Origin of the sequence: Pseudomonas sp. NPDC087614, assembly GCF_044743485.1 — a bacterium.
In the GTDB taxonomy this organism is placed as follows: domain Bacteria; phylum Pseudomonadota; class Gammaproteobacteria; order Pseudomonadales; family Pseudomonadaceae; genus Aquipseudomonas; species Aquipseudomonas baetica_A.
The window spans coordinates 54046-108846 of sequence record NZ_JBIUWN010000006.1 but is presented as its reverse complement, the minus strand read 5'-3'; the positions used below and the strand labels follow the sequence as shown (position 1 = coordinate 108846).

General features: G+C 57.5%; 60 protein-coding genes and 2 tRNA genes (2 of these 62 cut by a window edge). 30 read left to right on the top strand and 32 right to left on the bottom strand.

Annotated elements, in window-relative coordinates:
• Positions 1–118 carry the final stretch of a DUF3087 domain-containing protein gene (locus ACIOWA_RS04135; RefSeq protein WP_339495751.1) on the top strand. The gene continues 410 nt to the left of window position 1, outside the view, so 118 of the gene's 528 nt are visible here — the last part of the coding sequence; its start codon lies off the left edge, out of view; the stop codon is at positions 116–118.
• Here the strand turns inward: ACIOWA_RS04135 and ACIOWA_RS04130 are convergent.
• Positions 115–501 carry a DUF2784 domain-containing protein gene (locus ACIOWA_RS04130; protein WP_339465942.1) on the bottom strand — a complete coding sequence of 129 codons (387 nt, stop codon included), beginning with the start codon at positions 499–501 and terminating at the stop codon, positions 115–117. The genes ACIOWA_RS04135 and ACIOWA_RS04130 overlap by 4 nt on opposite strands.
• Before the next feature lie 250 nt (positions 502–751).
• Here ACIOWA_RS04130 and ACIOWA_RS04125 point away from each other — a divergent pair, with 250 nt between their 5' ends.
• Complete coding sequence (locus ACIOWA_RS04125; protein ID WP_339433122.1) at positions 752–898, top strand: hypothetical protein; 147 nt, start codon at positions 752–754, stop codon at positions 896–898.
• 54 nt (positions 899–952) lie between these two features.
• Here the strand turns inward: ACIOWA_RS04125 and ACIOWA_RS04120 are convergent, their stop codons facing one another.
• Both ACIOWA_RS04120 and ACIOWA_RS04115 read right to left on the bottom strand, forming a co-directional pair.
• Positions 953–1225 carry a hypothetical protein gene (locus tag ACIOWA_RS04120; RefSeq protein WP_401158367.1) on the bottom strand — a complete coding sequence of 91 codons (273 nt, stop codon included), beginning with the start codon at positions 1223–1225 and terminating at the stop codon, positions 953–955.
• Between the two features lie 267 nt (positions 1226–1492).
• On the bottom strand, positions 1493–2173 hold the full coding sequence (locus ACIOWA_RS04115) for an SOS response-associated peptidase (RefSeq protein ID WP_401158365.1): 681 nt from the start codon (positions 2171–2173) through the stop codon (positions 1493–1495).
• A gap of 214 nt (positions 2174–2387) precedes the next feature.
• Between ACIOWA_RS04115 and ACIOWA_RS04110 the strand changes: the two genes are divergently transcribed.
• Positions 2388–3287, top strand: coding sequence for a polysaccharide deacetylase family protein (locus ACIOWA_RS04110; protein ID WP_401158363.1), 900 nt, complete (start codon positions 2388–2390; stop codon positions 3285–3287).
• Positions 3288–3402: 115 nt separating this feature from the next.
• Entirely contained in the window at positions 3403–3645 is a 243-nt protein-coding gene (locus ACIOWA_RS04105) for a DUF1652 domain-containing protein (RefSeq protein WP_339433126.1), read from the top strand.
• A 3-nt stretch (positions 3646–3648) separates the two neighbouring features.
• Here the strand turns inward: ACIOWA_RS04105 and ACIOWA_RS04100 are convergent, their stop codons facing one another.
• Positions 3649–4011: an NUDIX hydrolase gene (locus ACIOWA_RS04100; protein WP_221729624.1), complete on the bottom strand. Its 363-nt coding sequence runs from the start codon at positions 4009–4011 to the stop codon at positions 3649–3651.
• A gap of 220 nt (positions 4012–4231) precedes the next feature.
• On the opposite strand from ACIOWA_RS04100, the gene ACIOWA_RS04095 reads away from it, so the two are divergent.
• The gene (locus ACIOWA_RS04095; RefSeq protein ID WP_339433128.1) at positions 4232–4429 is read left to right on the top strand and encodes a DUF2188 domain-containing protein; all 198 of its coding nucleotides are present in this window, start codon (positions 4232–4234) and stop codon (positions 4427–4429) included.
• Between the two features lie 67 nt (positions 4430–4496).
• Here the strand turns inward: ACIOWA_RS04095 and ACIOWA_RS04090 are convergent, their stop codons facing one another.
• Positions 4497–4736 carry a hypothetical protein gene (locus ACIOWA_RS04090; protein WP_221729626.1) on the bottom strand — a complete coding sequence of 80 codons (240 nt, stop codon included), beginning with the start codon at positions 4734–4736 and terminating at the stop codon, positions 4497–4499.
• Positions 4737–4919: 183 nt separating this feature from the next.
• Between ACIOWA_RS04090 and ACIOWA_RS04085 the strand changes: the two genes are divergently transcribed.
• The gene (locus tag ACIOWA_RS04085) at positions 4920–5255 is read left to right on the top strand and encodes a hypothetical protein (RefSeq protein WP_339433129.1); all 336 of its coding nucleotides are present in this window, start codon (positions 4920–4922) and stop codon (positions 5253–5255) included.
• Between the two features lie 20 nt (positions 5256–5275).
• On the opposite strand, the gene ACIOWA_RS04080 is transcribed toward ACIOWA_RS04085, so the two are convergent.
• Positions 5276–6160 carry a LysR substrate-binding domain-containing protein gene (locus ACIOWA_RS04080; protein WP_401158361.1) on the bottom strand — a complete coding sequence of 295 codons (885 nt, stop codon included), beginning with the start codon at positions 6158–6160 and terminating at the stop codon, positions 5276–5278.
• A gap of 159 nt (positions 6161–6319) precedes the next feature.
• Between ACIOWA_RS04080 and ACIOWA_RS04075 the strand changes: the two genes are divergently transcribed.
• A complete protein-coding gene (locus ACIOWA_RS04075; protein ID WP_401158359.1) occupies positions 6320–9346 on the top strand; it encodes an FAD-binding and (Fe-S)-binding domain-containing protein in 3027 nt (1008 codons plus the stop codon).
• Here ACIOWA_RS04075 and ACIOWA_RS04070 read toward each other — a convergent pair.
• From ACIOWA_RS04070 to ACIOWA_RS04060, 3 genes are all read right to left on the bottom strand, one after another.
• Positions 9279–9968 carry a paraquat-inducible protein A gene (locus ACIOWA_RS04070; protein WP_339465938.1) on the bottom strand — a complete coding sequence of 230 codons (690 nt, stop codon included), beginning with the start codon at positions 9966–9968 and terminating at the stop codon, positions 9279–9281. The two genes, ACIOWA_RS04075 and ACIOWA_RS04070, sit on opposite strands and share 68 nt — an antisense overlap.
• On the bottom strand, positions 9965–10561 hold the full coding sequence (locus tag ACIOWA_RS04065; RefSeq protein ID WP_339433132.1) for a paraquat-inducible protein A: 597 nt from the start codon (positions 10559–10561) through the stop codon (positions 9965–9967). Before ACIOWA_RS04065 ends, ACIOWA_RS04070 begins: the two co-directional genes overlap by 4 nt.
• 135 nt (positions 10562–10696) lie before the next feature.
• Positions 10697–11131, bottom strand: coding sequence for a thioredoxin family protein (locus tag ACIOWA_RS04060; protein ID WP_401158356.1), 435 nt, complete (start codon positions 11129–11131; stop codon positions 10697–10699).
• Positions 11132–11481: 350 nt separating this feature from the next.
• On the opposite strand from ACIOWA_RS04060, the gene ACIOWA_RS04055 reads away from it, so the two are divergent.
• The 8 genes from ACIOWA_RS04055 (at position 11482) to ACIOWA_RS04020 (ending at position 18018) form a co-directional block, all read left to right on the top strand.
• Positions 11482–12330 (top strand): transporter substrate-binding domain-containing protein, encoded by an 849-nt coding sequence (locus ACIOWA_RS04055; protein WP_339433134.1) that lies wholly within the window; start codon positions 11482–11484, stop codon positions 12328–12330.
• A 52-nt stretch (positions 12331–12382) separates the two neighbouring features.
• Positions 12383–13045, top strand: a complete 663-nt coding sequence (locus ACIOWA_RS04050; protein ID WP_038368362.1) for an amino acid ABC transporter permease — start codon at positions 12383–12385, stop codon at positions 13043–13045.
• 9 nt (positions 13046–13054) lie between these two features.
• Complete coding sequence (locus ACIOWA_RS04045; RefSeq protein WP_339433135.1) at positions 13055–13717, top strand: amino acid ABC transporter permease; 663 nt, start codon at positions 13055–13057, stop codon at positions 13715–13717.
• Positions 13714–14511, top strand: a complete 798-nt coding sequence (locus tag ACIOWA_RS04040; protein WP_401158352.1) for an amino acid ABC transporter ATP-binding protein — start codon at positions 13714–13716, stop codon at positions 14509–14511. The genes ACIOWA_RS04045 and ACIOWA_RS04040 overlap by 4 nt, the downstream gene beginning before the upstream one ends.
• A gap of 29 nt (positions 14512–14540) precedes the next feature.
• Entirely contained in the window at positions 14541–14930 is a 390-nt protein-coding gene (locus ACIOWA_RS04035; protein WP_339433137.1) for a RidA family protein, read from the top strand.
• A gap of 84 nt (positions 14931–15014) precedes the next feature.
• A complete protein-coding gene (locus tag ACIOWA_RS04030; protein WP_339465936.1) occupies positions 15015–15779 on the top strand; it encodes an IclR family transcriptional regulator in 765 nt (254 codons plus the stop codon).
• A gap of 39 nt (positions 15780–15818) precedes the next feature.
• The gene (locus ACIOWA_RS04025; protein ID WP_401158349.1) at positions 15819–17033 is read left to right on the top strand and encodes an amino acid deaminase; all 1215 of its coding nucleotides are present in this window, start codon (positions 15819–15821) and stop codon (positions 17031–17033) included.
• A 52-nt stretch (positions 17034–17085) separates the two neighbouring features.
• Positions 17086–18018, top strand: coding sequence for a sugar kinase (locus tag ACIOWA_RS04020; RefSeq protein ID WP_401158347.1), 933 nt, complete (start codon positions 17086–17088; stop codon positions 18016–18018).
• A gap of 45 nt (positions 18019–18063) precedes the next feature.
• Here the strand turns inward: ACIOWA_RS04020 and ACIOWA_RS04015 are convergent, their stop codons facing one another.
• Positions 18064–18339, bottom strand: a complete 276-nt coding sequence (locus tag ACIOWA_RS04015; RefSeq protein ID WP_007912322.1) for a peptidylprolyl isomerase — start codon at positions 18337–18339, stop codon at positions 18064–18066.
• Between the two features lie 51 nt (positions 18340–18390).
• Positions 18391–20928: a PAS domain-containing protein gene (locus tag ACIOWA_RS04010; RefSeq protein ID WP_339433141.1), complete on the bottom strand. Its 2538-nt coding sequence runs from the start codon at positions 20926–20928 to the stop codon at positions 18391–18393.
• Positions 20929–21056: 128 nt separating this feature from the next.
• On the opposite strand from ACIOWA_RS04010, the gene ACIOWA_RS04005 reads away from it, so the two are divergent.
• Both ACIOWA_RS04005 and ACIOWA_RS04000 read left to right on the top strand, forming a co-directional pair.
• On the top strand, positions 21057–22166 hold the full coding sequence (locus ACIOWA_RS04005; RefSeq protein ID WP_339433142.1) for a PilT/PilU family type 4a pilus ATPase: 1110 nt from the start codon (positions 21057–21059) through the stop codon (positions 22164–22166).
• A gap of 124 nt (positions 22167–22290) precedes the next feature.
• A complete protein-coding gene (locus ACIOWA_RS04000; protein ID WP_401158344.1) occupies positions 22291–26166 on the top strand; it encodes a hypothetical protein in 3876 nt (1291 codons plus the stop codon).
• Here ACIOWA_RS04000 and ACIOWA_RS03995 read toward each other — a convergent pair.
• The 10 genes from ACIOWA_RS03995 to ACIOWA_RS03950 form a co-directional block, all read right to left on the bottom strand.
• A complete protein-coding gene (locus ACIOWA_RS03995) occupies positions 26163–28118 on the bottom strand; it encodes an acetoacetate--CoA ligase (RefSeq protein ID WP_401158342.1) in 1956 nt (651 codons plus the stop codon). The genes ACIOWA_RS04000 and ACIOWA_RS03995 overlap by 4 nt on opposite strands.
• A gap of 33 nt (positions 28119–28151) precedes the next feature.
• Positions 28152–28925 carry a 3-hydroxybutyrate dehydrogenase gene (gene hbdH, locus ACIOWA_RS03990; protein WP_401158340.1) on the bottom strand — a complete coding sequence of 258 codons (774 nt, stop codon included), beginning with the start codon at positions 28923–28925 and terminating at the stop codon, positions 28152–28154.
• 7 nt (positions 28926–28932) lie between these two features.
• Positions 28933–30324 carry a GntP family permease gene (locus ACIOWA_RS03985; protein WP_401158338.1) on the bottom strand — a complete coding sequence of 464 codons (1392 nt, stop codon included), beginning with the start codon at positions 30322–30324 and terminating at the stop codon, positions 28933–28935.
• Between the two features lie 276 nt (positions 30325–30600).
• Positions 30601–32016, bottom strand: coding sequence for a sigma 54-interacting transcriptional regulator (locus tag ACIOWA_RS03980; protein WP_339433147.1), 1416 nt, complete (start codon positions 32014–32016; stop codon positions 30601–30603).
• A gap of 168 nt (positions 32017–32184) precedes the next feature.
• On the bottom strand, positions 32185–33759 hold the full coding sequence (locus ACIOWA_RS03975) for an ABC transporter ATP-binding protein (RefSeq protein WP_401158335.1): 1575 nt from the start codon (positions 33757–33759) through the stop codon (positions 32185–32187).
• Positions 33760–33768: 9 nt separating this feature from the next.
• The gene (locus ACIOWA_RS03970; protein WP_339433149.1) at positions 33769–34791 is read right to left on the bottom strand and encodes an ABC transporter permease; all 1023 of its coding nucleotides are present in this window, start codon (positions 34789–34791) and stop codon (positions 33769–33771) included.
• Entirely contained in the window at positions 34791–35852 is a 1062-nt protein-coding gene (locus tag ACIOWA_RS03965; RefSeq protein ID WP_339433150.1) for a microcin C ABC transporter permease YejB, read from the bottom strand. The genes ACIOWA_RS03970 and ACIOWA_RS03965 overlap by 1 nt, the downstream gene beginning before the upstream one ends.
• Positions 35852–37720: an extracellular solute-binding protein gene (locus ACIOWA_RS03960; RefSeq protein ID WP_339433151.1), complete on the bottom strand. Its 1869-nt coding sequence runs from the start codon at positions 37718–37720 to the stop codon at positions 35852–35854. Before ACIOWA_RS03960 ends, ACIOWA_RS03965 begins: the two co-directional genes overlap by 1 nt.
• A gap of 133 nt (positions 37721–37853) precedes the next feature.
• Positions 37854–38135: a peptidylprolyl isomerase gene (locus tag ACIOWA_RS03955; protein ID WP_401158331.1), complete on the bottom strand. Its 282-nt coding sequence runs from the start codon at positions 38133–38135 to the stop codon at positions 37854–37856.
• Between the two features lie 96 nt (positions 38136–38231).
• Complete coding sequence (locus tag ACIOWA_RS03950; protein ID WP_339433153.1) at positions 38232–39101, bottom strand: triacylglycerol lipase; 870 nt, start codon at positions 39099–39101, stop codon at positions 38232–38234.
• A gap of 334 nt (positions 39102–39435) precedes the next feature.
• Between ACIOWA_RS03950 and ACIOWA_RS03945 the strand changes: the two genes are divergently transcribed.
• The gene (locus ACIOWA_RS03945) at positions 39436–40515 is read left to right on the top strand and encodes a hypothetical protein (protein WP_339433154.1); all 1080 of its coding nucleotides are present in this window, start codon (positions 39436–39438) and stop codon (positions 40513–40515) included.
• 53 nt (positions 40516–40568) lie between these two features.
• Here ACIOWA_RS03945 and ACIOWA_RS03940 read toward each other — a convergent pair whose 3' ends face one another.
• The gene (locus ACIOWA_RS03940; RefSeq protein ID WP_339433155.1) at positions 40569–41642 is read right to left on the bottom strand and encodes a 3-deoxy-7-phosphoheptulonate synthase; all 1074 of its coding nucleotides are present in this window, start codon (positions 41640–41642) and stop codon (positions 40569–40571) included.
• 334 nt (positions 41643–41976) lie between these two features.
• On the bottom strand, positions 41977–42105 hold the full coding sequence (locus ACIOWA_RS03935) for a hypothetical protein (protein WP_339495980.1): 129 nt from the start codon (positions 42103–42105) through the stop codon (positions 41977–41979).
• Positions 42106–42265: 160 nt separating this feature from the next.
• Between ACIOWA_RS03935 and ACIOWA_RS03930 the strand changes: the two genes are divergently transcribed.
• The 9 genes from ACIOWA_RS03930 (at position 42266) to ACIOWA_RS03890 (ending at position 48721) form a co-directional block, all read left to right on the top strand.
• Complete coding sequence (locus ACIOWA_RS03930) at positions 42266–43027, top strand: carbon-nitrogen hydrolase family protein (protein WP_401158328.1); 762 nt, start codon at positions 42266–42268, stop codon at positions 43025–43027.
• Positions 43024–43467 carry a GNAT family N-acetyltransferase gene (locus tag ACIOWA_RS03925; protein WP_401158327.1) on the top strand — a complete coding sequence of 148 codons (444 nt, stop codon included), beginning with the start codon at positions 43024–43026 and terminating at the stop codon, positions 43465–43467. The genes ACIOWA_RS03930 and ACIOWA_RS03925 overlap by 4 nt, the downstream gene beginning before the upstream one ends.
• Before the next feature lie 127 nt (positions 43468–43594).
• The gene (uvrY, locus tag ACIOWA_RS03920; protein WP_016984198.1) at positions 43595–44236 is read left to right on the top strand and encodes a UvrY/SirA/GacA family response regulator transcription factor; all 642 of its coding nucleotides are present in this window, start codon (positions 43595–43597) and stop codon (positions 44234–44236) included.
• A gap of 2 nt (positions 44237–44238) precedes the next feature.
• Positions 44239–46062, top strand: a complete 1824-nt coding sequence (gene uvrC, locus ACIOWA_RS03915; RefSeq protein WP_339495979.1) for an excinuclease ABC subunit UvrC — start codon at positions 44239–44241, stop codon at positions 46060–46062.
• Between the two features lie 32 nt (positions 46063–46094).
• Complete coding sequence (gene pgsA, locus ACIOWA_RS03910) at positions 46095–46655, top strand: CDP-diacylglycerol--glycerol-3-phosphate 3-phosphatidyltransferase (protein ID WP_221729659.1); 561 nt, start codon at positions 46095–46097, stop codon at positions 46653–46655.
• A gap of 60 nt (positions 46656–46715) precedes the next feature.
• Positions 46716–46791: transfer RNA gene (locus ACIOWA_RS03905), tRNA-Gly, on the top strand.
• A gap of 44 nt (positions 46792–46835) precedes the next feature.
• Positions 46836–46909: transfer RNA gene (locus ACIOWA_RS03900), tRNA-Cys, on the top strand.
• Positions 46910–47225: 316 nt separating this feature from the next.
• Positions 47226–47630: a hypothetical protein gene (locus ACIOWA_RS03895; RefSeq protein WP_315448112.1), complete on the top strand. Its 405-nt coding sequence runs from the start codon at positions 47226–47228 to the stop codon at positions 47628–47630.
• Positions 47631–47758: 128 nt separating this feature from the next.
• Positions 47759–48721, top strand: a complete 963-nt coding sequence (locus ACIOWA_RS03890; protein ID WP_315448110.1) for a hypothetical protein — start codon at positions 47759–47761, stop codon at positions 48719–48721.
• A 57-nt stretch (positions 48722–48778) separates the two neighbouring features.
• On the opposite strand, the gene ACIOWA_RS03885 is transcribed toward ACIOWA_RS03890, so the two are convergent.
• The 9 genes from ACIOWA_RS03885 to ACIOWA_RS03845 all read right to left on the bottom strand — a co-directional run bounded on the left by ACIOWA_RS03885 (position 48779) and on the right by ACIOWA_RS03845 (position 53597).
• Positions 48779–49846 carry a tyrosine-type recombinase/integrase gene (locus tag ACIOWA_RS03885; protein ID WP_401158324.1) on the bottom strand — a complete coding sequence of 356 codons (1068 nt, stop codon included), beginning with the start codon at positions 49844–49846 and terminating at the stop codon, positions 48779–48781.
• A 2-nt stretch (positions 49847–49848) separates the two neighbouring features.
• Complete coding sequence (locus ACIOWA_RS03880; RefSeq protein WP_315448107.1) at positions 49849–50103, bottom strand: DUF4224 domain-containing protein; 255 nt, start codon at positions 50101–50103, stop codon at positions 49849–49851.
• Positions 50100–50777, bottom strand: a complete 678-nt coding sequence (locus tag ACIOWA_RS03875) for a hypothetical protein (RefSeq protein WP_401158322.1) — start codon at positions 50775–50777, stop codon at positions 50100–50102. The genes ACIOWA_RS03880 and ACIOWA_RS03875 overlap by 4 nt, the downstream gene beginning before the upstream one ends.
• Entirely contained in the window at positions 50774–51193 is a 420-nt protein-coding gene (locus ACIOWA_RS03870) for a hypothetical protein (RefSeq protein ID WP_401158320.1), read from the bottom strand. The genes ACIOWA_RS03875 and ACIOWA_RS03870 overlap by 4 nt, the downstream gene beginning before the upstream one ends.
• 59 nt (positions 51194–51252) lie before the next feature.
• Positions 51253–51570: a pyocin activator PrtN family protein gene (locus ACIOWA_RS03865; protein ID WP_315448101.1), complete on the bottom strand. Its 318-nt coding sequence runs from the start codon at positions 51568–51570 to the stop codon at positions 51253–51255.
• Complete coding sequence (locus tag ACIOWA_RS03860) at positions 51563–51703, bottom strand: hypothetical protein (protein ID WP_401158318.1); 141 nt, start codon at positions 51701–51703, stop codon at positions 51563–51565. The genes ACIOWA_RS03865 and ACIOWA_RS03860 overlap by 8 nt, the downstream gene beginning before the upstream one ends.
• A 25-nt stretch (positions 51704–51728) precedes the next feature.
• Complete coding sequence (locus ACIOWA_RS03855) at positions 51729–52013, bottom strand: phage antirepressor KilAC domain-containing protein (protein ID WP_315448099.1); 285 nt, start codon at positions 52011–52013, stop codon at positions 51729–51731.
• A gap of 10 nt (positions 52014–52023) precedes the next feature.
• Positions 52024–52614, bottom strand: a complete 591-nt coding sequence (locus tag ACIOWA_RS03850) for a hypothetical protein (RefSeq protein ID WP_315448097.1) — start codon at positions 52612–52614, stop codon at positions 52024–52026.
• Positions 52615–52871: 257 nt separating this feature from the next.
• On the bottom strand, positions 52872–53597 hold the full coding sequence (locus ACIOWA_RS03845; RefSeq protein WP_401158314.1) for an XRE family transcriptional regulator: 726 nt from the start codon (positions 53595–53597) through the stop codon (positions 52872–52874).
• Positions 53598–53697: 100 nt separating this feature from the next.
• Here ACIOWA_RS03845 and ACIOWA_RS03840 point away from each other — a divergent pair, with 100 nt between their 5' ends.
• The 3 genes from ACIOWA_RS03840 to ACIOWA_RS03830 form a co-directional block, all read left to right on the top strand.
• The gene (locus ACIOWA_RS03840; RefSeq protein ID WP_315448093.1) at positions 53698–53922 is read left to right on the top strand and encodes a helix-turn-helix transcriptional regulator; all 225 of its coding nucleotides are present in this window, start codon (positions 53698–53700) and stop codon (positions 53920–53922) included.
• Positions 53923–54249: 327 nt separating this feature from the next.
• Positions 54250–54768, top strand: coding sequence for a phage regulatory CII family protein (locus ACIOWA_RS03835; RefSeq protein WP_315448091.1), 519 nt, complete (start codon positions 54250–54252; stop codon positions 54766–54768).
• Positions 54761–54801, top strand: the 5' portion of a protein-coding gene (locus ACIOWA_RS03830; protein ID WP_401158311.1) for a TraR/DksA C4-type zinc finger protein. The gene runs 187 nt beyond the window's last position; the window shows 41 of its 228 coding nt (coding positions 1–41); it begins with the start codon at positions 54761–54763; its stop codon lies beyond the right edge, outside the window. Before ACIOWA_RS03835 ends, ACIOWA_RS03830 begins: the two co-directional genes overlap by 8 nt.

Below are 54801 nucleotides of genomic sequence, written 5' to 3'. Positions count from 1 at the left end.
GCAACTGTGGCGGGAAGTTGAGCAGCATAAGGAACGCATGCAGGCGTTGGGGCTTGATATCGATCAGCCACGCCTTGATCCGGCGTGGCTGGAAGCCTTGAAATCCGCGTCGCGTTAAAACGGAATGCGCCTGGCTCGGCGCAGTTTCCACGAGCGGATCAGCCGCCCATAGACCAACAGGTTGACCGCCAGCACCACGCTGGCGAGTGCCAGTTGAATCTGCGGTGTCAGCCCGGCCGGGTAGATGATCGGCCAGATGTAATGCTCGATGAATCCACCGGCGTATTCGGTCTGTCCGGCGCCGTGGCGCATCAGGTTTTCCCAGTAGGTCAACGGACAGGTCAGGTGCAACACCTCGACCGCGAAGCCCCACGCGGCGGCGGGCAAGTGCAACCACATCAGCCGTGGCCACTTGAGCACCAGCAACCCGCCGAACAGCACGAACACAATGAACAACAAATGAAACAGCACCAGCCCGTCGGCTGCGATTCGGTACAGCATGTTGTCTCCCTGACGCGATTGTGAAAGGCGTTATGTTACGCGCAGGCCTTGGGCAATGGCGCAAGCTTGTTCAAGCCAGAGAGGTTTTTTAATGGCACCGTTATCAATGGCTTTTCTGGATGGAGAGCGTTATCTGCGATTCACGGTTGCCGCGCAGTAGGTTTCTTCAAGACGCTGGTGGTTGTAAGTTGCCCGCGTGAAACTGCTCTACGCTGTAAGGAGGGTAATTTACTTGTGACAGGAGGTGCGCATGACGACTGAGCAAGAGCATCCTGAACGGGATGACGATGAGACGGATGAGCCGACGCAAGAAGAAATAGAGCGGGAGAAGCACAAGGAGCAAACCTGGAAACACGATGACGGCAGAGAGCTATCGGAGCCTGATCGCAAGTTGTAATTGATTCTTGCGAAAAAGCCCCGCATCAAAGCCTGAGCGGGGCTTTTCGTTATTTCAGAGATCGTCCATCTGCGTGAAATCGGGGTGTGAGGCCCGATATCCCAGGGTTTTGTCGATCCAGGCATTGAGTTCGTTGACCATCACCGGTGCCTGACCAGGATACCCTTCGAGGGTGGTGCGCAGGATACGTTCGATGTCGGGAACGGCACGCAGGTTTCGGGTTTTTATGTAGTGGCCGATAAAACAGTCGAGTTGAAAGCGTTCTGTCATGGACAGATGAATACACTCCAGGTCGTTGGCCTGTTTGATTGCAAAATCGTCGCGCAACTTGATTCTCTGCAGGTTTGAAAAAGTTGTTGGGGATTCCTGGTTTTGTTGACTCTTCGGTCAACTGATATGCCAAATGGAAATGCGGCGCGCATGCTATCGCTAGCGCCTCTAAATGTATGTATGACGGTTGAAATGTCTGACAGGCGGTTAGTTCGTTCAAACGACTGTTTCGCATTGGGCTGTGTCATTGTTGAAACGCTTGTTGTAATGAAACGGAATCACTATTGATTCGAATCTTTTTAAATAAATTGATGCAAAGAACATTCAGGTCAGTTGTTCTATTAGCCTGGCGCCCTGATTGCGTGAATTTCCTACGGTTTTAGCGACTTTGTACCATTCGAACGTCTCCCACGGTTCGCCTTCGAACAGAAGCATATGTTCGGCGCGTTCGACGGGCGTTGCTGGATCGAGCCATTCGCGCACCAAATCTGCGCAGAACACCACAGGTCGACGATCATGGATATCAAGCATGCCGCCGACGCTGTCCGCAGTGATGATCACAAATCCATCGTCGTCCCGCGCCTGCGTGCCGGATGTAGGAAGTTGTCCGATGGCGGCGCAGAAAATCGGTCCGTGATCGGCCCGACGGATCAGCCACGGTTGTCGGGTTTTATCCTCGGCATCCACCCACTCAAACCAGTTGTCGACCGGGACGATCAAGCGATGCCGCCAGATGGCCCGGAAGAATGGGCCATGGGCGACTTTCTCCACTCGCGCGTTGATTGGCGCTGCGCGATCCTTGGCCCAGTGTGGGCGCCAGCCCCAGCGCAGGTTGTCAGCGCACAGTCGTTGATCGTGCTGATGGAGCACGGCCAGCGAAGTGGTCGGGGCCGCGTTGTAGCGATTCAGCGGCGCGTCGCCCACATGATTGAGCAACGCATCCGGGATGCTCAGCACAGCAACGAAATCGTGAATGCCACGGTACTGCGAGAGTCTTGCGCACATGGGCTGAATCTCCGGTTGGACGGTTTCAGCTTAGTCGCTGATGCGCTCTTAATCCTTGTCTTGAGCAGACACTGGCTAACTGAGCGAGCGCCGGAACCAAACCCTGTGTACCTTATCCAGCCTCGGCTCGCAGAACCGGGCGCAGGGAAGGGTAAGGGCGAAGGAGTTTTGCCAATCGACAACGTGACCGCAGCGGTCGGACTCAAGGCGAAACATGACAACCGGATTCAGACTTCTTTGTGCAGCGGCCATTGTTTTGGGGTTGGCCGGTTGCATTGCCGCGCCCATCGAATTGACCGCGCAAACCGAAACACGCCTGAAAGCTCAAGCGCCGGTGCGCTTTTTGCTGACGTACGATGATGGCCCCAGCGCCTCGAGTTTCTGGAATCCGTCGGCCACGGTCCTCGACAGCCTCAAAGACAACCCCCTGCAACCGGGCATCAAAGCGGTGTTCTTCGTCCAGACCCGTGCGCCGAGGGCAGGCGACAGCGAGATCGGCCGCGCCATCATGCGTCGCGAGCATGAGGAGGGGCATATCCTCGGTTTTCACACCGCGACCCACTGGCACACCAATCATCGCTTGCTCGACCCGCGGGAGCTGGAAACGTCGCTGAGCAACGGTACGGCTGACATCGCCGCCATTACCGGGGCGCCACCCCGGTTATTGCGTCCGCCATTCTGGAACTACGACAAGCGCACTTTTGCCGCCTATCAACAACATGGATTACACGTCTTGTTGACGGATTTGAGCGCTAATGACGGCAAGATTTGGGGGTTTAACGCCAGCCCGCGGCGCCGGGCGAACCTGTTGCGGCAGTTGTCGCAAGTCCGGGAACGCATCGCTCTTGGCGAGTTTCCAACCGTGGACGGGGTCATTCCGGTGGTGGTGACCTTCCATGACCTCAATCGCTACACCGCGCGGCATACTCGCGAATATCTGCAAATCCTGCTGGACAGTGCAGCCGCCACAGGCGTGAGGCTGGCGGACAAGCCGTTCTACGATGACCACGCTGCGCTGGAGAAGGCCGCGCTGGCGCGCACGGTTCAGCAAAGTTCGGATCAAGTGGAGTTACCGGGCATCTGGAACTGGGTCTGGGATCATGACGCCCTCTGAGTCGTCGGGTCAATGTTGTGATCCGGTTGGCATTTTTGTATCGAGCAGGGCACCAATGGCTCATCTATGCTTTGTGGGTTGACCGACTTTCTCATCGCCTGCGAGGCGTCAGCCCATGCTTGCCATCGCCGATATTTGCCGCATTGTCGAATCCGGCTTCCCCGCGTTTAAATGCGACTGCATTCCTACGCCGCAGGGGCTATTGCAAATCAAAGTCTATGAGCCCGACAGCGGTCACGTCGAGTTACTGCTCAATGGTGTTTCCCCGGAACATCTCGTCACGATCCGCGATATTTCCAACTTCATCGGTGAGTTACGCACGGAGATCAATGCGGGACGCAGGGCTTTTGCCGGTTAAACCTCATAAACGCCGCTGAAACGCCTGAACGATGCGCAACGTCGCGTCGCTGGTTTCCAGGTTCTGTACCGCGTCCAGTGGATGCCAGATGCAATCGGTGATCTCGTTCTGCGGGCGTACCTGGTCAATGTTCAATACCGATGCCTCGTAGACGTGATGCCGCGTGCTCCCGGTTTGCAGTTCCATCAGGTAAAGCACATCGTCGGCATCCAGTCCGGTTTCTTCCTGCAATTCACGCATGGCCGCATCCGCTCGGGTTTCCCCAGGCTCGACCTTGCCGCCGGGCAATGTCCAGCGGCAGCGGGGTTTGCGCACCAGGAGTACGTGTCGATCCTGTTCGCAAATAACGGTTGCGCGTACTTTCATTTGTTACCTTTTTGGCGGCCTGTCACAAGCATGAAATAAAACTGCAATATTCGAGCCGGGTCCTTGCTCAAGGTTCCTTGGGTTTTGGCGCTTTTGGTTGTACGAAAACGGCCAAACCCCTGACAGACAGCATCGCGACACTCGGTCGGCACTTCGGCGCAATCAGGGTGTAAGGTAAAAGCGTGTAGCTGAACCAACCGTTAGCGGACAGGAGGTGTCCATGAGCATTCCCATGTTGAACAAAATGCACATGAACGGCTATGACGTGCTCAGCGTGAACAACGGCCCGTGGCGGGTCTGCACCCAGGGTGACCGGCTGGCGTCGTTTCGCAGCAGAGAAGAGGCGCTGGCGTATGCAGCGGCGCTCCCCGGTTACAAAAAGCGCTCGACACGTGCTCAAACTGAGAGCGTGAGCTAAATATTTGTAACCTGTAACGAAAGAGCCCCGGTTTATGCCGGGGCTTGTGTTTTGGGCAGCGTCGGCCTCAGTGAACCTTGGTACGGCTGATGGCGCGAGCCTTTACTTCCTTGGCATATAGTTGCAGCCGCTCTTCATCGCTCTGTAGTACCTCGCAGGATCTCAGTACGGTCTGAGCATCCGCCTCGTTGCCGGACTGGCGCAACTGTTCGGCGATACGTTTGAGGTCGACGGCCGACCATCGCAGATCCGAGGCCACACTTTGCAAGTCACGCTGAAGTTCGTGTTCGTATTCATTGAGCCGCATGGTCATCTCCAGAACATTCTCGGTAGAAAAGACTAGTCGCATTTTTCACGGTGTGTGCGCAGTTCGTCTGTCATCGGCTCAAAGGACATGAAAATTGCCCAATCACCATTGAGGGCGCGGGGCCATGATGGATGTGTACTCCGTTACGCGATACATTCGCTTTTTTTTAAGCAGGAAAACATGATGCGGATATGGATCGGGAGTTTGGCGTTGGTCATGTTGGCCGGTTGCTCGTTGCCGGCTTCATTGGTGCCGGGTGAGCCTAATCTCAGCAAGACCAGTGACAAAGCACCCAAAGACTATGCCGCGTGTGTATTGCCGTTATGGCAGCAGGATGTTGCAAAGGCTTCGCAGACGTCGATTTCCAACGGCTACCGCGTTACGGCGCCCAGCATCATCACCGCTGACGAGATTCTCGATATCGTGAAATACAAGGACGGCAGCCGCGTATCGCTGTATCAGGGGCCGCCGTGGGCCAAGTCCGGTTCGTTGCGCAAATCGGTGCGTGACTGCCTCTGACGACTGCTTGAGGAGCACCGTCAGAGCGTATCCACCAACCAGTCCCGAAACGCCTTCAGCGACGGCAGAGTTTCGTTGCGCGGTGGATAGACCAGGTAATAGCTGCGCCGACTGGTGATGGGTTCTCCCAGTTGCAGCAACTCGCCATTCAACAACTCTTCCTCGACCAGAATTCGTGGCACCAGGCCTACGCCGATATTCGCGCGTACGGCCTGAATCAAGTGCGACGTCATTTCAAAGCTCGGCCCGATGCGCATGCTGCGATGCGGCAAGGCGTGATGGCTGAACCATTCCGCCCATGCCTGGGCATTACTGCTGACGTTGAGCAGCAATTGCCCGGCGATGTGCTGCTCTGCGCCATTGCGCTCGTCGGCAGACCACTGTGCACTGGCAATCACCACCAGTTCTTCTGTGTGCAGGGGCAGGGCTGTCAGCCCTGGCCATTCACCGCCGCCGACGCAGATGGCGGCATCGATTTCACTGGTATCAAAGTCAATCGCTTCGATGCGTGAGTGCAGGTGCACGGTCATGCCCGGGTGCGCGGTGTAGAAGTCCTTGAGGCGCGGCAACAACCATTTCGAGCCAAACGTTGGCAGCGTTGCCAATCGCAAACTGTGGATGCCGGAACCAAACGCCATGGCTTGCAGGGTCGCGCTGCGGATCTGCCCGAGGGCTTCTGCAAGTTCGCGTTGATACATGCGCCCGACATCGGTCAGGACGACTTTGCGACCCTCGCGATTGAACAAACGCATGCCGAGCATCTTCTCCAGAATTTGCACCTGACGGCTGACCGCGCTTTGCGTCAACGACAGCTCATGGGCGGCGCGGGTGTAGCTTTCATGGCGTGCGGCGGCCTCGAAGGCCAGCAATAACGACATGGAGGGCGTGAGCGTTCGCGGATTCATTCGTAAAAGTCATTGATAGCGGGTCGAATTTACGGTTGTCCCAGCGTCCTTCAACAATGAACATGGGCACCATTAGATGGCGGAGGGTGACGCAATCATTCGTTGCGTACAACTGTTCACCGCCACACGACCCGAATTTGCCCTGAGATGCCCTGACCGATGATTGCCCAACTGTCGCCCGCTACCGCTCTGACCGCCGATTACCAGCAGTTTCTCAAAGCCCTGAAGGCCAGCGGTTTTCGCGGTGAAATCAGCGCCGACTACGCCAGCCGCGTGGTGTTGGCGACCGACAACTCGATCTATCAACGCCTGCCACAAGCGGCGGTGTTTCCCATGGATGCCGAGGATGTGGCGCGGGTTGCACGGCTGATCGCCGAGCCTGCTTACAAACAAGTGGTGATCACACCACGCGGCGGTGGCACCGGCACCAATGGGCAGTCGCTGACCGACGGCATCGTCGTCGACCTGTCGCGGCACATGAACCGCATTCTGGACATCAACGTTGAGCAGCGCTGGGTGCGGGTGCAGGCCGGGGTGGTCAAGGATCAGCTCAACGCCGCGCTGAAATCCGCCGGGCTGTTTTTCGCACCGGAGTTGTCGACCTCCAACCGTGCCACCGTCGGCGGCATGATCAACACCGACGCCAGCGGCCAGGGCAGTTGCACCTACGGCAAGACCCGCGACCATGTGCTCGAACTCGACATGATCCTGCGTGGTGGCGAGCGTCTGCACGGTCTGCCACTGGAGGAAAGCGAGTTGACAGCGCTGTGTGCCCGGCAAGACCGGGTTGGCGACGTCTATCGCTGCGCCCGGCAGATCATCGATGAGCAGGGTGCACTGATCAAAGAGCGTTTCCCCGATCTCAACCGCTGCCTGACCGGTTACGACCTTGCGCATCTGCGTGAAGCCGATCACCGTTTCAACCTCAACAGTGTGCTGTGCGGTGCTGAAGGTTCGTTGGGGTTTGTGGTCGAGGCGAAGTTGAAGGTGCTGCCGATCCCCAAGCACACGATGCTGGTGAACATTCGTTACGCAGGCTTCATGGACGCGCTTCGCGATGCCCGGGCCTTGATGGCGCTCAAACCGTTGTCGATCGAAACCGTGGACTCCAAAGTCCTGCTGCTGGCGATGCAGGACATCGTCTGGCACGGCGTTGCCGAGTATTTCCCGGAAAGCGCCGAGCGGCCAACCTTGGGGATCAACCTGGTCGAGTTCTGTGGTGATGATCCCGAAGACTTGCAGCGCAGGGTCGAGACCTTCATCGAACACTTGATCAGCGATCAAACCGTTGAGCGGCTGGGCCACACGCTGGCCGTCGGGCAGGCCGCCGTGAGCAAGGTGTACGGCATGCGCAAACGGGCGGTTGGTCTGCTCGGCAACGTCGCCGGTGAAGCGCGGCCGCAGCCGTTTGTCGAAGACACCGCCGTGCCGCCGCAGCATTTGGCCGAGTACATCGCCGAGTTGCGCGATTTGCTCGACAGCCATGGCCTGCAGTACGGCATGTTTGGCCACGTCGATGCGGGCGTGCTGCACGTACGGCCGATTCTCGACATGAAAGATCCGCAGCAAGCGGCGCTGGTGCGCCCGGTGTCCGACGGTGTTGCCGCGTTGACTCAACGCTACGGCGGCCTGCTGTGGGGCGAGCACGGCAAAGGCCTGCGCTCGGAATACGCACCGGCGTTTTTCGGTGAGCTGTATCCGGCACTGCAAGCCCTGAAGGCGGCGTTTGACCCGTTCAACCAATTCAACCCGGGCAAGATCGCCACTGCCGCCAATACCGATGCGACGTTGCTGAAAATCGACGAAGTGACTTTGCGCGGCGAACTGGATCGGCAGATCGACGAAAAAGTCTGGCAGAGCTACGGCGCGGCCATGCACTGCAACGGCAACGGTGCCTGCTATAACTTCGACCCGGACGATGCGATGTGCCCGTCGTGGAAAGCCACCCGCGAACGTTCGCAGTCGCCCAAGGGCCGGGCTTCGTTGATTCGCGAGTGGCTGCGGTTGCAGGGCGAGGCGGGGGTTGATGTGTTGTCGGATGCCATTCGCCGCCCGGCGTTTTTCTCATCGCTGTGGCAGCGCTGGCGCAACAGCCGTGCGCAGTCCGAAGACTTCTCCCATGAGGTCTACGACGCGATGGCCGGTTGCCTGGCGTGCAAGTCCTGCGCGGGACAATGCCCGGTCAAGGTCAACGTGCCGGAGTTTCGTTCGCGGTTTCTTGAGCTGTATCACAGCCGTTATCTGCGTCCGGCACGGGACTATCTGATTGCCTCGCTGGAATACAGCATCCCGTACATGGCGCGGATTCCGGCGCTGTACAACGGTTTGATGGGCGCCTCGTTTATTCGCCGCCTGCTCGAACGCTTGGGGGGCATGGTCGATGTGCCGCTGCTCAGTCGCTTTGATTTTCACGCAGCCATGCGCCGTTGGCAGGTGCAACCGGCGACGGTGGCGACCTTGTCTGCACTGAGCGCGGCGCAACGTGAGCGCAGCGTGGTGCTGGTGCAGGACGCCTTCACCCGTTACTTCGAAGCACCGCTGCTGGCAGACCTGATCGAACTGATTTCGCGTCTGGGTTATCAGGTGTATCTGGCGCCGTTCAGCGCCAACGGCAAACCCCTGCATGTTCAGGGTTTCCTGTCGGCGTTCAACCGCGCGGCGCTGCGCAATGCCCGGCAACTGCGTGAACTGGCGGATGTCGGCGTGCCGCTGCTGGGGCTGGACCCGGCGATGACCCTGGTGTATCGCCAGGAATACTTGAAAGTGCCCGGCATGGAGCAATGCCCGGAAGTGGCGCTGGTGCAGGAGTGGTTGCTCAAGGTGATGCCGGAACAGGTTCGTCAGGGCAATGCCCAGACGTTCCGTTTGCTGGCCCATTGCACGGAAAAAACCAACGCCCCGGCCGCCACTCGGCAATGGGAGCAAGTGTTTGAACGCGCGGGACTGAAACTGGCGACTCAGGCCACCGGCTGCTGTGGCATGTCCGGCACCTATGGTCACGAGGCGCGTAACCGCGAAACGTCGGCGGTGATCTACGAGCAATCGTGGGCGCGGCAGGTTGATGTGCCGGTGGCGCAGGGCGAGGCGCTGGCCACCGGTTATTCGTGCCGCAGCCAGGTCAAGCGCCAGTCGGATCAGGCGCTGCGCCATCCGTTGCAGGTGCTGCTGGCGGTTCTGCGTCGCTGAGCAGTTCGTCGTCCGGGGCGTTGTCCCAGATCATCCGAGGGTCGAAACTCATCGCCGAGAGCATGGTGAACACCACCACCATGCCGAAGAACAGGATGCCCGGGCGCGGCTCGATATCGCCCAGCGCCTGGAATTTCACCAGCGCTGCGACCAACGCCACCACCAGCACGTCGAGCATCGACCAATAGCCGATCAGCTCGACGAAGCGGAACAGTTTCGAGCGTTCGCGACGCGCCCAACCGCTGCCGCACTGCACGGTGATCAGCAGCAGCGACAGGGCGACGAACTTGATGCCCGGCACCGCGATGCTGGCGATGAAAATGATCAGGGCTATGTCCCACGCGCCACCGTCCCAGAACTCCAGCACGCCACTCATGATCGTGCTGTCGGCGCCGTTGCCGAGCATGACGGTGTTCATCACCGGCAGCAGATTGGCCGGCACATAAAACGCCAGCGCTGCAAACAGGTAGGCCCAGGTGCGAGCCAGTGAATGGGGCTTGCGCCGGTGTAACGGTGCGTCACAGCGCGGGCACTCTTGGGGCTCGTCGCTCATGTCACAGGCCAGCCCACAGCTGTGACACAGGCAGAGATTGAGTTCGCTGGCCGTCGCTGGTCGTTTCATGGAATGTCCCACAGATCACGAATGTCGCGGCCGGCGATGCGGATCATCATCAGGCTCAGTGCGGCAAGGGCAAACAGACCGATGCCCGGCAACACATCAAGCAACCCCGCGAGTTTGAACACCGCCACCATCGCCCCCAGCAGGCAGACTTCGAGCATGCTCCAGGGGCGCAACGTTTCCAGCCAGCGCAAACAGACCTTGAAGCCCGGCGCTCGGCGTGAAGAGAGGGCGAAGCTGAGCACCCAGATCAACAGCACCAATTGAAAGGCCGGGGCGATGATGATCGAAATCGCCGCGACCATCGCCATGAACGTGATGGGCCCTTGACTCAGCGCCAGCACCGAATCCCACAGCGTTGCACTGTTTTTCAGGCCCTTCATGCTGATGCTCATCACCGGGTAGAAATTGGCGAACAACCACAGCATGGCCGCGGTAAAGCTCAGGGCCAGCCGTTGTTCGGCGGTCAAACCGTTGTAGCGCTGCAACACGCCACCGCAGCGCGTGCAAAGGGTCTTCTGATGCTGAGTGAGCACGACTTTTTCGTACACACAGTCGCAGTGCTCACAGATGATCAGGTGTTCGGTGTGGGCCATGGGCGGCACTCGACGGCTGGGCACAAGACCTGATCACTATAGACCCCGCCAGCGCCATGGGCTGGGAGGGGCGAATGATTTGTGATCCAGCCACAAGTCCAGTGTGGGCGCGGGCTTGCTCGCGAAGGCGATGTATCAGGCGCCGCGCCTCTGCCGGCGCGCACCGGTGATGGTGCACAGATGACGCAACGTACGACGAAGCCAGATCAGGTCGTGCCGTGATTTTTGCTGCACCGCTGGTGCCTTGGTGTTGCCAATGTGCCGGGCAAAGTCCGCCGCGAGTGTTTCTTCTGTGCCAATCCCTTTGAGTTTCTTCACAAGCCTGCCGTTCTTGTAGAACAGCACCGTCGGCGTTCCCGTGACCAGCGGATGGCGCGGCGACTCACGGGTATTGAGCATGTAGATGTTGGCACGATGCCGATACGGCTCGGCAGTCTGACGAAAAATCGGCCCGGCGCTTTCGCAGGCGGGGCAGTGTTCGTTGGCGAAGTACAGGATGACCGGCCGCCAGGTTTTCAGGGCTTTACGGTAAATGGCAGGCAAGTCCGAACGACGAGTTGTCGTTTGCATGGAAACCTCCTTGTTCAACGAGTGAGCGCGACTGCAACGTTAACCCCCATCGAACCCTCTCATCTACTGTCAGAGTTGACAGGCAGGCATCACTAAAGCAGTGCGCTCGCTTGATCACGGTGCACCCGAATGTTGCCCGAGTACCCGCCCATGTGTGGCCCTCGGTAGCGTTGGGCAGTGGCACCTCACGTAGCGCCTAATGCCGCACATCATGCATCCCTTTGATTCTTCGAGCATTTCAATCCATTGCAGATTCCTGGCGAATCCTGTGGCACACTTTCTGCTGTCTATTCCGTAGTAACAAACCAAGTTCCGTTGTAGCGGAATAAACAGTCTCAGGAGTGCTTGCCATGCATCGCCGACCTTCCTTGTTCAAAGCGTGTGTTTTTGTTCTTGCAGCTTCTTCAACTGTCATGGGCCTGGCTCAGGCCGCCGACAGCAAGCTCGACAGTGTGCTGGCCCGCGGAAAACTGATTGTGGGCACCGGCAGCACCAATGCGCCTTGGCACTTTCAGGGCGCGGACGGCAAGTTGCAGGGCTTTGATATCGACATCGCCAGGATCGTGGCCAAAGGGCTGTTCAACGACCCGGGCAAAGTCGAGTTCGTGGTGCAGTCGTCCGATGCGCGGATCCCCAATCTGCTCACCGACAAAGTCGATATGAGTTGCCAGTTCATCACCGTGACAGCCAGCCGCGCCCAACAAGTTGCCTTCACCCTGCCGTATTACCGCGAAGGTGTTGGCTTGCTGCTGCCGAACAACAGCAAGTACAAGGAAATCGAAGACCTGCAAGCCGCGGGCGACAGCGTGACGGTCGCGGTGCTGCAAAACGTATACGCCGAAGAACTGGTGCATCAGGCATTGCCCAAAGCCAAGGTCGATCAGTACGACAGCGTCGATCTGATGTATCAGGCCGTGAACTCCGGCCGCGCCGATGCCGCCGCCACCGACCAGTCCTCGGTCAAATACCTGATGGTGCAGAACCCTGGCCGCTATCGCAGCCCGAGCTATGCCTGGAGCCCGCAGACCTACGCGTGCGCCGTCAAACGTGGCGATCAGGATTGGTTGAACTTCGTCAACACGGCGTTGCATGAAGCCATGACCGGCGTTGAATTCCCGACTTACGCGGCGTCGTTCAAGCAATGGTTCGGTGTTGATCTGCCATCGCCGGCCATCGGTTTCCCTGTCGAATTCAAATGATCCTGTGAGAGTGGGGCGCCCATAACGTGCCCCGCTCAAGGTACTGCTGACCATGAACTATCAGTTGAACTTTGCCGCCGTGTGGCGCGATTTCGACACCTTGCTGGCGGGGCTGGGTCTGGGCCTTGAACTGGCGCTGGTGTCGATCGCCATCGGTTGCGTGATCGGCCTGCTGATGGCGTTTGCCTTGCTGTCCAGGCATCGCGCCTTGCGGGTGCTGGCCTCGGTCTACGTCACGGTGGTGCGTAATACGCCGATCCTGGTGTTGATTCTGTTGATCTACTTTGCGTTGCCGAGCCTGGGGATCCGGCTGGACAAGATCCCGTCGTTCATCATCACCCTGTCGTTGTATGCCGGGGCGTATCTGACCGAAGTGTTCCGGGGTGGCTTGCTGAGCATTCCCAAAGGCCAGCGCGAAGCCGGGCTGGCGATCGGCCTCGGTGAATGGCAGGTCAAGGCCTACGTCACCGTGCCGGTAATGCTGCGCAACGTCTTGCCCGCGCTGTCGAACAACTTCATTTCGCTGTTCAAGGACACCTCGTTGGCTGCCGCGATTGCGGTGCCGGAGCTGACCTATTACGCGCGCAAAATCAACGTCGAGAGCTACCGGGTGATCGAAACCTGGCTGGTGACCACGGCGCTGTATGTCGCGGCCTGTTACCTCATCGCCATGCTGCTGCGTTATCTGGAGCAGCGTCTGGCGATCCGCCGATAGGAGGCTGTGATGTACCAATCCCCCAGTTGGTTGCATGAGTTATGGGTGGCGCGCGAGCCGCTCTGGCAGGGTTTTCTGACCAGTGTGCAGGTGTCGGCGCTGGCGATTTTGTTCGGCACGATGCTCGGCGTCGTCGCGGGTCTGGTGCTGACCTACGGCAAGTTCTGGATGCGCGCACCGTTTCGTTTTTACGTCGACATCATTCGCGGTACGCCGGTGTTTGTATTGGTGCTGGCCTGCTTCTATATGGCACCGGCGCTGGGCTGGCGGATCAGCGCTTTTCAGGCCGGCGCGTTGGGCCTGACGCTGTTCTGTGGCTCCCACGTTGCCGAGATCGTACGCGGTGCGTTGCAAGCCTTGCCTCGCGGCCAGATGGAAGCGGGCAAAGCCATTGGCCTGACGTTTTATCAATCCCTCGGCTACGTGCTGTTACCCCAAGCGCTGCGGCAGATTCTGCCGACCTGGGTCAACTCGTCCACCGAAATCGTCAAGGCGTCGACCTTGCTGTCGGTGATCGGCGTGGCCGAATTGCTGCTCAGCACCCAACAGATCATCGCTCGGAACTTCATGACACTGGAGTTCTACCTGTTCGCCGGTTTTCTGTTCTTCGTCATCAACTTCGGCATCGAATTACTCGGCCGGCACATTGAAAAACGGGTGGCCTTGCCATGACAGACGCTCCAGTTTCCAACGTACAAAACGGCCAGCCACTGCTGGACATCCGTGGCCTGCACAAGCAGTACGGCTCGGTCGAAGTACTCAAAGGTGTCGACCTCAGTATGCAACGCGGCAACGTGGTGACACTGATCGGCTCCAGCGGGTCGGGCAAGACCACGCTGCTACGTTGCGTGAACATGCTTGAGGAGTTCCAGGGCGGGCAGATCCTGCTCGACGGCGAATCCATCGGCTATGACGACGTCAACGGTAAACGCGTGCGCCACGCAGAAAAAGTCATCGCCCGTCATCGCGCGATGACCGGCATGGCGTTCCAGCAATTCAACCTGTTCCCGCACTTGACGGCCTTGCAGAACGTCACCCTTGGGCTGCTCAAGGTGAAGAAAATGCACAAGGACGAAGCCGTGGTCCTGGCCGAGAAATGGCTGGAGCGGGTGGGCCTGCTGGAACGGCGTGATCACTTCCCGGGTCAGTTGTCCGGCGGTCAGCAACAGCGCGTGGCGATTGCCCGGGCCATTGCCATGAACCCGAGCCTGATGCTGTTCGACGAAGTCACCTCGGCGCTCGACCCGGAGTTGGTCGGCGAAGTGCTTAACGTGATCAAGGGCCTGGCCGACGAAGGCATGACCATGCTGTTGGTGACCCACGAAATGCGTTTCGCTTTCGAGGTCTCGGACAAGATCGTTTTCATGAATCAGGGGCGGATCGAAGAGCAGGGGCCTCCCAAGGAGCTGTTCGAACGCCCGCAATCACCGCGGCTGGCTGAGTTTCTCAAGAGCACGCGGTTCTAATTTTTGCTTTGTAATCAGGAGAAGTACCCATGAGCATTACTCGATACGGCACCGGCAGCACGGCCGCTGGCGGTCAGCCACGCCCCTTCGCTCGCGCCGTTGAAGCGGATGGCTGGCTGCACGTGTCCGGCCAGGTGCCCGCGGTGGATGGCGAGATCATTGTTGGCGGCATCGTCGAGCAGACCCATCAGACCATGAAGAACCTGATCGCCATTCTCGAAGAGGCCGGTTATGGCCTGGAGGATGTGGTTCGCGCTGGCGTATGGCTGGACGACCCGCGGGATTTCACCAGTTTCAACAAGGTGTTCGGCGAATACTTCAAACCTGAGCACGCCCCGGCACGGGCCTGCGTACAGGCGAGCATGATGGTTGATTGCAAGGTCGAGATCGATTGCATTGCGTACAAGAGAAAGGGTTGAGAGGGGGCTTGCTCGCCAAAGCGCTCTTACCGTCGATGCGGCACTCTCGGTAAACTCCCGGCACTTTCATTGGGGACTGCAGAAATGACCGAAGACACCATCAAACGCCGGGCTCGTGGCCTGGACCGAGCGTTCGATATCCTCGATTTCCTCAAGGAAATCGGCCAGCCGCTGCGCCCGAACGACATCGCCAACGGCATCGGCAGCCCGAAATCCACGGTCTATGAGTTGGTCGCGTCCTTGTTGGAGCGGCGGATTCTGGAACCGGTGGGCAAGGACGGTCACGTCTATCTCGGCCGGCAGTTGTACTTCCTCGGTCAGGCGCACCTGCGTCATTTCGACCTCAGCCGCGAGGCCGATCACGCCTTGCAGGAGATCGTCAGCCAGACCCGTGAAACCGCTCAGATGTGCCTGCTCAATGGGCGCAAGTACACGGTGGCGTTGATGAAGGAAGGTGAACGGCATTTCCGTATTTCTTCCGACATCGGCGAGAACGCGCCGATTCCGTGGACGGCATCCGGTCGTTTGCTACTGGCGCACCTGAGTGACCAGCAAATCGTCGACCTGATCGACGAAGACGATTACGTCCTGCCCGACGGTGAACGCTTGTCGCTGGAGCTGTTTCTGGCGCAGATCCGTCAGGCCGGTATCGACGGATTTTTTTCCTTCGACAGCGTCGCCGACACCTTCACCCATTGCTTCGCCGCTCCGGTCAAAGACCCTAATGGCGTGGCCATTTGCACCCTGTGCATCGTCGCACCACGGGCCGATGCGAAGAACAATTACGACGACTATCGCCGGGTTCTGATCGAGAGCGCCAACAGTCTCGCCCGGCGAATCAACGAATAAACGCGGCGGCCTGCGGCCGCGGCTGCGAGGAGTTTGACCATGACGACTGCCATCAATACTGCTGCGCAAAAGGGCGATGCCGCGATCGGCGCGCACCTGGCGCGTGACGTCAGCCTGCCGGCGCTGGTGCTGCACCGCGAAGCGTTGGAACACAACATTGGCTGGATGCAAAAGTTTGTCAGCGACAGCGGCGCCGAGTTGGCGCCCCACGGCAAAACCAGCATGACCCCGGCGCTGTTCAAGCGCCAGCTCGACGCCGGTGCCTGGGGCATCACCCTCGCCAGTGCGACCCAAACCCGTGCGGCCTATGCCCATGGCGTACGCCGGGTGCTGATGGCCAACCAATTGGTCGGCACGCCAAACATGGCATTGATTGCCGATCTGCTGGCGGATCCGTCGTTCGAGTTCTATTGCATGGTGGATCACCCGGACAACGTGGCCGATCTTGGTGCTTACTTTGCCTCGCGCGGTGTGAAGCTCAACGTGATGATCGAATACGGCGTGGTCGGTGGTCGTTGCGGGTGCCGTAGCGAGCAGGAAGTCATCGAACTGGCCAAAGCAATCAACGCGCAACCTTCGTTGGCGTTGACCGGTATCGAAGGTTACGAAGGCGTGATTCATGGCGATCACGCGGTCAGCGGCATTCGTGAGTTCGCCGCGTCGCTGGTGCGTCTGGCGGTGCAGTTGCAGGACAGCGGCGCGTTTGCCATTGCCAAGCCGATCATCACGGCTTCGGGGTCGGCTTGGTATGACCTGATTGCCGAATCGTTCGAGGCGCAGAACGCGGGCGGACGTTTCCTCAGTGTGTTGCGCCCTGGCAGTTATGTCGCGCATGACCATGGCATCTACAAAGAGGCGCAGTGCTGCGTGCTCGATCGGCGCAGCGATTTGCACGAAGGTTTGCGGCCGGCGCTGGAGGTCTGGGCTCATGTGCAGTCGATGCCGGAACCGGGGTTTGCGGTGATTGCGCTGGGCAAACGGGATGTCGCGTTCGATGCCGGTCTGCCGGTACCGTTGCTGCGTTACCAGGCCGGTGTGGTGCCGGCGGTGGGCGATGACGTCGGCGCGTGCAAAGTGACAGCGGTGATGGATCAGCACGCGTTCATGACCGTAGCGCCGGGCGTTGAGCTGCGCGTGGGTGACATCATTTCCTTCGGCACTTCGCACCCGTGCCTGACCTTTGATAAATGGCGCGTGGGGTTGCTGGTCGACGAGCAGTTGACGGTGATCGAGTGCATGGAGACCTGTTTCTAAGGCTCGCCAAGGCGTCTGCCCAGACACCCTCGATCAAACAGAGACCCACAAAATGACCAGCCTCAGCCCCTTGGGCCCACACCGCCCGCGCATCGCCTTGATTGGCGAGTGCATGATCGAACTTCAGCAACGCGCCGACGGCAGTCTGCTGCAAAACTTCGGCGGCGATACCCTCAACACGGCCGTGTACCTGTCCCGCGCCTTGGGCGATCAGGCTCAGGTTGACTACGTCACCGCCCTGGGCGATGACAGTTTCAGCGACGCCATGTGCCAGATCTGGACCAGCGAAGGCATTGGCCTCGATCTCGTGCAACGCCTGCCGGGTCGTTTGCCCGGCCTGTATTGCATCCAGACCGACGCCAACGGCGAACGGCGTTTTCTCTACTGGCGCAACGAAGCGGCCGTTCGCGATTGCTTCACCACCCCGGCCGCCGAACCGATTCTGGCGGCGTTACCGGATTACGACGTGCTGTATTTCAGCGGCATCACCCTGGCCGTGCTCGGTGCGCAGGGCCGGGAAAGACTGATCGAAGTGTTGTCCGAGGCCCGCCAGCGTGATGCGCGGATTGTCTTCGATAACAACTACCGGCCACGTCTGTGGGCGTCGTCGGAGGATGCGAGGGCGGCCTATCGCAGCGTTTTGCCCTATGTCGATCTGGCGTTGCTGACGGTCGATGACGACCAGGCGCTGTTTGGTTTTGCTGACGGCGATGCCGTGTTCGAGGCTTACGCGCAGATCGGCACACCGGAAGTGGTGCTCAAACGGGGCGCCCAGGCGTGTCTGATCCGGTGCGACGGTGAGGTGTTTGAGGTGCCGGCGCAAAAGGTCGAAAAGGTGGTGGACACCACGGCGGCGGGGGATTCGTTCAGTGCGGCGTATCTGGCCAGTCGTTTGCTGGGGGGCAGCCCGACGGAGGCGGCCGCGGCGGGGCACCGGTTGGCGAGTCGGGTGATTCAGGTGCCTGGGGCGCTGATTCCGAGGTAAGCGGTGGATGCCGCTTGCTGCGCAGTCGGTCCGCGAGTCGACCCTTCAGTCCCGGTAAAACACCTGCACCAGGTGATAACCGAACTTGCTCTTGATCGGCCCATGGACCGTGCGCAGCGGCTTCTTGAAAATCACCGCGTCGATCGCACCGACCATTTGCCCCGGCCGCACTTCACCCAGATCACCGCCGCGCTTGCCGGACGGGCAGGTGGAAAATTTTTTGGCCAGCACATCAAACGCTTCACCCTTGGCAATGCGTTGTTTGAGCTGTTCGGCTTCTTCGGCGGTTTTCACCAGGATGTGGCGGGCTTGGGCTTTCATCTTGCGATACCTGATAACGGGGTGACGGCGGGCCGCGGATTATGCCTCAACTCAAGGCGTTTGGCTGAGCATCGTGCGGATCTTGCTGGCCAGAAGCTCAATGGAAAACGGTTTGGCCACCATGTCCATGCCGTCCTCCAGAAAACCCTGACGCTCGGCGGCTTTTTGCGCATAACCGGTCATGAACAGCACCTTGAGTCGTGGGTGCTGCTGCCGGGCGATTTCCGCCAATTGCCGGCCGTTCATGCCCGGCAGGCCAACGTCGGTGACCAGCAAATCCACCCGCACGCCGGATTCCAGCAAGGGCAGGGCGGTCTTCGCGTCTTCTGCTTCGAGGGCGTTGTAGCCCAACTCGTTGAGCAGATCGAGCACTAGCATGCGCACCGCCGGATCGTCTTCCACCACCACCACGGTTTCCCCGGTGACGGTGCTCGGGGTCTGCTCAATCGGCTCCATAGCCGGGTGCTCAGGCTCAACGCCATGCAGGCGCGGCAAGTACAAACGTACGCAAGTGCCCTGGCCCGGCAAGCTGTCGAGGCTGACATGCCCGCCCGATTGCTGGGCAAAACCATAGATCATCGACAAGCCCAGACCGGTGCCCTGGCCGATGGGTTTGGTGGTAAAAAACGGATCGAACGCTTTCGATCGCACCGAAGGCGTCATGCCGGTACCGTTATCGCTGACCGCCAGCATCAGGTAATCGCCAGCCTTGACTGGCTCAAGCGTCGTGATATCGCTGCCGTCGAGATAGACGTTGGCCGTCTCGATCAGTAACTCACCCCCATGAGGCATGGCGTCCCGGGCGTTGATCACCAGATTGAGCAGGGCGTTTTCCAGTTGGCTGACGTCGGTGCTGACCGGCCACACCTGATCGGCCAGGCGCAATGTCAGTTCGATCGGATCGCCCTTGGTACGGCGGATCAGATCTTCCAGTGAATGGATCAGCGTGTTGACATTCAGCGTCTTGCGATCCAGCGATTGTCGCCGCGAAAACGCCAGCAAACGGTGGGTCAGCGCCGCCGCACGGTTGGCGGACGACACCGCGGCGTCGGTGAAGCGCCCGATCTCATCGGTCCGGCCGTTGGCGATATAGCGCTGCATCAGGTCGAGGCTGCCAATGATCCCGGTGAGCATATTGTTGAAGTCATGGGCGATGCCGCCGGTGAGCTGCCCGACCGCTTCCATCTTCTGTGCATGGCGCAGCGCGTCTTCGGCGCGCTCGCGTTCGAACATCTCGTTCTGCAGCCGCTGATTGGCCTGAGCCAGTTGCTCGGTGCGGGCGCTGACGCGCTCCTCCAGGGTTTCGTTGAGGTTGCGCAGGGCCTCCTCGGTTTTTTTGCGCTCGGACTCGTCGATCACAAAGATGTAGAAACCATTGACCGCACCCTCTGCGCCCAGGCGCGGCAAGTAGTTCATCAGGGCATGGCGGTTGCTGCCGTCGCGGTGCGGCGTGTAGAGGCTGAATGAGCAAGGCCGGCCCGCCAGCGCTTCGGCGATATACGGTAGGCGCAGGAAATACGCCTCTTCGCCTATCACTTCACGAATCGTGCGGCCATAGAGCTCCTGCGGCGTCTGGCCGTACCAGTCAAGATACGCCGCGTTGTTCAGGCGAAAACGTTCTTCGTGGTCGACATAGCTGATCAGGATCGGCATGGCGTTAATGATCAACTGCAACTCGGTCTGGCTTTGACGCAACGCTTGTTCGGTGTGTTTACGCTCGGTCAGATCGAGCGCGGCGCCGAGGAAGCGTACCGGCCGGTCATGGTGATCCTTGTAGCAGCGCCCGCGAGCAAACACCCAGCGCAGTTGTCCGCCAGGTTGCAGCAGACGATATTCCTCGGCGTATTCGGTGCCGTGGGTGATGCAGTGCTTGATGCTGCGCGCGACCATTGCCCGATCCTCGGGATGCACGCCTTGCAGGTACTCGGTGATTGGCAACTGCCCCGACAGGGCGGGATCGATGCCGTGCAATTGAGCAAAATGCGCGTCGGCAATAAAGCGGTCTTCGCCGATGTCCCAGTCCCAGGTGCCCACCGCATCGGTTGCGGCGAGCGCCAGTTGCAGGCGCTCTTCAGTTTCACGTTGGGCTTTGAGGCTTTCGTCGGAGCGCCGTTGCAGTTCCAGAGCAATACGCCGCCGCTCGTTGGTTTCAATCGCCGTGACCAGAATTCCCGCCACGTTTGCGCTTTCATCGCGGATCGGACTGTAAGTCAGGTCGAGCCAGAAATCGGAATCCTTGCCGTCGTGTTGCAGGGTGAAGCGTCGTTCGCTGTAGGTGCGCACCTGGCCTTGTAGGACGGCGCTGTAAATCGGGTCAGTGAAGTCTCGAAGTTCCGGCCATATCTGGTGGGCAGGCTGTCCGAAAGCGCTCGGATGCTTGCTCCCGGCAAGCAGGGCAAAGCCGTTGTTATAGATCTGCGTCAGCTCCGGCCCCCACAACAGCAACATCGGCATCGGCGAGTGAATCACGATGTCCACTGCCGTGCGCAGGCTCTGCGGCCAGGTACCGGAGGCGCCCAGCGGGCTTTGGCTCCAGTCGGTACGGGCGATCAGTGCCTGGGCGTCATCGGTGGTGGGTACAGCGTTCATTACATCAATCCTGAGCGTCGGTCGGTGAGGCGGCGTCTACTATCCTAGTTCGGTAGACGCCATTTGGCCCGTCGCGTCACGGCACCGGGCCTCTCTGTTCATTGAAAGCTTCGCGGGTGCTTTTTGCCATGGAAATCGATGCACTGCTCAAACAACTGGCGGACCGTCACGGCTCGGACCTGTTTCTGTCAACAGGCGCACCACCGAGTGCGCGATTCGACGGGGTGCTGACGCCGTTGAGCGAACAACGCTTCAAGCCCGGTGAGATAGCCTCAATTGCCAACTCGGTGATGGACGCCGAGCAGCGCCGGGAGTTCGATCGGGATCTGGAAATGAACCTGGCAATTTCTCGAACCGGTGTCGGACGCTTTCGCGTAAACATTTTTAAACAGCGCAACGATGTGTCGATTGTGATCCGTAACGTCAAGCTCGACATTCCGCGTTTCGAGGACTTGAAACTGCCGCCGGTATTGCTCGAAACCGTGATGCTCAAACAGGGGCTGATCTTGTTCGTCGGCGCCACCGATTCGGGAAAATCAACGTCACTGGCAGCGCTCATCGATCACCGTAACCGCCACAGCAGCGGGCATATCATCACCATCGAAGACCCGATCGAATACATCCACCGTCATCAGCGTTCGATCATCAACCAGCGTGAAGTCGGCGTCGACACCCGCAGTTTTCATGTCGCTTTGAAAAATACTCTGCGTCAGGCGCCGGACGTGGTGCTGATCGGCGAAATTCGCGACCGTGAAACCATGGAACATGCATTGGCGTTCGCCGAGACCGGGCATCTGGTGCTGTCCACTTTGCACGCCAATAACGCCAACCAGGCGTTGGACCGGATTATCAATATGTTCCCGGAGGAGCGGCGGTCGCCGTTGTTGCAGACGTTAGGCGTTAACTTGAGAGCGTGTATCTCACAACGACTTGTGCGCACGGTTGACGGGCAGAGGAGGGCCGCGGTGGAAGTAATGTTGGGAACGCCGACTATTAGCGATCTGATAGGCCGCAATGAATTAGGTGAACTTAAAATGATCGTGGAAAAGTCTGGGGCTGTGGGCATGCAGACATTTGATCAGTCATTGTTCAGTCTGTTTGAAGAGCAAGTGCTCAGCGAAGAAGAGGCGTTGAAACATGCTGACTCTGTAACTAATTTGAGGTTGAAGATTAAGTTGCAAATGGACAGTGTGAGTCATCGGGAAGAAGGGCATGATGATTGGGGGTTGTTGGAGTAGTTGGGTGTTGGTTTTTTCGTGGCTTACATATTGGCTTATAAATATCTGATGGCTTATCTAGTTGCGAATGGGGTTAACTTTTCAGGCGCAACTAGAGCGCATAAATATTGATAAGGAAATTGTGATGTCATCTGAGGTTGCAGGAAAGTTGTTCAAGTCTTATGGCGTTTTTTGTCAGGAGCATCAGCGTCGAAAGGCGTTTGATGCTGAAGAGCGAGAGCTCGTACTTGCCCAGTTGCGCGATGGAGTCAAAGAGCAAGGGGTTGATCCGGTTTATAGCTGGCAGGGTTATACCGTTGAGGTGCGGGCAGGCTCGTCTTTTTATGAGGTGTTCAACCCCGGGCGCGTGTTCTGGAGCAAGTTGGCCAACAACGACCGGATCATGAGTGAGTTGCGTCGCCATCGCGCATTGAATATGGCGTTGGTCAGGGTAAATGAAAAAGGTGGAGTTGAAGTCTTTCGCAAGGAAACTGAAAAATGGCATGAAGTGGATCTCGATAATATTCCTCAGCTCACTTATTTATATAAAAATGTTCTGGTCGTTGGTGATATTGCCAAACAGGCCGGCGGGTATATCTATGACGTCGATTATGTCGATATCGATCAATGGCTCAAGTTTCACGGGCTGCCTGTTCCGCAAACGTTGGCGCAAACGAAGAACCTGATCGGTTATTTTGAATTCAATCCGAAAGTGGATGTGCTCGGCAATTTCTGGACACAGTTGGATGCTGAAGATCATTCGCTGATTGTCCTGTCTGCCGAGCAATGTCGCGCCATACGTCTGGTGACTGCACAATTGGTGGGTGCAGGTAAAAAACTGTTGGATGTCCTGCACCGCAATACTGGACAAACCGCCGTCACCGAAGAGAACGTCGCCGGGTGGGTTGGCCGTGTACTGAGCCACACCTTTGCGCGCGATCTGGCCACGGCTTATCTGCAAAAACTGCAGTGGTTTGGTTCTCAGCCGGGAGACACACCCTCAAATTCCGGTCTCGCCCGGTTATTGGTGACCGCACTTTTGTTAGATGTCGATCCATCAATTGGCGGCAGCGCTGTCTGCAAGTCGATTGCCGGCCTTGAGCTTTACGCACCGAGCAATGTCGGACGCGATTCCAAAACCACATGCCAGGAATTGCAGAGCCTTCTGGTGACCAAGCAAATGGCATCAATCGATTTGGCGCCAGTGGCCGCACACTTGTTGTTGGCGGGTATTGCTCCTGAGTTCCTGGTCAAGGGTATTCCGTCTTCGTTACTGTTGGGTTCAGTAGACTGGATGAGTTATTGCCGCGCCGTGGTACTGGCCGAATCAGTACGCAAGGGCGCCTCACGTGTGCTGAGTTATGAACAAATCGTCGCTTATGCCGATCTGGAGCCCTTAACTGAAGCCCAGGTGCATCTGCGTGACCTGGCCATGATCGGTCCGATGGTCGATTGGGCATTGATCAATGAAGTGGTGACATCGTCTGAATTGGCGAGCAACGGAAAAGAAACCACAGAGCGCGCACTGTCTGCCTTTCAGGGGTATGCGGACCATTTCGTACCGCGTAATGGGCGTCTGCCGGACAGGCGCTTGATCGCAAAGCAGGCGCTGGAAGATGCGGCGCCGCTGTGTGATTTTCTGGAAGATAAAGTACTTCACCAGCATCCGGGCCTTGGGTCGTCTCCGACGGCTGCTTGCATGATCGATTTGCATATGTCTGGCGATCTGTCCGGAGGGGAGTGGGATCGGCCGCAAATCTTCCCGGATAATGTCTATTCCAATATTCCTTCCTTGCACGGTGGCGTGACCAATTACCAGCGGCCAAAACAACATGACCCTTCGGTTGCGAGTATCCACGAAGAGTTTCCCCGACTGCGTCGCCTGCGCCCCAATGACCAAGAGTTTCATCGCCAATTACGGGTCTTTGAGACAAACCTCAATCGCTCGTTGATCGCTACGGTGAAACTGGCGCTTTCCAACATGCCTCATGCAGATCTGCAGGCGTTTTTGCAAGGCACCGTCACTTTCTTTACGTTCCGCGACAACGCTATTGAAACCTCCTCGCATCGTATTGCCGGGCCGCTTACCTATGAAGTGAATTACGAAACACGACAAGGCAAGGATGCCGCTACCGGACGCTTCGGGCTATTGATGTGCGTGAAAAATGGCGCTGAGCTTACCTCTTATGAGCTGTTCACTCTGCGAGGCGAACTGATCAAAAACAATCAACTGGGTAATGAACTGGTCAAGAAAGGCTTGTTTCAGCAACCCGCCAGGATTGATTTCAACGGTGACCTGAAGGCGCACGATGACCCTATCGCCAAATCGTCCTTTAATATTGATTTTTCCAAGTACCTGTATGGCGACAGTTCGGAATTCGTTTCGGGCTCTGGTCAAGCAGTTGCGGAAAAGCTTGGCGTGCTCCATGCCGATTCCACATCGGTAAAGCTGGAGCGCAGTGTTTACAGAAACTTCAGCCATCCACAACTTGTGCGCCTTGCCGAGCTCATCGTCAGTCATCATCCGATCATCAGCTTTGACGAACTGGTGGCGGCGGCTGCAGAGCCAACGGAACTGGAAAGGGAGCGGGCCAAAGGCGAGAAAATCGCCACGTATTTTGTTGATCTGGCCGTGCCTTTCAAAAAGTGCATCGAGGACATTTCAAGTGGTGAGCACAACAAAGTCGTCGATGGCGTCTATGGTTGCCTCATGGATGTCATTGCATTGGGAGGCGCATTCTACGGTGCCGGGGTCAAGGCTTTGAGTATTTCCGCCAAGGCAATCTCTGCGGCCAGCAAAGCTGCGCGGGTGACAAAACTCGTGGTGGCGACCTCCGTATCTGCTTTCAATCCGGTCGATGGAGTGCCAACGGCTATATATGGCGTCAGTAAACTCGTTCACAAGGGTTTGCTGCGATTCAGCAAGCCCACGCTGGAACTTCTGGGACTGGCCAAATCTCAATTGGGCACTATGCATGGCAGTAGTAAAGGCAAGAATCTGATCCGCTCAGTCGATAACGCCTCGGCAGCCCAGGGAACATGGCGGCCGAATGCTTCGGTCGCCGACACGCTCACGTGCCTGGCGGCGCGCAATAACTACAAGTGGTATGCACTGGATCGATTGGGCAAGCCTTGGGGGCCAGCCTTGGATAACTTCAACGTGACTGCCAGGATTCAGTTACCACGCATCAATCGAACGCTGCCTGTCAGTTACACGCGACTCTTCCTCGAGCAAAGCCTGCCGCGGGCGCGGGTAAAAATAGAAAGTGCGATCAGTGTGTTGATGAACCATGATTATCGAACTGAGCGTGATGCCCTGATAAAGATATTGATGGGCAAAACGTCCGGCGATGCGGCGAATCGTGTGTTGGATTATCTGCGGGCGATCAGGGCTGATTTTGCCGGCGTTTCCATCAGCAACTTTGTTCTCGACCCGCTCAAGCAGACGAACGATATCGCTGAGTTCGATCCGCAGGCTTACAAGCAATGGAAACGTACCGGTGGGGAGAACCCGATTGCGTTCATCCATATCAATACGCCAAATATCAATCGACAGTTTATCGATAAAGGCATGAACCATGACGTCGTGGCGGATGATGTGATCCACGAGCTATTTCATGGCGTCGCACAGAACCATGATGTTGGCTATGCTCAGGAGGTCGCTGACGCTGCCAGGGCGGGGCAGCAACTGGACGTGACTGCACTGCTCAATCTTGCCTTGGGGCGACTGCCGGTTGCAGATTCCGACAGCCTCTTGCACCCCAGTGCCATGGCCTTTGAAAACGCTGATTCCCTGGCGGTACTCACTTCGCTTCTTGGTCAGATGAGCATCGATAAAGCGACCTTCGAAAGCAATCTGAAAGTACTGCGCGAAGCCGTTGAAAAAAATGAAGGTAGCACCGTTGCCGGCCCTGTATTGATCAGGCTGAACGTCGCCACTACACACGATTTAACTGATCCGCCCCTGGAAGAAGGCTGGAGCAGACCGGTGTCGCAATCGGGTTCGAATATCTTTAACTAGGTCTCCAGCTCAGGCCGATCCCGAAACTGCTCCAGTGCTTCGGGATTGGCCAGTGCATCGGTGTTTTTCACCGGTCGCCCATGTACCACCTCGCGCACGGCCAGTTCCACAATCTTGCCGCTGATGGTGCGTGGAATGTCCGTGACCGCAACGATCTTCGCCGGCACATGCCTGGGTGTGGTGTTGGCGCGGATCATCTGACGAATGCGCTGCTGCAGCGCCACATCCAGTGCCAGCCCTTCACGCAAGCTGACAAACAGCACCACCCGCACGTCATCGCGCCACAGCTGACCGATGGCGACGCTGTCGAGCACCTCGGCGATTTTCTCGACCTGTCGATAGATCTCCGCCGTGCCGATGCGCACCCCTCCCGGATTGAGTACTGCGTCGGAGCGGCCATGGATCAGCATTGCACCGTGATGCCGTTGTTCGGCGTAATCGCCCTGTGCCCAGACACCGGGAAACTGGCTGAAATACGATTGGTGCAGTTTTGTTCCGTCCCTGTCATTCCACAGACCGATCGGCATGGCCGGGAAATGCCGGGTGCAGACCAGTTCACCTTTTTCGCCAATCACTGGCTGGCCGACGTCATTCCAGACTTCAACGGCCATGCCCAGGCTCTTGCCCATGATTTCGCCACGACGCACCGCCGACATTGGATTGCCATTGACGAAGCACGAGACGATATCGGTGCCACCAGACATCGACGCCAGGCACACGTCAGGTTTGAAGTCGCGGTAAACGAAATCGTAGCTTTGTGGCGATAGCGCCGAACCTGTGCAAAGCAGCATCTTCAGGCTACCCAGATCATGACTTTCCCGGGGTTTTGCGCCGCTGCTTTCAAGGGTCGCAAGGAACTTGGGGCTGGTGCCGAACACGCTGATACGTTCTTCGTCGAGCAGGCTCAGCAAACGTTGATTGTCCGGATGAAACGGTGAACCGTCATAGAGCACCACGGCGCTGCCAACGGCGAGCGCCGATACCAGCCAGTTCCACATCATCCAGCCGCACGTTGTGTAGTAAAACAGCCGATCCCCGGGGCCAAGATCACAATGCAGAGCGTGTTCCTTGACGTGTTGTATCAGCACGCCGCCAGTGCTGTGGACGATACATTTCGGCACACCGGTGGTGCCGCTGGAATACAGCACGTAAAGCGGATGATGGAAGGGCACCGGGACAAAATCCGGTTCGCCACCGATTTGATAAAAGTCATCCCACAGGGTCACTTCAGCCTGCGTTCGGTAAGACTCGACGCGGGCTTGCGGCCGGGCATAAGGCACGATAATCAACTGCCTCAATGTGGGCAGTTGCTCGAGTATCCCGTTGATTTTGTCGGTCTGGTCGATCGCTTTGCCGGCATAGCGATAGCCCGCGCAGGTGAGCAGCACTTTCGGTTCGATCTGGCCGAAGCGGTCAATGACCCCGTGGGTGCCGAAGTCTGGTGAAGAGCACGACCAGATCGCCCCGAGGCTGGTGGTGGCCAGCATCGCAATCAGCGTCTGCCAAGTGTTGGGCATGCACGCGGCGACCCGGTCGCCGAGGCCGACGCCCGCCGCTTGCAGGCTGGCTTGAAATCCGGCGACGTGTTGGGCCAGTTCGGCCCAGGTCAACTGTTCACGTTGACCGTTTTCCGCCACCGCGACGACTGCCACGGCATCATCGCGGCGACGCAACAGGTGTTCGGCGAAGTTCAGGGTGGCGCCCGGGAACCACTCGGCGCTGGGCATTTGCGCACCTTCGCGCAGCACGGCATCGGGCTGGTCATGAAAGTGGATATCGAAGAAATCGACGATGGCCTGCCAGAATGCTTCGCGCTGATCGATGCTCCATTGGTGCAGGGCCGGGTAGTCGTCCAGGTTCAGCGAATGGCGCTGATTGGCGAAACGCCGGAACGCGTCCATGCGCGAATCGGCGATACGTTTGGCGTCGGGTTGCCAGAGGATGTCGGACATTGTGTGCCTCTTGTTTTCTGAAGGTATCGCGGCTTATTGCGCCAACCACCCACCATCAATATTCCACGCCGCGCCGCGCACCTGGCTGCCAGCCTCGCTGCACAGGAACAATACCAATTCACCCAAATGCCGGGGCGTGACGAACTCCAGCGATGGCTGCTTCTCGGCCAGCAAATCATGCTGCGCCTGCTGTGGGTCAACGCCTTTGGCCGCGCGGTCATCAATTTGCTTTTGCACTAGTGGCGTCAACACCCAGCCCGGGCAGATGGCGTTGCAGGTGACATTGCTGGTCGCGGTTTCCAGGCCCACCACTTTGGTCAGGCCGATCACCCCGTGCTTGGCCGCCACATAGGCAGCCTTGCCGGTGGACCCGACCTGGCCATGTACGGACGCGATGTTGACGATCCGCCCCCAATCTTTGGCACGCATGCCCGGCAAGCTCAGGCGAGTGCTGTGAAACACCGAAGACAGGTTGATCGCAATGATCGAGTCCCAGCGCTCAACCGGGAATTCTTCCACGGCAGCGACATGCTGGATGCCGGCGTTGTTGACCAGAATGTCGACGCCACCGAATTCGCGCTCGGCGTAGGCGATCATGTCGGCAATCTGTGCCGGGTCGCTGACATCGGCCGGATGATGGCCGACCTTGCCGCCGAATTGGCCGACTTCGGCGATGACTGTGGAGGCATCACCGAAACCGTTGAGGATCAGGTTGGCGCCAGCCTTGGCCAGGCTCAGCGCGATGCCCAGACCGATGCCGCTGGTGGAACCGGTCACCAGTGCGGTCTTGCCCGTAAGAGTCGTCATGAATACCTCACACAATGCCAGTGGCGTAGAAAGTGCCGATCACTACGAAAACCGCCAGGGTCTTGATCAGCGTAATACAGAAAATGTCTTTATAGGCTTCACGGTGCGTCAGGCCCGTCACGGCCAACAGCGTGATCACCGCACCGTTGTGCGGCAGGGTGTCCATGCCGCCGCTGGCCATGGCGGCCACGCGGTGCAGCACTTCCAGTGGAATATTCGCTGCGTGCGCGGCGCTGATGAACTGCTCGGACATCGCCGCCAGCGCAATGCTCATGCCGCCCGACGCGGAGCCGGTAATACCCGCCAGCAGGGTGACGGTGATGGCTTCGTTGACCAGCGGATTGGGGATCTGCTTGAGCCAGTCGGCCAGCACCAGAAAGCCCGGCAACGAAGCAATCACCGCACCAAAACCGTATTCGGAAGCGGTGTTCATCGCAGCGAGTAACGCGCCGCTGACCGCGCTTTTGCTGCCTTCGGCCAACTTGCTGCGAATCGCCTTGAACCCGAATACCAGCACCATCACGATACCGATCAGCAACGCGGCCTGGACTGCCCAGATCGCTGTCAGTTTGGCAATTTCGGTGGTGACGGGCGTGGCCATGCCCGGCAGCGCGAGGCTGTGGGTCTTGCCGTACCACTGCGGAATCCACTGAGTGAACAGCAGGTTCATGATGCCCACCGCCAGCAACGGTGACAGCGCAATCCACGGGTTGGGCAGCTTGAGGTCTTCAGCCGTTTCCGGCTCATTGCGCAACGCCGTGCCGTAACCTTCACCGGCACGCTGGGCCTTGTTGCGTTGGCGCTGCAGGAACAGCATGCCAGCGCAGAACACGAAGATCGTGCCGACCAAACCCAGCCACGGCGCCGCCCATGCGGTGGTGTTGAAAAAGGTGCTGGGGATGATGTTCTGGATTTGCGGCGTGCCGGGCAGGGCGTCCATGGTGAACGAGAATGCACCAAGGGCGATGGTCGCCGGGATCAGGCGTTTGGGAATATTGCTCTGGCGGAACATCTCCGCCGCAAACGGATAAACCGCAAACACCACCACGAACAACGAAACGCCGCCGTAGGTGAGCAGTGCGCAGACCAGCACGATCACCAGCATGGCCTGCTGGGTGCCTAGCAGGCGAATGGCGGCCGCGACGATCGATCGCGAGAACCCCGACAACTCGATCAACTTGCCGAACACGGCACCGAGCAGAAAAACGGGGAAGTACAACTTGATGAAACCGACCATTTTTTCCATAAACACCCCGGTAAACGCAGGCGCTACGGCGGAGGGGTCGGTGAGAAGGACTGCGCCGAGGGCGGCAATCGGGGCAAAAAGAATAACGCTGTAGCCGCGGTAGGCCGCCAGCATCAGCAACGCGAGGGCTGCCAAGGCAATGATCACATTCATGGTGTGTCTCTCCAGAATTGTTATTTTTGTGGGTGAAACGGGTGTGGGAGAGGCTATAGCGAGTTTTGTGCCAGGTTCGTAACGTATTGAAATGTATGGGTTTAATGAGTTTTCAGAAGGGTGGAAACAATATCTAGTCTATGTTTTGAGATTTTTATGGGGTGTGCGGGTGTCTTCACTGGCAAGTCTGCTCCTGCAGACGCAGTGATCAGCCTGTGGGAACTGGGTTGCCAGCGGTGCTTTGAATTTTGTCTTTCTTCAGAGAGTTAAGTCTCTTTATTGAGACTCTGTGATCCCCAGCGCCAGCATTTTCTTGTACAGCGTCGACCGCCCGAGCCCCAGCCGAGCCGCTGCCTCCGGCACCTTCCCCGCGCATTGCGCCAGGGCAGATTGAATCAACTGTCGGTCAAACCGTTCTCGCGCCTGAGCGAATGTTTCCTCGGTCAGCGCTTCAACCGTCGGCGTCGTCGCACGTTCAACCGGAGTAAACGTGCCGACAGCCGCACGAATGTCACTCTGCGTCAGCATCAAGTCATCACTGAGCAACGCCGCCCGCTCCAGCACATTGCGCAACTCGCGAATATTGCCCGGCCAGGCATGTTGCCCCAGTAATGCCAACGCTTCACGGTGCAGTTCATGCTGACTGCGCAGCTCTTCGAGAATGGCTTCGCTGAGCGCGGGCAAATCGTCGAGTCGTTCACGCAGCGGCGGCACCTGGATCGGCAGCACGTTGAGGCGGTAATACAAGTCCGCGCGAAACTCGCCGCGCTTGATCGCTGCTTGCAGGTCGGTGGAGGTCGCCGCGATCACCCGCACATCGCTCTGGATCACTTCGTTGGAGCCTACAGGTTCGAATTCCTTTTCCTGCAACACCCGCAGCAATTTGCTTTGCAGCGGCAGCGGCATGTCGCCGATTTCGTCGAGGAACAACGTGCCCCCCTGAGCAATCTGCAGCTTGCCGGTGCGGCCCTTACGGTCGGCGCCTGTGAATGCGCCAGGGGCGGTACCGAAAAACTCGGCTTCGAGCAGCGCCTCCGGAATCGCCGCGCTGTTGATGCTGACGAAAGCTTTGTGCGCCCGGGGCGAGGCGCTGTGAATCGCCTGAGCCAGCAGCTCCTTGCCGGTGCCGGTTTCACCGAGTAGCAGGACGGGCGAATCAGCACTGGCGCTGCGCCGCGCACGGCGTTTGACTTCGAGGCTGGCCGCACTGGTGCCGATGAAGTGGGCAAAGTTGTATTTGGTCTGACGTGCGCGCAGCAGTGAGCGGGTCGAGGCGAGTTCTTCCTGCATGCTCAGGTAGCGCTTGAGCATCGGGGACAGTGTGCGCAACTCATCGAACAGGGCGAAGCCTATCGCGCCGATGACTGTGCCGGCGTCGTCGTGAATCGGCAGACGCATTACCACCAACGGTTCTTTTGGCGTGTCTTGCATGTCGAGCAAAATCGGCCGTCCGGTGCGCACCACTTCACGCAAGAGGCTGCTGGGGATCACACTTTCACAAGGCTTGCCGATCGCGCCTGCGGCGGACTCCAGGCCAAACCGCCGGGCGTAACGCTCGTTCATCCAGACGATGTTGGCATCGCGGTCGACAATCACCGTGCCTTCGCTCGATTGCTCGATGATTTCGAACAGCGAGCGGATCGCCAGGGTGCGAACCCGTTGGTAGTCCTTGAGGCTTTCGGTGGTGTTCATGTGCAGACTGATCCTGATTGTGTGTTGCCAGTACCGGCCCTTTCGCGGGCAGCCCGCACCCACAGGTTTCACGGGCGTTCACAAGTTATGTCTACAACAGAAGACTCTGTGGGCGCTGGCCTGCCAGCGATGTTCTAGAAACGGTTTCAAGTTGTGCGCCGATTATGCCTACCTCGAATGCGCCGCCGCCAACAACTCTTGGGTGTACGGATGCTGCGGCGAATCAAACACCTCATGACTGGCGCCGCGCTCGACCACTTTGCCGTCCTTGAGCACAATCATGTCGTGGGCCAAGGCGCGGACCACCGCCAGGTCGTGGCTGATGAACAGATAAGTGAGCCCGTACTTTTCCTGAAGATCGCGGAGCAGGGCGACCACTTGTTTCTGCACCGTACGGTCCAGTGCCGAAGTCGGTTCATCCAGCAGGATCAGCGCCGGTTTCAGCACCAGTGCGCGGGCGATGGCGATGCGTTGGCGTTGCCCGCCGGAAAACTCGTGGGGATAGCGATGTCGGCTCTGCGGATCGAGGCCGACCTCCTTGAGCACGCGGATCACTTGCTCGTCGCATTCATCGGCGGTGGAATCGCGATGCACCTCCAGGCCTTCGCTGATGATCTGTGCCACCGACATTCGCGGGCTGAGGCTGCCGAACGGATCCTGAAACACCACCTGCATCTGCCGACGCCAGGGTCGTAGCTGCTTCTGATTGAGGCTGTCGAGTGCTTCGCCCTGGAAGCGGATGCTGCCCTTGGAGTCGAGCAGACGCAGGATCGCCTGACCCAGCGTCGACTTGCCCGATCCGGACTCGCCGACGATCCCCAGCGTCTTGCCGCGCTGGATGTTCAGGCTGATGCCGTCTACCGCACGCAGATACTGTTTGCGCTGAAACAGCCCGCCACCGACGACAAACTCAACCCGCAAATCTTTGACTTCCAGCACATTCTCGCGCTCATCCCTAGGCAGTGCTTCACCTTCGGGTTCGGCGTTGAGCAGGATGCAGCTATAAGGATGTTTGGGCTCGTTGAACAGGGTTTCGCACGGCGCCTGCTCGACGATCTCCCCGGCCTTCATCACGCAGACGCGCTGAGCAATGCTGCGCACCAGATTGAGGTCGTGGCTGATCAGCAGCAGCGACATCCCGAGGCGGTGTTGCAGGGACTTGAGCAACAGCAGGATTTTGCGCTGCACGGTGACATCGAGGGCTGTGGTCGGCTCGTCGGCAATCAACAGTTCCGGTTCGCACGCCAGGGCCATGGCGATCATGACCCGCTGGCGCTGCCCACCGGACAACTGATGCGGATACGCCTTGAGCCGCTCTTTGGGTTTCTGGATGCCCACCAGTGCGAGCAGTTCGAGAATGCGTTTTTGCGCCGCTTTGCCACCGAGGCCGCGATGCAGCAGCAGGGTTTCGCCAATCTGCTTTTCGATGGTGTGCAATGGGTTGAGCGAGGTCATCGGCTCTTGAAAGATCATGGCGATGCGGTTGCCCCGCAGTTCACGCAGAACCTTGGGATCAGCGCCGATCAGTTCCTGTGCGCGATAGCGAATGCTGCCGGTGGTTTGCGCTTCGGAATCGGGGAGCAATTGCAGAATCGAATGGGCGGTTACCGATTTGCCCGAGCCCGATTCGCCCACCAGCGCCAGGCACTCGCCGGGGCGGATGTCCAGACACAGGTCGCGCACCACGGTCTGACCCTGGAAGGCAACGTTGAGGTTTCGTATTTCAATCAGGTTGTCAGTCATGGTCACGCTTCAGGATCGTGGGTCGAATGCGTCGCGTAACGCTTCGCCGATGAACACCAGTAGGGAGAGAATCAGCGCCAGGGTGAAAAACGCCGTCAAGCCCAGCCACGGTGCTTGCAGATTCTGTTTGCCTTGACCGATCAGCTCGCCCAGCGAAGCACTGCCGGCGGGCATGCCGAACCCGAGGAAATCCAGTGCAGTGAGCGTGGAAATCGCCCCGGTCAGAATGAATGGCAGATAGCTGAGCGTGGCGTTCATGGCGTTGGGCAGAATGTGCCGGACAATCACCTTGCGGTCACTCAAACCCAACGCACGCGCAGCTTTGACGTATTCCAGATTGCGCCCGCGCAGGAACTCGGCACGCACCACGTCGACCAGCGCCAGCCATGAAAACAGCGCCATGATCCCCAGTAGCCACCAGAAATTCGGCTCGACGAAACCGGAGAGGATGATCAGCAGGTACAGCACCGGCAGCCCCGACCAAACCTCAAGCAGTCTTTGCCCCAGCAGATCGACCCAACCACCGTAGTAGCCTTGCAATGCGCCAGCCGCAATACCGATCAATGCGCTGACAAACGTCAGCATCAGCGCAAACAGGATCGACACCCGAGCGCCAAAAATCACCCGTGCCAAGACATCCCGCGCCTGATCGTCGGTGCCCAGCCAGTTGACCGATGTCGGCGGACTTGGCGCGGGTTTGTCCAGGTCATAGTTAGGCGTGTCGTCACTGAACGGGATCGGCGGAAACAGCAACCAGCCGCCGTCCTTGTGGATCAGGTTCTGTACGTAGTCGCTGCGATAATCGGCCTGGAACGGCAGTTGCCCGCCGAACGCCTGTTCGGTGTGGCGCTTGAATACCGGGAAATACCATTGGCCCTGATAGCTGACCACCAGCGGCTTGTCATTGGCGATCAGTTCGCCGCCCAGGGTCAAGATAAACAGACCGATAAACAGCCACAACGACCACCAGCCACGGCGGTTTTTCTTGAATCGCTCGAAACGGCGACGACCCAGCGGGGAGAGATTGAGCATCAGGCGTTCCTCGCGGAAAAATCAATGCGCGGATCCACTAGCGTGTAGCACAGATCACCGATCAGTTTTATCAAGAGGCCGAACAGGGTGAAGATGAACAGCGAGCCGAACACCACCGGATAGTCCCGCGAGACAGCCGCTTCGTAGCTCATGCGGCCGAGGCCGTCGAGAGAAAAAATTACTTCAATCAGCAGAGATCCGGCGAAGAACACGCTGATAAAGGCTTGGGGTATGCCCGACACCACCAACAGCATCGCATTGCGGAACACATGTCCGTAGAGCACCCGGCGCTCGCTCAGGCCTTTGGCCCGGGCGGTGACCACGTATTGACGCGTTATTTCATTGAGGAACGAGTTCTTGGTCAGGATCGTCAAGGTCGCGAAACCACCGATCACCAGCGAGGTCACCGGCAACACCAGGTGCCAGAAATAATCGGCGACTTTGCCCAGTGTCGACAGCGATTCGAAGTTGTCCGACACCAACCCGCGCACCGGGAACCAGTTCAGCGAGGTGCCACCGGCAAACAGCACGATCAGGAACATCGCAAACAGGAACGCCGGCATTGCATAGCCGATGATGATCGCCGTGCTGCTCCAGATATCGAAATGACTGCCGTGATGCACGGCTTTGCGAATGCCCAGCGGGATCGAAATCAGATAGGTGATCAGCGTCGCCCATAGTCCGAGGGAAATGGTGACCGGCATTTTTTCCAGGATCAGGTCGGTGACCGTGGCACCACGGAAAAAGCTTTTGCCGAAATCCAGTTGCGCGTAGTTCTTGAGCATCAGCCACAGACGCTCAGGGGCCGGTTTGTCGAAGCCGTACTGTTTTTCGATGTCCTTGATCAGTTGCGGATCGAGGCCACGGCTGGCGCGTGAAGTGCTCATGGTTTCGCTTGAGCCGCCACCGACGTTGCCGCTGCCACCGATGCCTTGCAGATGCGCAATGGCCTGTTCGACCGGCCCGCCGGGCGCGGCCTGAATAATCACGAAGTTGACCAGCAGGATGATCACCAGCGTCGGAATGATCAGCAGCAGGCGCCGCAGTATGTAACCCCACATCAGTGCGGTCCTCCGGGTCTGGCGCGTGTGATTTTTTCAGCGGTCATCTGTTGATTGGTCAGCGGCGTCCGGCTGATTTCCCACCAGCTCTCGATGGCTTCGTCATTGCTGGCCTGAACCGATGGAATGCCGAAACGATTCCACCAGACTGTCGACGTTCCCGGCGGGTAGTAGTTGGGGATCCAGTAGTAGTTCCATTGCAGTACCCGGTCCAGCGCGTGGGCGTAGTGCAGCATGTCGGATTGGGTCGAGGCGCGGATGAGTCCGTTGATCAGCGTGTCGACTGCCGGGTTCTTCAACACCATGTAGTTGTTGGCTCCCGGATCGTTGGCCGATGCTGAGCCGAAGTAGTTGAGCAACTCGCCACCTGGGGACGAGCTGACGGGATAACCGGTGACGATCATGTCGTAGTCGCGACTCATCAAGCGGTTGACGTATTGCGAGGAGTCGATGCGACGGATGTTGAGGTCGATGCCGATCTGTTTGAGCGTGCGTTTATACGGCAGCAGCAGGCGATCCATGCCGTTCTGGCTGACCAGAAAAGTGAAGCTGAGCGGCTCGCCCTTGGCATTCACCAGTTGATCGCCATCGGGTCTCCAGCCGGCTTGCTCCAGCAGTTCGAGAGCTTGCAGCTGTTTATCACGGATTATTCCACTGCCATCGGTTTTCGGCGCTTCAAAGACCTTGGTGAAGACCTCTTCGGGAACCTGTGCGCGTAGCGGTTCAAGAATCTTCAACTCAGCGGCATCTGGCAACTTCCGGGCCGCCAGGTCCGTGTTGGAAAAATAGCTCTGCTGGCGGATGTAGAGGTTGCGCATCATCTGCCGGTTGCTCCATTCGAAATCCCAAAGCATGGCCAGAGCCTGACGCACGCGACGATCCTGGAACATGGGCTTTTGCAGGTTGAACACAAAACCCTGAGCTGACTGCGGTGCTTCGGTGGCCAAATGGGCCTTTTGCAGGCGCCCGTCGCGCAGGGCGGGGCTGTCGTAGCCAATCGAATAACCGGTGGCGGAGAACTCACGGTTGTAGTCATAGGCGCCGCCGCGCAATACCTGGCGGGCGACGTCGGTGTCGCCGAAGTACTCGATGCTGAAGTGGTCGAAATTGTAGAGGCCGCGACTGACGGGCAGATCTTTGCCCCACCAATCGGGATTGCGCTCGAACGTGATGCTGCGCCCGGAGTCGACTTTGCCGACCCTGTAAGGGCCGCTGCCCAACGGCGGTTCATATCCGCCGCCGCCGGCGAAGTCACGACTCTTCCACCAATGTTCGGGAAAGACCGGCAGGGTCGCGATATCCAGCGGCAGGGTGCGGTTTTCGTTGTTCTTGAAATCGAAACGCACCGTCAGCGGAGCTTCCACTTCGACGCCTTTGACGTCAGCGAACTGCGTGCGATAACGCAGGCTGCCCTGAGTCATCAATAGATCGTAGGTGTAGCGCACGTCTTGGGCCGTGATCGGTTTGCCGTCGGCGAAACGTGCCTTGGGATTGATGAAGAAGCGCAGCGACAGGCCGTCGTCGGAGCGCTCGATCTTTTGCGCGACCAGACCGTAGACCGTGTACGGTTCGTCCATCGAGCGCTGGGCCAGCGGCGAATACAGAAGGCCGTCGATCTGGGTGACACCGATGCCTTTGTCTATATAAGGAAGAATGTGGTCGAAATGGCCGATCTCGATCGCCGAACGGCGCATCGTTCCGCCCTTGGGGGCCAGTGGGTTGGTGTAGTCGAAATGACTGAAACCGGCAGGATATTTGGCGGGCTCGCCATAGACGGTGAGCGCATGTTGCGGTGTCGCGTTTGCACCAGCGGCGCCGTAAAGCAGGGCGAGGGCGGTGAGCATCAATGTGGGGAAAACCAGTCGCATTGTCAGCCTTGGAACCGGGTAATCGATAAGCGCAAGTTGTACGCGAGAGGCGCGCCAGTCGCCAGCCGTATGTGTTACTGAAACACAACGGCCCGCCAAAAGGCGGGCCGTTGAACAACCATCAGGCGACGGATCAGTCCTGACGGCTGGTGACTTCCAGCAGGTGATAACCGAACTGGGTTTTCACTGGGCCTTGCACAGTGTTGATCGGCGCGCTGAATACCACGGTGTCGAATTCCTTGACCATCTGGCCTGGACCGAACGATCCCAGATCGCCGCCTTGACGCCTGGACGGGCAAGTGGAATTGACTTTGGCGACTTCGGCGAAATCGGCGCCGCCTTCGATCTGGGCCTTGAGTTCGTTGCACTTGGCTTCATCGGAAACCAGGATGTGGCGGGCAGTGGCTTTAGCCATGAGAAAACTCTCCAATCTATTTCAGTAAAGTGTGGAGCCTACCGGATTCAGTGAGCGAATTCTCGGCAAAGTTCCGTTCGGTCGTCTGCAGTTTGATTACAGATTCGCCGCTTGCAGGCGTGAGGCATGTTCAACGTAAAGTTCAATCGGGTCTGGCGGCACGATGACGGCCACGGCCGGGCGGCGCAGGCTGGCCAAGTGATCCAGAGGATAGTCGGAACGGATGACCTGGCCCAGGTGAGAGCTGAAACGCCCGACGAAGCCGTCATTCTGTTCCCCTTCAGTTATGAAATATTGTGACAGCGCCCGGCAAACGCCTTGAACCGGGTCGAGAGTTGGCAGGCCGGCTGCCGGCAGGACGCCGCTCCAAGAGTAATAGTGCACACCATTGACCTGGGCCGGACCGTGCCCGCCCCAAGTGGTGGGCAGTCCCTGCGGAAACTTGTCGTTGAAGTCGCCCACACCTTCGGTTGTGAGCGCCTTTAGCGCCGCCAACGCGCTCTGCGGCAGCGTGATATTGCCGCTGAGCATCGAGAGAAAGTCGGCAAACAGTGTCGCCACATTCTGTGCGACGGCCTCCGGCAGCCGACCTGGAATCAGTGCCTTGCGCAGGAAATCAGCCAGCTCCGATCCGTGGTTCGGGCCGCTGACCGAAGTCACCGAGGCTACCGCGTGTGGCGCGAGCGCCGCAGCGTATCGAGCAGCCAATGCTCCCTGGCTATGCCCTATGAGGTTGACTTTACTGGCGCCTGTGCCTCGCCGGACACGATCAATCTGGGCGAGCAGTTGCTCACCCCTCACTTCGTTGTTGTGGGTGGCGGAGAGGTGCGGAACGAACACTCGGTTGTTAGCCGTTTTCAGAGCGTCCTTGACGTCATGAAACAGCTCGAAATGGCCGATACGTTCGAACCCGAACAGGCCGTGCACCAACAGGATGGGATAACGAGTTGTAGCATTCCGTTGCATGTTCTTACCTTTTCTCAGAAGTTTGTCGGGAAATCTGTGGGCCACTCTAAAACACACAACTCGTTGAAGAAGTACGAAGAGGCTTCACTAGGCCGTTGAATCTGGACTAGAGGGCGTACGAAGTTTCGGATGTTTATGAAATCCAAATCGGAAGTTCTGGCCGTCTTCCGCCTGACAGAAGTTGATTTTGCGTTACTTGCCTACCGCAGTTGCGGCTTTTGCTCTATGGCTGCGACGTATTGGGCTGATAGCGACGGGATGAGCAATCGCGTTCAATGTTGGCTGTCGACGCCGTCAATGAAGGCAGCGTTATATCCAAGGAATGGAGCTACGAATGAACACTCATGAAATCGAGTTTTGCTACCGGATGCGTCACCACGCCAGTCCCGGTACGACCAATGAACTGTTGCCTGCAGCAATGCTCGATTCTCTGGAGGGGGCCGTGCTCGATCCTTCGCTGAGCGAAGTCGTCGTACGTATCGCACCTTATGCAAACATGGCGAATGGGGATCAGTTGCTGTTGAGCTGGGACGGTCTGGATATCGAGGGCTTTGTTTATCAACATGAAATGGTTCGCTTTGTCAGCGAAGCCCAGGTAGGCAAAGACGTCATTTTCGTTGTCAAAGGTCTGCACATCGCAGCGCTGGATGGCGGTTCGCTGGAGGTCTACTGGACACTTGTCAGCGCAGGTCTGTCTGAACCTGCATCTTCTGCCCGTTTGCAGTTGACCGTAGGGGATGCGCGACCGCAGTTGCTGGCTCCCTGTATCGCTGGCGTTGTTGGTGGAGCGCTGGATCCGGCGCGCGCAATGGAAGGCGCGCTCATCAGTCTCCAGCCTTACGCACGGATGGCCGCAGGCGATCAGGTCACGTTGATGTGGTCTGGAGACGCATCACCGCTGTCGTTCAAGGATCGACTGAAGGTCGAAGCCTTCGCTGTCGCAGACATCCTGTCATTCTGGGTTGCTCCTGAATACATCGCAGCTCATCTCGGTGGCGAAGTGACGGTGCGCTATCGAGTCGAGCAAGCGAGTGGCGCGATGCGCGAATCGGAGCCTGCAAGAGTTCTCATCACCCCGTTCGTGCATGGCGACCTGGATGCGCCCGACGTGCTTGAGGCTGATGACGGGGTGCTGTCGATGGCAGATTCAATTGACGGTGTCACCGTGGTGATTGGCAATGCCCGGACACAAGAGGGTGAGTTGGTCTACCTCAAGTGCGATGGTGATTTTTTCAATCATCGGGATGACCGTGAAATCACTCGGGAAACCGCTGGCAAACCGCTGATTTTCATCGTGCCGCATCGTTTCTGGCGAGAGCATCTTGGCTCGACTGTACGGGTTGCCTATTCGGTCGAGCGGCTGGACGATGTCAGTCATGAGTCGGTGGCGACACTGGTGCGCGTAGAAACATAACTGCAACACGGCCTGCCCTCCGGCTTTGAATGAGCCGCAGGGCAGGTTTGCAATCACGCTCTGGCTTTGGCGCCAAGACGCCGAGCGGCATCAAGCAGCAATCGTTCCGTGGCGCTGAAACCGAGGCAGCCATCGGTGATCGAAACGCCGTAGCGCAGCGATCCACTCAGCGGCTGACAGCCTTCGAACAGATGAGACTCCAGCATCATACCGATCAGGGAGCGATCGCCGTGCAAGCGTTGTTCAAGTACTTCGTTGAAGACGGCTGGTTGACGCAGCGGATCCTTGCCACTGTTGGCGTGACTGCAATCGATCATGATCCGGCTCGGAATATTCAAACGTTTCAGGTCGGCGTGAATGCTTGCCACGCTATCGCGATCGTAGTTAGGCCCCTGATGGCCACCGCGTAACACCAAATGGGTATCCGGGTTGCCGGGCGTCTGAATAATCGCCGGATGCCCCTGGCTGTCGACCCCAAAGTGGCGATGTGGATGGGCTGCCGAGCGCATGGCATCCACAGCAACGGCTGCGCCACCGTCGGTGCCATTCTTGAAGCCTACCGGCATGCTCAAGCCGCTGGCCATCTCGCGATGGATTTGTGATTCCGTCGTTCGTGCGCCAATGGCAACCCAACCGAGCAGGTCGTCGAAGTATCCTGCCGCCATGGGCTGTAACAGTTCGGTCGCTACGGGCAAGCCGAGGCTGATCATTTCCAGCATCAGTGTGCGGGACATCGTCAGGCCGCCGGCCATGTCGTCACTGCCATCCAGGTGCGGATCGTAAGCCAGGCCTTTCCAGCCGACAGTAGTGCGCGGCTTCTCGACGTACGCACGCATCACCAGCAGCATCTCGTCGCTGACATCTTCAGCCAGTCGGGCGAGTTTGCCCGCATATTCAATGGCGGACTCAGGGTCGTGGATAGAGCAGGGGCCTACGATGACCAACAGGCGCTGGTCTTTACCATTGAGGATCGCGCGAACCGCCTGGCGGTGGGCGGCGACCTGTCGGCTCAAGGCATTGCTCAGGGGCAATTGCTGTTTGAGTTGCAACGAACTGGGCAGGCGCAGCGTCAGCGCTTCGTTGGCAGAATCGAGTGACAGTGGCAGAGCAGAAACGGACGAGTTCATATGTGTTCTTCCTGGGCTGGCGGCGGTTCTTCCCGCTCGCTCGGCCCTACTGGGGTGTTCGACAATTGGCCGGATTGGCTACGTGTGCGTGTTTGCCACCTGTTGGTGACCGATCGGAGGCGGCAGGCTGTCCCGAGCGGAGGCTGGTAAATCGCCAGGCGCTAAAGCTGTCGTAACGGTAATAAGTGGCGTAGTTCATTTCGTGAATCCTCAAAGTGTCTGGTGCGTTGCTGAAAAAGTTTGGGCCTGAAAAAACAAAACCCCCGGTCGGGGAGCCGACCGGGGGTTGAGAAATCTCTGGTAGGCGACCCGTTTTCATGGGCGCCGGTGGGTATCAGGCGCGCCAGTGGCTAAACCAATACCCAAAATAAAAGCTGACCGAAGCGCAAACGTCTTTCGCCTGGGCAGCCACAACCGAGCGCAGGGCGCTGGCGGTACGAAGCTGTAAGAGGGCGTTGAACATGGTTTGTCTCCGATGAATGCGCCGAGCTTACTAGAGGCCGATACGCCATATCAATCAGAAAATGCTATCGCATCACTCACAAAACGCCTATCGCTTGAGTGCTGCAAGGGTTGTGACACACTCCGCGTTTCGCCTGATGACCAAGGAAGAATGACGAACCATGTCGACACTCACCATTGCTGCCGCCCAGATAACGTCGATAAAGGGGGATCTTGGCGCAAACATTGCCCGTCACAGGCGTTTTATCGAGGCCGCGGCGCAGCAGGGCGTCGAATTGCTGGTGTGCCCTGAATTATCGCTGACCGGCTATGAAGGGGAAAAAGCGGCTGCGTTGGCCATTGACCCGCAAGGCTCTGTGCTCGAGCCGTTACGGTATTTGGCCCGAAAGCTCGGCATCACGACTGTCGTCGGTATGCCAATACGGCTGGAAGGGCGTTCGGCGGTATTGATCGGTGCGCTGGTCCTGGGTGCCGATGGCTCGCTTGAGGTGTACAGCAAACAACATCTGCACTCGGGTGAGGAGATTGTCTTCGTTCCCGGCCACGGAGGGCCGGCCTTGAGCATTGGCAAGGATACGGTTGCGCTGGCGGTCTGCGCCGACTTCTCTCATGCCAGTCATGCCGCAGCGGCCGCTGATCGAGGCGCGAATCTTTACGCTGCGGGTGTCTTGATCAGTGAGAAAGGTTATGTAGCAGACACCGCGCTGCTTGCGGGTTATGCCAGGCAACACAAGATGGCTGTGTTGATGGCCAACCACGGCGGCCTCACCGGCGGATGGCAGTCAGCAGGGCGAAGCGCGATCTGGTCCGAGGAGGGTTCGCTGATTGTTTCGGCGCCGGGGGCGGGTGATCTTCTGGTGGTTGCCCGTCGCGATGCAGGTGAATGGCGGGGTCAGGTCGTTGCCATTTCGGAGGCTCAATGACATTCCAGCTCAGGCGTGCGACTTCAGAGAACCTGGCGTTTTCGCGAAATCTCACTTGTCAGAACATGCTGCGCTATTACATTCACCATGACCTGTTGTGGCAGGACGAAGCGTTTGACGCGGCCTGGTCGGGGCGCGAGAACTGGCTGATATTAGTGGCTGATACACCTGCAGGATTTTTCAGCCTCAGCCGGGATGCGCGGGCCCTGTATATTCGCGAATTGCAAATTGCTGAAGCCTTTCAGGGGAGGGGCGCGGGTTCCTGGGCAATTGATCAGGTTATTGGCATGGCCCGTCAAGAAAAGCGTCCGGCTTTGCGCCTGACGGTGTTTGAAAATAATCCAGCGAAAAATTTGTATCAGAGAAAAGGACTGCGAGTACAAGGCGAAGACGAGTGTTTTCTGCGCATGCAGTTGGATATCAGTACACCTGTGCTCTGAAACCCACGGCCGGCAAGCCTTCTATGATGAATTGAAACTTTTTTAATGATGCTTGCCGCTAGGTCTGTCGGACACTTTTTGCTAAGGTGTCCGGCATCCCAATAAGACCATATCGCGAGGTGTCTGCTTGATTAGGGTGCTAGTGGTCGATGACCATGATCTCGTTCGTACAGGCATTACACGAATGCTGGCCGATATTGATGGTCTGCAGGTGGTTGGCCAAGCCGAGTCCGGGGAAGAATCCCTGATCAAGGCCCGAGAGTTGAAGCCCGATGTGGTTCTGATGGACGTCAAGATGCCTGGCATCGGCGGCCTCGAAGCCACGCGCAAACTGCTGCGCAGTCATCCTGACATCAAGGTGGTCGCGGTTACGGTGTGTGAAGAGGATCCTTTTCCTACACGATTGCTGCAGGCCGGCGCTGCGGGTTATCTGACCAAGGGCGCGGGGCTGCCGGAAATGGTGCAGGCCATTCGCCTGGTTTTTGCCGGCCAGCGCTATATCAGCCCGCAAATTGCACAGCAATTGGCGATCAAATCCTTTCAGCCGTCCAATGATTCGCCTTTCGACGCCTTGTCCGAGCGCGAGATTCAGATTGCGTTGATGATTGTTGGCTGTCAGAAAGTACAGATCATTTCCGACAAATTGTGTCTGTCGCCGAAAACCGTGAACACCTATCGCTATCGCATTTTCGAGAAGCTTTCGATCAGCAGCGATGTCGAGTTGACGCTGTTGGCGGTTCGTCACGGCATGGTCGATGCCAGCCTCTGACCATGACTGAAACATTCGATTCCGGCGCCTTCCTGTCGACCGTCAGTGGGCGCCCGGGCGTCTATCGCATGTTCGACAGCGATGCGCGTCTGCTCTACGTAGGCAAGGCCAAGAACCTCAAGAAACGTCTGGCGAGCTACTTTCGCAAAACGGGTCTGGCGCCAAAAACGGCTGCGCTGGTCGGGCGTATTGCTCAGGTCGAAACGACCATCACCGCCAACGAAACTGAAGCGCTGTTGCTTGAGCAGACCCTGATCAAGGAGTGGCGGCCGCCGTACAACATCCTGTTGCGCGACGACAAATCCTATCCTTATGTCTTTCTGTCTGACGGACAGTTCCCGCGTCTGAGCATCCATCGCGGGGCGAAAAAGGCCAAGGGCAAGTATTTCGGTCCTTATCCGAGTGCCGGTGCAATACGCGAAAGTCTGAGCTTGCTGCAAAAGACGTTTTTTGTTCGTCAATGTGAAGACAGCTACTACAAGAACCGCACCCGGCCGTGTCTGCAATATCAGATCAAGCGCTGCAAGGCGCCGTGTGTCGGGCTGGTTGAGCCTGATGTCTATGCTCAGGACGTGCGTCACTCGGTAATGTTTCTCGAAGGGCGCAGTCATGCGCTGACCAATGAGCTGTCTGCGGCGATGGAGGAGGCTGCGATCAATCTTGAATTCGAGCGTGCTGCCGAGTTGCGTGATCAGATCGCTTTGCTGCGTCGGGTTCAGGATCAGCAGAGCATGGAAGGCGGTACGGGCGATATCGATGTCATCGCCGCCTTCGTCAACCCGGGCGGCGCTTGCGTGCATTTGATCAGTGTCCGTGGCGGACGCGTGTTAGGCAGCAAGAATTTCTTCCCGCAAGTGGGGATCGAAGAGGACGTTTCTGAAGTGATGGCAGCGTTTCTCGGGCAATACTTCATCAGTAGCCCGGAGCGCGATTTGCCGAGCGAGCTGATCGTGAACGTGGTGCACGACGATTTTCCGACGCTGATCGAGGCGATTCATGGATTGCGTGGCCGCGAATTGGCCATCAGCCACAGGGTGCGTGGCACCCGAGCGCGCTGGCAGCAACTGGCCGTTACCAACGCAGAGCAGGCGTTGGGCGCGCGTCTGGCCAATCGTCAACATACGGCAGCGCGTTTTGAAGCGCTGGCGCAAGTGTTGAACCTCGATGAGCCTCCGCAGCGCCTGGAGTGCTATGACATCAGTCATTCCAGCGGTGAGGCAACGGTCGCCTCCTGTGTGGTCTTTGGCCCGGAAGGCGCGATCAAATCGGATTACCGCCGCTACAACATTGAAGGCGTCACGGCGGGTGACGACTATGCCGCCATGCACCAGGCCTTGACGCGACGCTTCAGCAAACTCAAGGATGGCGAGGGCAAGCTGCCGGACATCTTGTTGGTCGACGGTGGTAAAGGCCAGTTATCGATGGCCCGTGACGTCCTCAACGAGTTGGCCGTGCCGGACCTGATTTTGCTCGGTGTTGCCAAAGGCGCAACTCGCAAGGCTGGTTTCGAAACGTTGTATCTGAATGATGCCGCGCACGAGTTCACTCTACGCGGCGACTCGCCGGCGCTGCACCTGATTCAGCAGATCCGCGATGAGGCCCACCGTTTCGCAATTACCGGACACCGAGCTCGCCGCGGCAAAACCCGCCGTACGTCAACCCTGGAAGGCGTTGCCGGCGTAGGACCGACCCGGCGTCGCGACTTATTGAAACATTTTGGTGGATTGCAGGAGCTGTCTCGTGCAAGCATCGAAGAGATCGCCAAAGCCCCGGGGATCAGTAAAAAGCTCGCAGAGTCGATTTATGCAAACCTGCATAGCGAGTAGAATGCCCCTTCACCTCGTAGCCAGTTGTGCCGATGAATATCCCTAATCTGATTACCGTTTTACGCGTCCTGCTTATCCCGATCTTTATTTTGCTGTTTTATTTGCCTTACGAATGGAGTTACATGGCCTCCGCCTCGGTGTTTGCCTTCGCGGCAGCGACGGACTGGCTGGATGGTTACCTGGCCCGCCGCCTGGAACAAAGCACTCCGTTCGGAGCGTTCCTGGATCCGGTTGCTGACAAACTCATGGTCGCGGTGGCTCTGGTGCTGTTGGTGCAAGAACATGGCAATCTGTGGCTCACGCTGCCCGCCGCCGTGATCATTGGTCGCGAGATTGTCGTTTCTGCTCTGCGTGAGTGGATGGCCGAACTCGGTGCTCGCGCTCATGTCGCAGTTTCGAACCTGGGCAAATGGAAAACCGCCGCGCAAATGCTCGCGTTGGTGATCCTGCTGGCCAATCCCAAGGACTTCAGCTTCTGGGTCATTCTGGGTTACGTCTTGCTGTTGGTGTCCGCAGGCTTGACGCTGTGGTCGATGATTCAATACCTTCGTGCCGCCTGGCCGCACCTGAAGACGGATGTTGAAAAGAAATAAAACTTTTTTGAATCAAGGGGTTGACGAAGCTTCTTAATTCTATAGAATGCGCATCACCAAGCGGGAATAGCTCAGTTGGTAGAGCACGACCTTGCCAAGGTCGGGGTCGCGAGTTCGAGTCTCGTTTCCCGCTCCAATTTGTACGTGTTTGTTGTTCGCTACTGACAGCAAATGCTTTGAGGCCGAGTAGCAAAATGGTTATGCAGTGGATTGCAAATCCACCTACGCCGGTTCGATTCCGACCTCGGCCTCCACTATTAAAAACCCCGTAGATCAATGATCTACGGGGTTTTTTATTGTCTGTAAAAAAGTGGAGGTGTTCCGCAGCTTTTTGCATGTGTTCCGCAAGCATGGCCAAATAACGCAGCCAGGCGTGGCCCTATAGTTAATTGCTTGAGGCTTGGCGTTTAGCTCATTTATTGCTGCGTAACTGCCGATGGGAAGCTGAAGCTCCTTGGGGGGGTATGTTAGCCTGTCGTGACATTGATTCCGGCCTTTGTGTAAAGTGGCTAGTGATGGGAAGCGCCGACTACCGAAGGTTGTTCTGAATTGTGAAAAAGGGAGTGTGTATTGAGCGGGCTAAAATGGAGATGGCTGGTATTCACGGTGTTATTCGGGATGATCCCGATTTTCATAAGGCTGCTAGTCGGAGGATTCGATCTTGAAGGGCGTGTGTCTCTGGTTAGCTCCTCGGATTTCATTGCTTTGGGTTTGGTGCTGCAGGTTTCATTGTTTAACGAAATTAAATATAACAATCCTGAGGATGCGGATTGGCGTCAGGTCATCATAGGTGTGTCCGCACTTTATATGTTGGTCTATGCTGTTCTATATGTGTTGTTATTGATCTCTGAATACGATAAAGGTATCGATACAAAGATGCTGTTGTATGTATCCATGATACTTGCTGGTGTCTCATTTTTGCTTTGTCTGGCTGTATATGATAGATTGACAGTAGCCGCTCAATCTAGAGGGTAGCAGGATGAACGAATTGATTGCCGTTATTGGTACGATAATTGCAGTTGCGGGTTTCGGTGTAGCACTGTGGTCTGCAATTAATACCCGAAATAAATATGTCGATGAATTCGAGAAAAGGAAGTCAAAGCGTGAAAAGCTTCGTGTATCTAGATGAATATAAGATGTACTCCTTGTCATCGCAATTGATGCAGGGTGTTACAGATTATATCTTAAATAAAAATTCTTCTAGTGAGACGGATTCCACTCAGCAGAATGGTCAATTAGCTAGTGGCAGGAAAATGGGTGAGATTATTGAAACCGCTTCTTCAAGTTACGAGAAGAAGTTTCTCCATGATTATGCCTTTACCCTGTTTGAAGATCGATTACTTGATGAGCAAAAACTCGTCGTAATTGGTGCAGAAGATCGAGAGTCTAGTTACGACGACGTTAGAAAAAAAGTTAGTAATGGTAAGCTGGTTCAATTTACCTCGAAGTGCGTATTTACAGATGCTCGTGACGTTGTCGAAAGCTTAAAGTATATGGAGCAAAATATGCGCTCCTTAGGTGTAATTGGAACCAATGAGCTTCGTGGAGAATTGGCATCACGTATAGATGAACTCAAGGCCTCTCCGGGGGGGGCTAACAAGGCTGAGCTAGCCAAGTTGATTAATAGTCTTAAGGATTTAAGCGATCCTGCTAAAGTGACAGAATATTCAGCTATCGATAAATTTTATCATAAGCATCTTTCTGAATTGCTTGAATTTAACTTCAAGAACAGTCTCAATGTTCGGATGAATATTGGTGGCTTCATTGCGTCTGCGGACTTGAATAGGTCTTGTCTTAAGATTGACGAGGCGGCTCTGATTCGGAGTTACTCCCGGGTTACAGAAATTGAATTTGTAATGCTGGGTATTGTTACTCAGTGCGGTGACTCTGGCATGGACGCTAATGTGGATCCCGATGGTGACGCAATTCCTAAAAAAGAGAGTGAGCAGCTTAAAGATGCATTGTACAACTGCTCTGTTGCACTGAAAGCATTAGAAGATAATTTTCATGGGCGCAAGGATAATGAAATAGTCGTTAATCCAATCGCAATTTATATTCAGTTGTAATTTTTAATAATTTTTAAATGGCCGTCTATCAACCTAGGCGGCCATTTAGTTTGGATGTTATTTAGTTGGTTTCACTACCTCTCCAACGCGCCGGTAGACTTTTTTTGTCATTTCCTGTGTAGAGTGTCCAAGTAGCCGGCTGGCATCAACGATGTCTTCAATCTCGCTGGCTGCTTTCGGTCGTATGTCCCTGAACTGGAATTGAAGGATGGTAGTGGCCAGCTCGGTGTCGCCGTCGGTTGCCGCTTTAGTTGCAGCCTTGTCCCGGGCTTCGTCCCAGCGGTTGCGCAACATGTTATAGCTCATGCGTAGGCCTGCCTGGTTCGTGATCAGGATAGAGGTTCGAGTGCCGGCTTGGGCTCGCCGATCAAGTAGGCTATTGATCAAGACGCAAAGGTCGGTCTCTTTGTCGCCGTCGTAAAGACGGATTCGCAAGCGCTTGTCTGTCTTGCCTTGGCCAACCATCAGGAAGCCATGATTGAGATCGGTGGTGGATGCCTTGAGCACGTCGGCCGGGCGTTGTCCGGTCAAATATGCCAGGTCCATGGCATCCCTGAGATCTTGCCCGGCTTGTTCGTACACCGCATTCCAGATGATATCGCCGGCGTAGAAGTCCCGAGGCGTCTCTTTGTTCCGGCGAAGGCCAAAGCACGGGTTGGCCTTGTCCGTCAGGCCCCATTCGCGGGCGAAGGTGAACATGGTAGAGAGCAGGGCGATCTCCCGGTTTGCTCGTACCTTTGCCGTGCGTGCGTCACGATACTGAGCTATCACTTGTGGTGATACTGCCTCAATTGGTGCCGATTCAAATGCGTTCCGGAGTTGCTTAAGCCCCTTTTGGTAATCGCTTTGAGTGCCAGGCTTGAGTGTTGGGATCACCTTCGACTCATAGTCGTCGAACAGCCGACCCATTAGATGTGCCGGTTTGGGTACAGCTTTGCGGTCGAGCCTCGCCCATTCGATCTTGGCATCATCGAGATCCCCGCCCAATGGGATCTCGATACGATTGCCGTCGGCATCTCTGCCGTTGTAGTAGTAGCCCACCCAGATCTGGCCGTTCTTCCTTTTTCGGGTGCGGCGGATCATCCTTGGTGGCAGGTCTCGGTTTGCTCGTTTCTTTTGGCGCATTGTTAGCTCACGCGGGATAGATCAAGGGACCAGGTTTCGGCGACAGCATTGGATGCTGACGGCTTTACCCCGGCAAGCTTTAAGCGGGCGTAAACTCGGCCCACAACGGGGCGCTGGGCGCCGGTGAGTACGTATTCCCACGCGTTACGGGTCAGCCACTGACGCTGGAAGGAGGGAGTCTTGTACCCGGTGATGGTTGCCAGCTCATCATCCGATAGCGTCTCGCTCGCCATTTGGAGCTGGGTACTGCTGTTCATGCTTCCTCCAGAGGGAAGTGGCCCCGTGGCTGACGATGTTGAGCTGTGGAGTCGAGTTGATCCCGCGGGCCAGCGTTGGCTTGTTCCAAGCGTTGCACATGCCCGACGTGCGTCCATCCTCTGCGCATCCATGCTGCGAAGCCGGACCTGTACGCGTAATGCTCACGTGCAAACGAGTCGGATGTCTTCGCGCCTGGTGTGGTGATGTACGTGCCCCGCTGGGCGCGGTACTGCAGGCCTTCGGGCACTGGGAACTCTTTCTCGAACTCAATGCGCTCGTCGATCTGGATCTCATCAACGGCTGCTTGTCCTGGGCTTTCGGAGTTGCTGTCAGGGTGCGTATACCCCAAAACAGGCTGCGCGGGCGGGCGATTCTGAGCGATTAGCGTTGCATTGGGTGTGGCTGCCTCGCGCAGCTTTTCGTGGGGTATAAGCGTCTCGGTGGTGCTGCTAGGAGAGGCAATAATGCCTGCTGCTTCGCAGCAGAGACTGTTTGTTTCTAGTGTGGCGACGCTGGTTTCTTTGCAGAGCAAAGCGGTCGTGGAATGGGTGCTGTGCCGGTCCTTTTGCATGCCGCTTTCCTCTGAGGTTTGGTTGCGCGTTGGTTCGTCAGCCGCTGGTAAAGCGTGTGCCGTGTAGCGGGGGTTGCCGGGTTGAGTAAGGTTCTCGGTCATGCTGCGTCTCCTGCATTGAAAGGAGCCAATTGCTGAGCCATGTCGAGTGCCTTATCACGTAGTACGCGGGTGTCGCGCTCCAGCTTTTTACCTGTGCGGAAGGCACTGAATGTTTCTGCTGCAATCCGGAGTTTTTCGGCGATTTCCAGCAGTGCCAGGTGTTCAGGGCCACCGAGCGCCAGCGCTCCCTCCAGACGTTTGCTGTAGTCCACCAAGCGGGTACGGTCGGCCGTGATGAAGTGGAGGGACGCCCTCAATTCGCGAATGTTCTTGGCGCTTGCGGCATGCTGGATCTCTTGCCCTTCCTCCATGCCAGTTGATTTGCCGTCGCTGTAACCCATTCTGTAGCCCGCCCAGACAAGGAGGGCGGCGAGGGCGATTAGGGCGATGAGTGCGCAGATCTGAATTGCGGTCATGTGGTGTGCTCCTGGTGATGTCATTGGCTGGTGGTGGCAGCCCTTCGGTTTTGTGGGTGCTACTCGTTGGTGTCGTCCTGCTGTCGCTGCATGTCTTCGTCGGCCTTGTAGGCGCGGATGTCGATCAGTGAGGCGACGTGGCGGATGTGGGCGTACTTCGGTGCCTTGCGGCTGGTGTCCAGCGTGGTGATGGGAAGCTGGATGCGGCCGCTGCTGATCTCGGCCACGAACGATTGCTCGTTGAGGTTGCGGAAATACTGCTCGCGCACTTTGTCGAGCGGGATCAGGACGTCGCCGAAGATGCGGTAAAGCAGTTCGACGGTGGCTGACTCCGGCGCCGGGTGCAGGCGGAGCGGGTTTTGTGCTGTGCTACTCATGGCTTTGTTGGGCCTCCTTGCGTTGGTTTCTGGCCGGATGATTCCAGGCGTTCAGGCAGTGGCGTTTGGTCAGCTCGCGCAGATGTTCGGGCACTTCGAGGAGCGCGGCGTTGCGCTCCTCTCGTGTCCGCATGGCGATGATCTGGCGGGCGTATTCCCTAGGCCACGTCACGGTTGTCTGCCGGTATGGCAGCTAGGACGATGCCCAACTGTTCGGCTAGCCAGCGGATGCCGGGTGGTTTCACCCGGGTCGACTGGCTGTACTGCATGCCGAGCTGGTCGTGGTACCACTGGCCATCCTTGATGCGCAGGTAGTCGCGATCACGGTTGGGATAGGCCGGCAGGTTCCGCTCGTTGAGCAGACCTTTTTCCCGCATGCGTGCGATGAGCTTGGGGCGGGTCAGGCCGAGTTGGGTTGCGGCTTGGGCAAGGGTGCGTTCCATGGCTCTGCCCTCATGCCGCGTGCGCGGCGGGGGTTGCCGCTGCAGCGAGGTGGTTGATGGATTCGCTGACTTTGCCGTAAATCTCGACGTCATTGCCGTACACGGTGAAACAGCGGGTGCGTGGGCTTTTGGTGCCGATGCACAGGATGGCTGTGACTCCTGTGCGCGTTTGAGTGCGATGTAGCGCCACGTGCAAGGGAAGGTCGAAGCCCATATCTAGGCTGAGCACGCCACCAGTGCGTACCAGCTCGAATACTCGCTGCTTATCCTCGACTTCAAAGCGGGCATATACGCGGCTGGCGTGTGGGCGAGGCACGAGGTCGCTTGTATTACTCGCGTCGAACGGGCCATTGGCGATCTCTTCAATGAAGTCGGCCAGCTTAAGGTGCATCTTCTTGTCGTTCTGAAGTGTCAGGGTGTGGCGTTCGCTGCCCAGCTCAACGACGAAAGTGCTTTCCGTGGTGCCACGTTCAACCTTTAGGCGGAACGCCAGACACTCGCGCCTAGGCGATGTCCGGAGTACATGGCTGAAGGTCTCGGTCAGGTTGACCTGGGCATTGAGCAACTGCAGGGTGCGATTGTCGATTTTGAACTTGATCATGCTGCGTGCCCTCCGCCGTTCGGGTCGAATGGGGTGGGGGTGGTGCGTGCTTTCAGCTTCGGTTTGGTGGTGACAAACGCACAGCCGCACTCGCGGGCTAATCGACGGATCTCGAAGATTCGGAAGGGGTCAGCAGCGGCCGGATGGACGTGCAGGGTTGCTGTGGTGTGCATGGTCTTGCCTCGCTCTGTGGTGGAAGAGTGAGGCAAATATCACGCAGTGTGTTTTTTAGGTCAACACGAAATGTGATTATTTTGTCACGTGGCGTGCAAAAAACGTGAAGACTTGAGAATTCCACCCACCAAGTGGATCTCAATTACATCGCTAGCGGCGATATGGATTGGCGGGTGTTCGGCGTTCACGCTATCCAAGCGATACATCCCATCTCTCAGGTAAATGAATTCCTTAATCATCGTACGGCCTTCTACAGTCCTTACCACTACCTCGTCGCCGCTGAAGTAATTCTTGTTAGGCTCGATAAGCACATATTCGCCATTTTTGATCCTGGGAAGCATGCTATCGCCGGTAACCTTTAAGCCATATGCATCTGGATCATCGCTGTGAATGCTCAAATATCCATCGCCATGGCCTGGAGGAAAATCAAGCGCTTCAAAATATCCTTCATTACCTAGCTGTGCTGTTCCAACCACCGGAACGCTCCCTGTTTTTGCTCGTCCTGCTGACGTTAACGCTTCACTCTGACTGCTCTTGAGTCGAGGAGGAAATCTGATGTCGAAAATGTTCCCCATTGCATCACCAGTTAAGTGAGGTACTGGCCCTTCGACGTCTTTAACCAGCTCTGTCAGCGGAGTTTTCAAGGCGGTGGCAATCTTCCCTAGATCTTGAAGGTTCGGCTGGCGTTGATCCTTCTCATAGTTGCCGATGCGAGATTGTGATTCCCAGCCACAAGCATGAGCCAGATCTTTCTGGCTCATGCCTTTGGCTTTTCTGAGTGTTTTGATGCGAGAGCCTAGTGTGTTCATTTGCCTTTTTTACCACGCATTGAAATAAATTTATCGCACTTTGCGTGTTGTAAAAATCACGAATCGTGTTTATTCTGCGCTCCTGTTGCAGGAGGTATTTATGAACAGGATTGCTGATTATCGAGAGAAAGCGGGTATCAAGCAGCGAGATCTAGTTTTGATTTTGGGTTGGACGCAGACGCGGATCAGTAATTATGAGTCTGGACGACGCATAGCGGGACTCGCCGAGTCTCGTGCAATTACAGCCGCGTTGAATCAGCTCGGAATCAAATGCACGCTTGATGATGTCTTTCCGCCAAAGATCGATTTTAAGAACGTAGCTTAGAAAAAAGGCGACCAATAGGCCGCCTAGTTCCTCCCGGCACGCACCACCACAGCGCTGTCGGGTCGCGATAAAGAGAGGCGGGCACACCACATGCAACCACCTTTCTTTATCGCGCTTTTCCAAGGCTCGGAAGCCTTGGTGTTGCTGCCTTTTCCACCACAGATTGGGCAGCTGTTGCGCCAGGGGTGAGCAACGGATTGCTCGCCCCGGCACGGTGCCGGTATCGATCCCTAAGATCTAGCCGGCGTTTGGGCCCTTTCAAGCCACGCGGCAAATGTATCACCACTGCATGTCGCGCGGCACTGGCAACTTACAAGGATTAATGCCATGAGCCGAATCGCTCTGAGTTCTGTTGAGCGGGCGCAGCGGGAAGTTTTGCCGCTCGATCTCGCGCTTTACCATGCTGCCCGGGACTATCCCGGCGGCGCCGCTGCCATCGCCGCCACCACCGGCCGGAATGCGACCACGCTGCAGCACAAGCTTTCCCCAACCCACCCCAGCCATACGGTGAACATTCAAGAGTTCGGCGAGATTCTGGAGCTGACCAAGGATCGTCGCATTCTGGATGCGGTGCATGCATTGGTCGGTGATACGACTTGGCAGGAACTGGCTGATGCGTACACCAATGACATGCCGGAGACGTTGACTACCGGGATTGCCAAGTATTTCAGGCAGGTCGCGGATCTGGCGGATACGTGGGCGAAAAGCATTGGTGATGGGGTGGTTTCTGATGAGGAACTTGCCGCGATTCGCCTGCAGGTGTTTCGTGGGATTCAAGGGCTGCTGGGATTGCTCAACCGCGCTTCGTACGTCAACCAGACAACGCGAGGTGCTGATCATGGCTGACATCGCGGATTTCGCTAATGACCTGGTGCAGGA

Bases quoted from the DNA above. Each gene is read 5' to 3' on its own strand.
- ACIOWA_RS03995 (WP_401158342.1), bottom strand. From the start codon at position 28,118: ATGTCCGACATCCTCTGGCAACCCGACGCCAAACGTATCGCCGATTCG.
- ACIOWA_RS03875 (WP_401158322.1), bottom strand. From the start codon at position 50,777: ATGACCGAGAACCTTACTCAACCCGGCAACCCCCGCTACACGGCACAC.
- pgsA (WP_221729659.1), top strand. From the start codon at position 46,095: ATGAATATCCCTAATCTGATTACCGTTTTACGCGTCCTGCTTATCCCG.
- ACIOWA_RS04055 (WP_339433134.1), top strand. From the start codon at position 11,482: ATGCATCGCCGACCTTCCTTGTTCAAAGCGTGTGTTTTTGTTCTTGCA.
- ACIOWA_RS03850 (WP_315448097.1), bottom strand. From the start codon at position 52,614: ATGATCAAGTTCAAAATCGACAATCGCACCCTGCAGTTGCTCAATGCC.
- ACIOWA_RS04115 (WP_401158365.1), bottom strand. From the start codon at position 2,173: ATGTGCGCAAGACTCTCGCAGTACCGTGGCATTCACGATTTCGTTGCT.
- ACIOWA_RS04020 (WP_401158347.1), top strand. From the start codon at position 17,086: ATGACCAGCCTCAGCCCCTTGGGCCCACACCGCCCGCGCATCGCCTTG.
- ACIOWA_RS03865 (WP_315448101.1), bottom strand. From the start codon at position 51,570: ATGAGTAGCACAGCACAAAACCCGCTCCGCCTGCACCCGGCGCCGGAG.
- ACIOWA_RS04095 (WP_339433128.1), top strand. From the start codon at position 4,232: ATGAGCATTCCCATGTTGAACAAAATGCACATGAACGGCTATGACGTG.
- ACIOWA_RS04090 (WP_221729626.1), bottom strand. From the start codon at position 4,736: ATGCGGCTCAATGAATACGAACACGAACTTCAGCGTGACTTGCAAAGT.
- ACIOWA_RS03835 (WP_315448091.1), top strand. From the start codon at position 54,250: ATGAGCCGAATCGCTCTGAGTTCTGTTGAGCGGGCGCAGCGGGAAGTT.
- ACIOWA_RS03870 (WP_401158320.1), bottom strand. From the start codon at position 51,193: ATGACCGCAATTCAGATCTGCGCACTCATCGCCCTAATCGCCCTCGCC.
- ACIOWA_RS03840 (WP_315448093.1), top strand. From the start codon at position 53,698: ATGAACAGGATTGCTGATTATCGAGAGAAAGCGGGTATCAAGCAGCGA.
- ACIOWA_RS03945 (WP_339433154.1), top strand. From the start codon at position 39,436: ATGAACACTCATGAAATCGAGTTTTGCTACCGGATGCGTCACCACGCC.
- ACIOWA_RS04070 (WP_339465938.1), bottom strand. From the start codon at position 9,968: ATGAAACGACCAGCGACGGCCAGCGAACTCAATCTCTGCCTGTGTCAC.
- ACIOWA_RS04085 (WP_339433129.1), top strand. From the start codon at position 4,920: ATGCGGATATGGATCGGGAGTTTGGCGTTGGTCATGTTGGCCGGTTGC.
- ACIOWA_RS03885 (WP_401158324.1), bottom strand. From the start codon at position 49,846: ATGCGCCAAAAGAAACGAGCAAACCGAGACCTGCCACCAAGGATGATC.
- ACIOWA_RS04045 (WP_339433135.1), top strand. From the start codon at position 13,055: ATGTACCAATCCCCCAGTTGGTTGCATGAGTTATGGGTGGCGCGCGAG.
- ACIOWA_RS04010 (WP_339433141.1), bottom strand. From the start codon at position 20,928: ATGAACGCTGTACCCACCACCGATGACGCCCAGGCACTGATCGCCCGT.
- ACIOWA_RS04125 (WP_339433122.1), top strand. From the start codon at position 752: ATGACGACTGAGCAAGAGCATCCTGAACGGGATGACGATGAGACGGAT.
- ACIOWA_RS03845 (WP_401158314.1), bottom strand. From the start codon at position 53,597: ATGAACACACTAGGCTCTCGCATCAAAACACTCAGAAAAGCCAAAGGC.
- ACIOWA_RS04080 (WP_401158361.1), bottom strand. From the start codon at position 6,160: ATGAATCCGCGAACGCTCACGCCCTCCATGTCGTTATTGCTGGCCTTC.
- ACIOWA_RS04015 (WP_007912322.1), bottom strand. From the start codon at position 18,339: ATGAAAGCCCAAGCCCGCCACATCCTGGTGAAAACCGCCGAAGAAGCC.
- uvrC (WP_339495979.1), top strand. From the start codon at position 44,239: ATGACTGAAACATTCGATTCCGGCGCCTTCCTGTCGACCGTCAGTGGG.
- ACIOWA_RS04000 (WP_401158344.1), top strand. From the start codon at position 22,291: ATGTCATCTGAGGTTGCAGGAAAGTTGTTCAAGTCTTATGGCGTTTTT.
- ACIOWA_RS03950 (WP_339433153.1), bottom strand. From the start codon at position 39,101: ATGCAACGGAATGCTACAACTCGTTATCCCATCCTGTTGGTGCACGGC.
- ACIOWA_RS04035 (WP_339433137.1), top strand. From the start codon at position 14,541: ATGAGCATTACTCGATACGGCACCGGCAGCACGGCCGCTGGCGGTCAG.
- ACIOWA_RS03965 (WP_339433150.1), bottom strand. From the start codon at position 35,852: ATGTGGGGTTACATACTGCGGCGCCTGCTGCTGATCATTCCGACGCTG.
- ACIOWA_RS03855 (WP_315448099.1), bottom strand. From the start codon at position 52,013: ATGGAACGCACCCTTGCCCAAGCCGCAACCCAACTCGGCCTGACCCGC.
- ACIOWA_RS03960 (WP_339433151.1), bottom strand. From the start codon at position 37,720: ATGCGACTGGTTTTCCCCACATTGATGCTCACCGCCCTCGCCCTGCTT.
- ACIOWA_RS04105 (WP_339433126.1), top strand. From the start codon at position 3,403: ATGCTTGCCATCGCCGATATTTGCCGCATTGTCGAATCCGGCTTCCCC.
- ACIOWA_RS04110 (WP_401158363.1), top strand. From the start codon at position 2,388: ATGACAACCGGATTCAGACTTCTTTGTGCAGCGGCCATTGTTTTGGGG.
- ACIOWA_RS03980 (WP_339433147.1), bottom strand. From the start codon at position 32,016: ATGAACACCACCGAAAGCCTCAAGGACTACCAACGGGTTCGCACCCTG.
- ACIOWA_RS03880 (WP_315448107.1), bottom strand. From the start codon at position 50,103: ATGAACAGCAGTACCCAGCTCCAAATGGCGAGCGAGACGCTATCGGAT.
- ACIOWA_RS03955 (WP_401158331.1), bottom strand. From the start codon at position 38,135: ATGGCTAAAGCCACTGCCCGCCACATCCTGGTTTCCGATGAAGCCAAG.
- ACIOWA_RS03985 (WP_401158338.1), bottom strand. From the start codon at position 30,324: ATGAATGTGATCATTGCCTTGGCAGCCCTCGCGTTGCTGATGCTGGCG.
- ACIOWA_RS03970 (WP_339433149.1), bottom strand. From the start codon at position 34,791: ATGCTCAATCTCTCCCCGCTGGGTCGTCGCCGTTTCGAGCGATTCAAG.
- ACIOWA_RS04040 (WP_401158352.1), top strand. From the start codon at position 13,714: ATGACAGACGCTCCAGTTTCCAACGTACAAAACGGCCAGCCACTGCTG.
- ACIOWA_RS04025 (WP_401158349.1), top strand. From the start codon at position 15,819: ATGACGACTGCCATCAATACTGCTGCGCAAAAGGGCGATGCCGCGATC.
- ACIOWA_RS03930 (WP_401158328.1), top strand. From the start codon at position 42,266: ATGTCGACACTCACCATTGCTGCCGCCCAGATAACGTCGATAAAGGGG.
- ACIOWA_RS03925 (WP_401158327.1), top strand. From the start codon at position 43,024: ATGACATTCCAGCTCAGGCGTGCGACTTCAGAGAACCTGGCGTTTTCG.
- ACIOWA_RS04030 (WP_339465936.1), top strand. From the start codon at position 15,015: ATGACCGAAGACACCATCAAACGCCGGGCTCGTGGCCTGGACCGAGCG.
- ACIOWA_RS03975 (WP_401158335.1), bottom strand. From the start codon at position 33,759: ATGACTGACAACCTGATTGAAATACGAAACCTCAACGTTGCCTTCCAG.
- ACIOWA_RS04100 (WP_221729624.1), bottom strand. From the start codon at position 4,011: ATGAAAGTACGCGCAACCGTTATTTGCGAACAGGATCGACACGTACTC.
- ACIOWA_RS04065 (WP_339433132.1), bottom strand. From the start codon at position 10,561: ATGGCCCACACCGAACACCTGATCATCTGTGAGCACTGCGACTGTGTG.
- hbdH (WP_401158340.1), bottom strand. From the start codon at position 28,925: ATGACGACTCTTACGGGCAAGACCGCACTGGTGACCGGTTCCACCAGC.
- ACIOWA_RS03940 (WP_339433155.1), bottom strand. From the start codon at position 41,642: ATGAACTCGTCCGTTTCTGCTCTGCCACTGTCACTCGATTCTGCCAAC.
- ACIOWA_RS04130 (WP_339465942.1), bottom strand. From the start codon at position 501: ATGCTGTACCGAATCGCAGCCGACGGGCTGGTGCTGTTTCATTTGTTG.
- ACIOWA_RS04005 (WP_339433142.1), top strand. From the start codon at position 21,057: ATGGAAATCGATGCACTGCTCAAACAACTGGCGGACCGTCACGGCTCG.
- ACIOWA_RS04060 (WP_401158356.1), bottom strand. From the start codon at position 11,131: ATGCAAACGACAACTCGTCGTTCGGACTTGCCTGCCATTTACCGTAAA.
- ACIOWA_RS03860 (WP_401158318.1), bottom strand. From the start codon at position 51,703: ATGCGGACACGAGAGGAGCGCAACGCCGCGCTCCTCGAAGTGCCCGAA.
- ACIOWA_RS04075 (WP_401158359.1), top strand. From the start codon at position 6,320: ATGATTGCCCAACTGTCGCCCGCTACCGCTCTGACCGCCGATTACCAG.
- ACIOWA_RS04050 (WP_038368362.1), top strand. From the start codon at position 12,383: ATGAACTATCAGTTGAACTTTGCCGCCGTGTGGCGCGATTTCGACACC.
- ACIOWA_RS03935 (WP_339495980.1), bottom strand. From the start codon at position 42,105: ATGTTCAACGCCCTCTTACAGCTTCGTACCGCCAGCGCCCTGCGCTCG.